50 protein-coding genes (2 of these 50 cut by a window edge) are annotated in these 57,671 nt (G+C 50.4%); 21 read left to right on the forward strand and 29 right to left on the reverse strand.

The window, feature by feature from the left end; all coding sequences use genetic code 11:
* The 8 genes from ACO0LM_RS13790 to ACO0LM_RS13825 form a co-directional block, all read right to left on the reverse strand.
* Positions 1 to 1,019 carry the 5' end (the start) of an efflux RND transporter permease subunit gene (locus ACO0LM_RS13790; RefSeq protein ID WP_423037864.1) on the reverse strand. The gene continues 2,182 nt to the left of window position 1, outside the view, so 1,019 of the gene's 3,201 nt are visible here — the first part of the coding sequence; its start codon is at positions 1,017 to 1,019; the stop codon falls past the left edge of the window.
* A 2-nt stretch (positions 1,020 to 1,021) separates the two neighbouring features.
* Complete coding sequence (locus tag ACO0LM_RS13795; RefSeq protein ID WP_423037865.1) at positions 1,022 to 2,158, reverse strand: efflux RND transporter periplasmic adaptor subunit; 1,137 nt, start codon at positions 2,156 to 2,158, stop codon at positions 1,022 to 1,024.
* Positions 2,159 to 2,399: 241 nt separating this feature from the next.
* The gene (locus tag ACO0LM_RS13800; RefSeq protein WP_423037866.1) at positions 2,400 to 3,026 is read right to left on the reverse strand and encodes a TetR/AcrR family transcriptional regulator; all 627 of its coding nucleotides are present in this window, start codon (positions 3,024 to 3,026) and stop codon (positions 2,400 to 2,402) included.
* Between the two features lie 336 nt (positions 3,027 to 3,362).
* Positions 3,363 to 5,183 carry a glycoside hydrolase family 28 protein gene (locus ACO0LM_RS13805; RefSeq protein ID WP_423037867.1) on the reverse strand — a complete coding sequence of 607 codons (1,821 nt, stop codon included), beginning with the start codon at positions 5,181 to 5,183 and terminating at the stop codon, positions 3,363 to 3,365.
* 97 nt (positions 5,184 to 5,280) lie between these two features.
* Entirely contained in the window at positions 5,281 to 6,873 is a 1,593-nt protein-coding gene (locus tag ACO0LM_RS13810) for a DUF5060 domain-containing protein (RefSeq protein WP_423037868.1), read from the reverse strand.
* Positions 6,870 to 8,486 carry a DUF5060 domain-containing protein gene (locus ACO0LM_RS13815; RefSeq protein WP_423037869.1) on the reverse strand — a complete coding sequence of 539 codons (1,617 nt, stop codon included), beginning with the start codon at positions 8,484 to 8,486 and terminating at the stop codon, positions 6,870 to 6,872. The genes ACO0LM_RS13810 and ACO0LM_RS13815 overlap by 4 nt, the downstream gene beginning before the upstream one ends.
* Positions 8,487 to 8,926: 440 nt before the next feature.
* Complete coding sequence (locus ACO0LM_RS13820; protein WP_423037870.1) at positions 8,927 to 9,916, reverse strand: LacI family DNA-binding transcriptional regulator; 990 nt, start codon at positions 9,914 to 9,916, stop codon at positions 8,927 to 8,929.
* Positions 9,917 to 10,272: 356 nt separating this feature from the next.
* Positions 10,273 to 11,874 (reverse strand): tryptophan halogenase family protein, encoded by a 1,602-nt coding sequence (locus ACO0LM_RS13825; protein WP_423037871.1) that lies wholly within the window; start codon positions 11,872 to 11,874, stop codon positions 10,273 to 10,275.
* A 353-nt stretch (positions 11,875 to 12,227) separates the two neighbouring features.
* On the opposite strand from ACO0LM_RS13825, the gene ACO0LM_RS13830 reads away from it, so the two are divergent.
* A complete protein-coding gene (locus ACO0LM_RS13830; RefSeq protein ID WP_423037872.1) occupies positions 12,228 to 14,642 on the forward strand; it encodes a TonB-dependent receptor in 2,415 nt (804 codons plus the stop codon).
* A 538-nt stretch (positions 14,643 to 15,180) separates the two neighbouring features.
* On the opposite strand, the gene ACO0LM_RS13835 is transcribed toward ACO0LM_RS13830, so the two are convergent.
* Complete coding sequence (locus ACO0LM_RS13835; RefSeq protein WP_423037873.1) at positions 15,181 to 16,524, reverse strand: GH1 family beta-glucosidase; 1,344 nt, start codon at positions 16,522 to 16,524, stop codon at positions 15,181 to 15,183.
* A 535-nt stretch (positions 16,525 to 17,059) separates the two neighbouring features.
* Complete coding sequence (locus ACO0LM_RS13840; RefSeq protein WP_423037874.1) at positions 17,060 to 17,257, reverse strand: hypothetical protein; 198 nt, start codon at positions 17,255 to 17,257, stop codon at positions 17,060 to 17,062.
* A gap of 215 nt (positions 17,258 to 17,472) precedes the next feature.
* Between ACO0LM_RS13840 and ACO0LM_RS13845 the strand changes: the two genes are divergently transcribed.
* The 3 genes from ACO0LM_RS13845 (at position 17,473) to ACO0LM_RS13855 (ending at position 21,734) form a co-directional block, all read left to right on the forward strand.
* Complete coding sequence (locus ACO0LM_RS13845) at positions 17,473 to 18,807, forward strand: MFS transporter (protein WP_423037875.1); 1,335 nt, start codon at positions 17,473 to 17,475, stop codon at positions 18,805 to 18,807.
* A gap of 360 nt (positions 18,808 to 19,167) precedes the next feature.
* Positions 19,168 to 20,544 (forward strand): pyridoxal-phosphate dependent enzyme, encoded by a 1,377-nt coding sequence (locus ACO0LM_RS13850; protein WP_423037876.1) that lies wholly within the window; start codon positions 19,168 to 19,170, stop codon positions 20,542 to 20,544.
* Entirely contained in the window at positions 20,541 to 21,734 is a 1,194-nt protein-coding gene (locus ACO0LM_RS13855; protein WP_423037877.1) for a trans-sulfuration enzyme family protein, read from the forward strand. The genes ACO0LM_RS13850 and ACO0LM_RS13855 overlap by 4 nt, the downstream gene beginning before the upstream one ends.
* 84 nt (positions 21,735 to 21,818) lie before the next feature.
* Here ACO0LM_RS13855 and ACO0LM_RS13860 read toward each other — a convergent pair whose 3' ends face one another.
* Positions 21,819 to 23,990: a DUF4214 domain-containing protein gene (locus tag ACO0LM_RS13860; RefSeq protein ID WP_423037878.1), complete on the reverse strand. Its 2,172-nt coding sequence runs from the start codon at positions 23,988 to 23,990 to the stop codon at positions 21,819 to 21,821.
* Positions 23,991 to 24,187: 197 nt separating this feature from the next.
* Here ACO0LM_RS13860 and ACO0LM_RS13865 point away from each other — a divergent pair, with 197 nt between their 5' ends.
* Positions 24,188 to 24,778 (forward strand): DNA-3-methyladenine glycosylase I, encoded by a 591-nt coding sequence (locus ACO0LM_RS13865; protein WP_423037879.1) that lies wholly within the window; start codon positions 24,188 to 24,190, stop codon positions 24,776 to 24,778.
* Between the two features lie 95 nt (positions 24,779 to 24,873).
* On the opposite strand, the gene ACO0LM_RS13870 is transcribed toward ACO0LM_RS13865, so the two are convergent.
* From ACO0LM_RS13870 to purM, 5 genes are all read right to left on the reverse strand, one after another.
* Positions 24,874 to 25,752, reverse strand: a complete 879-nt coding sequence (locus tag ACO0LM_RS13870; RefSeq protein ID WP_422986564.1) for a peptidase — start codon at positions 25,750 to 25,752, stop codon at positions 24,874 to 24,876.
* Positions 25,753 to 25,919: 167 nt separating this feature from the next.
* Positions 25,920 to 26,726 carry a transglutaminase family protein gene (locus ACO0LM_RS13875; RefSeq protein ID WP_422986562.1) on the reverse strand — a complete coding sequence of 269 codons (807 nt, stop codon included), beginning with the start codon at positions 26,724 to 26,726 and terminating at the stop codon, positions 25,920 to 25,922.
* 16 nt (positions 26,727 to 26,742) lie between these two features.
* A complete protein-coding gene (locus ACO0LM_RS13880; protein ID WP_422986560.1) occupies positions 26,743 to 27,693 on the reverse strand; it encodes an alpha-E domain-containing protein in 951 nt (316 codons plus the stop codon).
* Between the two features lie 88 nt (positions 27,694 to 27,781).
* Positions 27,782 to 29,215: a circularly permuted type 2 ATP-grasp protein gene (locus ACO0LM_RS13885; RefSeq protein WP_422986558.1), complete on the reverse strand. Its 1,434-nt coding sequence runs from the start codon at positions 29,213 to 29,215 to the stop codon at positions 27,782 to 27,784.
* 442 nt (positions 29,216 to 29,657) lie between these two features.
* Positions 29,658 to 30,701 (reverse strand): phosphoribosylformylglycinamidine cyclo-ligase, encoded by a 1,044-nt coding sequence (gene purM, locus ACO0LM_RS13890; protein WP_423037880.1) that lies wholly within the window; start codon positions 30,699 to 30,701, stop codon positions 29,658 to 29,660.
* A 166-nt stretch (positions 30,702 to 30,867) separates the two neighbouring features.
* Between purM and ACO0LM_RS13895 the strand changes: the two genes are divergently transcribed.
* The 8 genes from ACO0LM_RS13895 (at position 30,868) to panB (ending at position 37,720) form a co-directional block, all read left to right on the forward strand.
* Complete coding sequence (locus ACO0LM_RS13895) at positions 30,868 to 31,953, forward strand: AI-2E family transporter (RefSeq protein WP_423037881.1); 1,086 nt, start codon at positions 30,868 to 30,870, stop codon at positions 31,951 to 31,953.
* A complete protein-coding gene (hda, locus tag ACO0LM_RS13900) occupies positions 31,950 to 32,645 on the forward strand; it encodes a DnaA regulatory inactivator Hda (RefSeq protein WP_423037882.1) in 696 nt (231 codons plus the stop codon). The genes ACO0LM_RS13895 and hda overlap by 4 nt, the downstream gene beginning before the upstream one ends.
* A 1-nt stretch (position 32,646) precedes the next feature.
* Complete coding sequence (locus tag ACO0LM_RS13905; RefSeq protein WP_423037969.1) at positions 32,647 to 33,336, forward strand: HAD family hydrolase; 690 nt, start codon at positions 32,647 to 32,649, stop codon at positions 33,334 to 33,336.
* Positions 33,333 to 34,694, forward strand: coding sequence for a polynucleotide adenylyltransferase PcnB (gene pcnB, locus ACO0LM_RS13910; RefSeq protein ID WP_423037883.1), 1,362 nt, complete (start codon positions 33,333 to 33,335; stop codon positions 34,692 to 34,694). The genes ACO0LM_RS13905 and pcnB overlap by 4 nt, the downstream gene beginning before the upstream one ends.
* 2 nt (positions 34,695 to 34,696) lie before the next feature.
* On the forward strand, positions 34,697 to 35,188 hold the full coding sequence (gene folK / locus ACO0LM_RS13915) for a 2-amino-4-hydroxy-6-hydroxymethyldihydropteridine diphosphokinase (protein ID WP_423037884.1): 492 nt from the start codon (positions 34,697 to 34,699) through the stop codon (positions 35,186 to 35,188).
* 118 nt (positions 35,189 to 35,306) lie between these two features.
* Positions 35,307 to 35,831, forward strand: coding sequence for a hypothetical protein (locus ACO0LM_RS13920; RefSeq protein ID WP_423037885.1), 525 nt, complete (start codon positions 35,307 to 35,309; stop codon positions 35,829 to 35,831).
* A 135-nt stretch (positions 35,832 to 35,966) separates the two neighbouring features.
* On the forward strand, positions 35,967 to 36,419 hold the full coding sequence (locus tag ACO0LM_RS13925; protein ID WP_423037886.1) for an REP-associated tyrosine transposase: 453 nt from the start codon (positions 35,967 to 35,969) through the stop codon (positions 36,417 to 36,419).
* 488 nt (positions 36,420 to 36,907) lie between these two features.
* Positions 36,908 to 37,720, forward strand: coding sequence for a 3-methyl-2-oxobutanoate hydroxymethyltransferase (gene panB / locus ACO0LM_RS13930; RefSeq protein WP_423037887.1), 813 nt, complete (start codon positions 36,908 to 36,910; stop codon positions 37,718 to 37,720).
* A 57-nt stretch (positions 37,721 to 37,777) separates the two neighbouring features.
* Here the strand turns inward: panB and ACO0LM_RS13935 are convergent, their stop codons facing one another.
* Positions 37,778 to 38,863 (reverse strand): MBL fold metallo-hydrolase, encoded by a 1,086-nt coding sequence (locus ACO0LM_RS13935; RefSeq protein WP_423037888.1) that lies wholly within the window; start codon positions 38,861 to 38,863, stop codon positions 37,778 to 37,780.
* Positions 38,864 to 39,047: 184 nt separating this feature from the next.
* Here ACO0LM_RS13935 and ACO0LM_RS13940 point away from each other — a divergent pair, with 184 nt between their 5' ends.
* Positions 39,048 to 39,662, forward strand: a complete 615-nt coding sequence (locus ACO0LM_RS13940; RefSeq protein ID WP_423037889.1) for a TetR/AcrR family transcriptional regulator — start codon at positions 39,048 to 39,050, stop codon at positions 39,660 to 39,662.
* Between the two features lie 33 nt (positions 39,663 to 39,695).
* On the opposite strand, the gene ACO0LM_RS13945 is transcribed toward ACO0LM_RS13940, so the two are convergent.
* A complete protein-coding gene (locus ACO0LM_RS13945) occupies positions 39,696 to 40,442 on the reverse strand; it encodes a hypothetical protein (RefSeq protein ID WP_423037890.1) in 747 nt (248 codons plus the stop codon).
* 280 nt (positions 40,443 to 40,722) lie between these two features.
* Here ACO0LM_RS13945 and ACO0LM_RS13950 point away from each other — a divergent pair, with 280 nt between their 5' ends.
* From ACO0LM_RS13950 to kdpE, 3 genes are all read left to right on the forward strand, one after another.
* Positions 40,723 to 42,426 carry a phospholipase D-like domain-containing protein gene (locus ACO0LM_RS13950; RefSeq protein ID WP_423037891.1) on the forward strand — a complete coding sequence of 568 codons (1,704 nt, stop codon included), beginning with the start codon at positions 40,723 to 40,725 and terminating at the stop codon, positions 42,424 to 42,426.
* 101 nt (positions 42,427 to 42,527) lie between these two features.
* Positions 42,528 to 43,325 (forward strand): DUF2278 family protein, encoded by a 798-nt coding sequence (locus tag ACO0LM_RS13955; RefSeq protein WP_423037892.1) that lies wholly within the window; start codon positions 42,528 to 42,530, stop codon positions 43,323 to 43,325.
* Positions 43,326 to 43,532: 207 nt separating this feature from the next.
* Positions 43,533 to 44,225, forward strand: coding sequence for a two-component system response regulator KdpE (gene kdpE / locus ACO0LM_RS13960; protein ID WP_423037893.1), 693 nt, complete (start codon positions 43,533 to 43,535; stop codon positions 44,223 to 44,225).
* Between the two features lie 63 nt (positions 44,226 to 44,288).
* On the opposite strand, the gene ACO0LM_RS13965 is transcribed toward kdpE, so the two are convergent.
* The 5 genes from ACO0LM_RS13965 to ACO0LM_RS13985 all read right to left on the reverse strand — a co-directional run bounded on the left by ACO0LM_RS13965 (position 44,289) and on the right by ACO0LM_RS13985 (position 48,072).
* On the reverse strand, positions 44,289 to 44,528 hold the full coding sequence (locus ACO0LM_RS13965; RefSeq protein ID WP_423037894.1) for a TIGR02450 family Trp-rich protein: 240 nt from the start codon (positions 44,526 to 44,528) through the stop codon (positions 44,289 to 44,291).
* Between the two features lie 51 nt (positions 44,529 to 44,579).
* Complete coding sequence (locus ACO0LM_RS13970) at positions 44,580 to 46,127, reverse strand: cryptochrome/photolyase family protein (protein ID WP_423037895.1); 1,548 nt, start codon at positions 46,125 to 46,127, stop codon at positions 44,580 to 44,582.
* A gap of 26 nt (positions 46,128 to 46,153) precedes the next feature.
* Positions 46,154 to 46,315 (reverse strand): DUF2256 domain-containing protein, encoded by a 162-nt coding sequence (locus ACO0LM_RS13975; protein ID WP_423037970.1) that lies wholly within the window; start codon positions 46,313 to 46,315, stop codon positions 46,154 to 46,156.
* Positions 46,316 to 46,481: 166 nt separating this feature from the next.
* Positions 46,482 to 47,159 carry a carbonate dehydratase gene (gene can / locus ACO0LM_RS13980; protein WP_423037896.1) on the reverse strand — a complete coding sequence of 226 codons (678 nt, stop codon included), beginning with the start codon at positions 47,157 to 47,159 and terminating at the stop codon, positions 46,482 to 46,484.
* Between the two features lie 340 nt (positions 47,160 to 47,499).
* Positions 47,500 to 48,072 (reverse strand): hypothetical protein, encoded by a 573-nt coding sequence (locus ACO0LM_RS13985; protein WP_423037897.1) that lies wholly within the window; start codon positions 48,070 to 48,072, stop codon positions 47,500 to 47,502.
* A 211-nt stretch (positions 48,073 to 48,283) separates the two neighbouring features.
* On the opposite strand from ACO0LM_RS13985, the gene ACO0LM_RS13990 reads away from it, so the two are divergent.
* A complete protein-coding gene (locus ACO0LM_RS13990; protein ID WP_423037898.1) occupies positions 48,284 to 49,273 on the forward strand; it encodes a hypothetical protein in 990 nt (329 codons plus the stop codon).
* 40 nt (positions 49,274 to 49,313) lie between these two features.
* Here ACO0LM_RS13990 and ACO0LM_RS13995 read toward each other — a convergent pair whose 3' ends face one another.
* From ACO0LM_RS13995 to ACO0LM_RS14015, 5 genes are all read right to left on the reverse strand, one after another.
* Positions 49,314 to 49,886, reverse strand: coding sequence for a hypothetical protein (locus ACO0LM_RS13995; protein ID WP_423037899.1), 573 nt, complete (start codon positions 49,884 to 49,886; stop codon positions 49,314 to 49,316).
* Between the two features lie 78 nt (positions 49,887 to 49,964).
* Entirely contained in the window at positions 49,965 to 50,981 is a 1,017-nt protein-coding gene (locus ACO0LM_RS14000; protein ID WP_423037900.1) for a hypothetical protein, read from the reverse strand.
* Positions 50,982 to 51,170 (reverse strand): hypothetical protein, encoded by a 189-nt coding sequence (locus ACO0LM_RS14005; protein WP_423037901.1) that lies wholly within the window; start codon positions 51,168 to 51,170, stop codon positions 50,982 to 50,984.
* A complete protein-coding gene (locus ACO0LM_RS14010) occupies positions 51,167 to 51,925 on the reverse strand; it encodes a hypothetical protein (protein ID WP_423037902.1) in 759 nt (252 codons plus the stop codon). The genes ACO0LM_RS14005 and ACO0LM_RS14010 overlap by 4 nt, the downstream gene beginning before the upstream one ends.
* Before the next feature lie 135 nt (positions 51,926 to 52,060).
* On the reverse strand, positions 52,061 to 52,225 hold the full coding sequence (locus ACO0LM_RS14015; protein WP_423037903.1) for a hypothetical protein: 165 nt from the start codon (positions 52,223 to 52,225) through the stop codon (positions 52,061 to 52,063).
* A gap of 120 nt (positions 52,226 to 52,345) precedes the next feature.
* Between ACO0LM_RS14015 and ACO0LM_RS14020 the strand changes: the two genes are divergently transcribed.
* Together ACO0LM_RS14020 and ACO0LM_RS14025 are read left to right on the forward strand one after the other, a co-directional pair.
* Positions 52,346 to 53,635: an HlyD family secretion protein gene (locus ACO0LM_RS14020; RefSeq protein WP_423037904.1), complete on the forward strand. Its 1,290-nt coding sequence runs from the start codon at positions 52,346 to 52,348 to the stop codon at positions 53,633 to 53,635.
* Between the two features lie 195 nt (positions 53,636 to 53,830).
* Positions 53,831 to 55,990 (forward strand): peptidase domain-containing ABC transporter, encoded by a 2,160-nt coding sequence (locus ACO0LM_RS14025; RefSeq protein WP_423037905.1) that lies wholly within the window; start codon positions 53,831 to 53,833, stop codon positions 55,988 to 55,990.
* A gap of 152 nt (positions 55,991 to 56,142) precedes the next feature.
* On the opposite strand, the gene ACO0LM_RS14030 is transcribed toward ACO0LM_RS14025, so the two are convergent.
* A complete protein-coding gene (locus ACO0LM_RS14030) occupies positions 56,143 to 56,850 on the reverse strand; it encodes a glutathione S-transferase N-terminal domain-containing protein (protein WP_423037906.1) in 708 nt (235 codons plus the stop codon).
* Between the two features lie 160 nt (positions 56,851 to 57,010).
* Between ACO0LM_RS14030 and ACO0LM_RS14035 the strand changes: the two genes are divergently transcribed.
* Positions 57,011 to 57,671: the start of a gluconolaconase gene (locus ACO0LM_RS14035; RefSeq protein ID WP_423037907.1), read on the forward strand. The gene runs 1,502 nt beyond the window's last position; 661 of the gene's 2,163 nt are visible here — the first part of the coding sequence; it begins with the start codon at positions 57,011 to 57,013; its stop codon lies off the right edge, out of view.

The following is a 57,671-nucleotide window of genomic DNA, read 5'->3' on the forward strand; positions in this document are numbered from 1 at the left end:
ACGTTTTCCACCCCCACCCGTATCTGGCGGGAACCATCCTTGATGACCTGTACCTTGACACCCGGGTACTGTGCCTTCAACTGTGGCTCCAGTACCTTCAGGGCATCGGTCAGGCCGTTGGCAACTTCTATGGTGTTTTGCCCCTGGGCTTTCAGAATATCCAGTGCCACAGTGCGCTGGCCGTTGTACAGGGCCAGACTTTCCTGCTCTTCCTGTCCATCCAGCACGGTCGCCACTTGCGACAGCAAGACCGGCTGCCCACCACGGCGGGCAACGATAATGCGGCCAAAGTCTTGCGGATTCTGGATGCGGCCCTGTATCTGCACGACCTTTTCATTATCGAGCGCACGGATGGCACCGGTGGGCAGTTCCTGGTTCTCATTGCGCAAGGCATTGATAACCTGATCCACACCCAGGCCCAGTGCTTCGAGTTCATTCGGTTTCAGGTAAATCTTGATCTCGCGCTTGACGCCACCGACCAGGGTAACGGAACCGACACCGCGTACATTTTCCAGGCGTTTTTTGACGAGCTGATCACCGATGGTGGTCAGCTCGCGGAAATCGCGTTTCTTGATCTTGTCGTCATTCGTCACCGATACTGAAAAGATGGGCTTGTCCGATGGGTCATAGCGGGTGACCCGTGGTTCCTTGACCTCTTTGCGGAAGGTGGATTTGATCAGAGCCACTTTTTCACGCACGTCCTGCGCTGCCTGTGCCGGGTCTATCGTCAGATCAAATTCCAGGATGACCACTGACGTGCCTTCATAGGAACGCGATGTCAGTGCGCTGATGCCATTGATGGTGTTGACGGTTTCTTCCACCTTGCGTGTCACATCTGATTCAATGGTTTCCGGCGAAGCGCCCGGATAATCAGTCTGGATAACCACCACCGGAAAAGTAATGTCAGGGAATTGATCAACCCGCAGGCGCTGGTAAGAAAACAGACCGAGCACCACAAACGCCACCATCATCATGGTTGCCAGCACCGGGTTGCCTATACTGATACGTGTGAACCACATACTTACACCTTGCCTGTGGCGGTAATCAGTTTAACTGCAACACCGGCACGCAAGCGTCCCAGGTTGGCCTTGACGATACGTGCATCCGGCACCAGGCCAGCAGTGATTTCAACCACCGCCTGGCCCTTGCTGTCACCACGCAAACCCAGCTTCACCGGCTTTTGCTGCAGAATATTATTCTCTATCACATACACAAAAGCCTGCTCAGCTTCATACTGTATGGCAGTCTCGGGCACGGCCAGTACATCGGATTTTTTATCCACTACCAGTTGTGCCTCGCCGAACATGCCGGCCCTCAACACGGTGTCTGGATTGGCAACCTGCACATACGCCATAATGGAGCGCGAGCCGGCCGTCGTAGACGGGTTGATCCTGACGACCTTGCCCTCCACTGCTGCCGTCACGCCTTCAATTTTTAATTGCACTGCCTGGCCTATACGGATGCTGGCGATGTCCTGGGTCGGTACCGGTGCTTCCATTTCAAGTACGCGCAAATCGACTACGTCCAGCAGACGATTATCAGGAGATATTTTTTCACCAGGCTGTACCATGCGGCTACTGACCATACCGGTAATCGGCGCGCGGATGACGGTATCCGCCAGGGCTTTTTGGGCAACGGCCAGCGCGCCTTTGGCGCTATCGACATTGGCTACCGCAATCGCATACTGATTATTGGTATTGTCGTAGGCGTTCTTGGAAATGAAACTCTTGTCGAGCAAGGCGCGGTTATTGTCGCGTGCAGTGCGGGCGATTTCCAGTTGCCCCTGGGCGGCGGCCAGTGCACCACGCGCCTGTTCCTGCCGCGCCAGGTAATCGCTATTATCCATTTTCACCAGGATCTGGCCAGCCTGCACGGCCTCGCCTTCGCGCACCAGTACTTCGGTAATATCGCCCGCTACTTTGGCTTTGACCGCAGCCTGATTGACTGCACGCAAGGCACCTGACAATGCCAGCAGTTTCCTGACTTCGGTGGTTTTGACTTCAGTAATATCGGCAGGTAAAAATTCCAGTACTGGCGCTGCTGCAATAGCGACAGCAGATGGCGCAGTGGTGCCCTGCGACTTTCTTTTGGCCAGCAGCAGCCCTGCTGCCAGCAGCACCACAACGGCGACGATCCAGAATGTCCTGCGCTTTAACATGATTGTTTTTTCCAAAAAGTAATTGTTTCAAGACTTGGAAAAACACGGGCAACAAGCCGCCCCCAAGATCAGATGAAACCCTGACTTTAAAGCCTGACACTATGTTAGGGTCAAGCAGCGCATCTATATTTTGTAGGACCAGGACTGTTGCAAACGTAGCCAGCACTATGCCGCACAGGCATTGTCATGCCAGCGACCGCTACACTTGAACGTTCTGGTGGTGCCTCAAATTTTTATAATTCTATATACGCAGGCTATGCAATGCGATTTCTATGTAATGCTCAAGATAGGTATCAAGCTTGTCAGGATCGATCTCGCAGACGCCTTGTGAATGCTTCCACATCATCATCATGATCACGGGTGCCGTCAATATTCTGGTATCAATTTCCAGATCCACCTGGCGGAACTCACCACGCTCCATGCCCCGACGCAATACTATTGTCATCAGGTTTTGACCACGATCGACCACTTCTTCCTGATAAAACCTGGCCAGCTCAGGAAAATTCCCGGCTTCTGCCATCATCAGTTTCGGCAAACCGGATAACTTGGTCTTGCCAACGTTGTCCCACCAGGTATGCGTGATCAAACGAAACAGTTCATCGCTACCACCGTTAAACTGGCCAATCGTGTCCTCTGCCGCCCCGATCAAAGGTACGATGCTTTCCCTGACTACTGCCTTGAATAATTCTTCCTTGCTGGAAAAATACAAATACAAGGTACCTTTGGAAACGCCAGCAGTACGCGCCACATCATCCAGACGTGTCGCAGCAAAGCCGCGTTCGACAAACAGGTCAAGGGCAGCAGCAAGCAATTCTTGCGGGCGGGCATCCTTACGACGCTCCCATTTAGGCTTAAAAGGACATGACATTATAACAATAACTCAATTAACTTACTTTTGAGTCAGTAATATAGTCCCCGTCCCTTTCAGCGTCAAGACAAACGCAATCTCTCAGGCAGGCATTCTGACAAATCCAGGAAAAATTGGCCTGACATTTGCGACAGACTGACGAAATCAGGGTTGGAAATGAGAAATAACTGGAATAAAAGTAAATAGTGCCACTTTTATATGCGCACCCTTGTCAGGTGCTTACCTTGAATGAATGCTTATTTAGCAATATTTCGCATTAAATTATCGACAATATTATTTATCTCATGCCCACCAGTACTGCCGCATTTCAACACACGGCAGTACCGGGTCATTCCATCATGCTGACAGCACTTCGTTGTAAACCTTGTTCGCGATGGTGACGTTGCGCAACACCAGTTCGCGCACATTATGGATGAACCAGGCTTGCTTGCCATTCACCGGTGTGCCAAAGTCGCAGTCGCTGATGGTCACATTCGTAATGGGTGACACCACGGGCTTATCCGGGCCGTTGTAGCTGGATTTGAGCGGCCCGAGTAAGACAATAGCCTGGTAGCAGGAACGCGCCCCCTGATCGGTATTCACATTGCTGACCTTGACTCCGCTAATGTACACGTCCGATACCTGTGGCGGCCGTATCCGCATCACGTCATCCTTGGGCGCGTAATCGCAATCGAAGGTAATGACCGCCCCGCCGCCCACCGATGCGCTGCGTGGCGGCACCTCGGCACCTGGCAACAGATTGGAAAAGCTGGCCTTGGTCTGCACGCCGTTAGGCAAGGTCACATTGCGCACATAGAGGTGGCGCAAAAATCCGCCACGATTCATATTGGTCTTCAGGCGGATAGCAGTACGCAAGGCATCGCTGGCCCAGTGCAGATTACGAAATTCCACATTCTGCACATAGATGTTTTCAATACCACCCGCCATTTCGCTGCCCAGCGTGACACCGCCGTGGCCACTATTCATGATGGAATTCTGAATCACGATATTGCGTGTCACCCCATACTGGATGTCGCGGTTTTTGCCAGCCTTGATGGCAATACAATCGTCGCCGGTATTGAAGGTGCATCCGTCGACCAGCACATTGTCGCAACATTCCGGGTCAAAACCATCACTGTTCGGTCCTATGCTTTGCATTTGCACATTGCGGAAGAGTACGTTGCGGCAATTGACAGGATTGTGCAACCAGAATGGCGCAGCCTGCACCTGATAGTCTTGCAGTAATACATCGGTGCAGCCAATCAACTGGATCATATGTGGCCGCAGGAAATGACCCATGCCAAAAATCCGGCGTTCAACCGGTACACCCGCTTCAGACAAGGCTGGCAAGAAATAATGGTCTGAGCGCCAGGTTTCCCGACCACCTTCTATCAGCCTGGCCTGTTCAGGGGACAAACCGGGTGCCAGTGATTCCAGCGAAGCCGGGTTGCGCGGATTGACCACGCTTTGCCTGTCATTGGCGGGTGCGCCGTCTGCCTTGCGACCCGCCCAGCCCCACCAGCAATCCTTACTGCCAGGAAATGCGACACCGCCCTGGCCATCCAGAATGCTGGTGGCATCTTCACCAGTAAGGGCAATGTTTTGCTGGCCGTAGGCGTACACCAGCGGTGAGAAATTCAGGCAATCATTACTTTGCCAGCGCGAGAGCACCAGCTTTCCATTCGGGCCACAATCGTAGTCGCCATGCCGCGCATAGTCAGCCGGGTCATTATTAAAAAACAGGTGGGCACCAGCAGCCAGATGCACATGCACGTTCGAACGCAATACCATGGGGCCACAGCATAACCAGTTACCCTTTGGTATGAGTACACGGCCACCACCGGCCGCATGGCAAGCCGCAATCGCTGCGGTGATTGCCGGATAACAATCGGCAGCACCTGGCTTGGGTGCCTTGACCTTGCCCCGTTCATCGTGAGAGATGAACGCCTCTGTCAGCACCACCTCGCACTCACTGGCCCCATAGGCGGTGATGAGAAAGTCTTGCGGACGAAACGTCAATGTCCGGGTACAGCGATCGATAATCGCTTGCGCTGCCTGCCATGGATCGTCCCTGGTCGCTGCCAATACAGGTTCGGACAGACAAGTGGCCAGCACTGCACCTGCTTGCAGCAATCGGCGGCGCTTCTGATTAACCGGGTGGGCTTGATGTTTGTTCACTATTTGCTCTCCATTTGGTTTGTTATAGCGTTTGTTATAGCCTTAGCGCCACCTGAATATAAATGGATTGCAGATGACGAAAAAACTGTTCATTCAATTATTGCTGCTGCGTTGTTAATACTGTGATGCGCAAGGCCACGTAGGGCTTGCCGGGCAATGCAATACTGCGGCCATGCTTGTCGATAAAACTGTCATCATCTTGCTTTTTAAGTTCGAAATACTCATCGACGGGATGTATCGTCATGTTCCAGGTATCGATGATCTCTACCTTGCAGCGCATCCCTTCCCTGAGTCCGGATTGGTACAGCAAAAATTTCCAGTTGAGCGGTGTTGCACGTCCGAAGTAAGTCAGGTAATAACTGCCGCGTTTGCCCACAAAGGGAAGACTGGCCCCTTCGTCGATGGGATCAAGGCCTTCGGCTGGTGCCGTTGCCAGTACCGAGCGCAGGAAGGCGATCCGCGGCACGCTCTGTCCACGGAACACACCGCCTTTGTCCAACCACGGCAAACCATCTTCAGGATCCAGATAGGTATCACTGTGGCCCGCATAGGTACCAGCGATAGTTGCCTGCCAAAACCGCAGCAGCATCGCTTCTGGTGTCAGGTGCCCCCAGCGTTGCTGCATATTGCCTTCGTACTTCACTTCATCCAGTACCACAGGCTTGCGATAAACATCTCGTAAAATCACGGCACGCCTGGCATCTTCGGCCACCGCTCCACTCTGTATGCTTGCATGGGTGACCCAGGGCTGGGTCTGGTTATACAACTGTAAGCCATTATGAATAGAACGCAAATGCTGATAGGGATCACTCTGCTGCACAATATGGAAATAACGATCCCAGTCGGCCGTTGTTTTCGCCGTCATGAAGTCAAACTCATTGGCCATTGACCACCAGACGTTACGGTAAGCGGACAGGCGTGCCACCACATAGCGAAGATAGCGGTCATCGACGCTCGCCGGCATGCGGTCGAAGCCAAAATGCCCCTTGTCATAAGGATGGAACAGGATGATATCGGCCTCGATCCCCAGCGTACGGAGCTGGTCGATACCTGTCTCTATATGCCGAAAAAAAGCCGGATTAAAACGGCTCAGATCCCAGGCCAGTGGTGGTCTTCCGGCAAAAGGATACAGGTCGGGATTATTCTGCTGCATGGGAAACACCACCATTCGCAACTTGTTGAACGGCGATGTCGCCAGTGTCTTGAGTGTTTGTTCTTCCAGTGCCTGGTTATGATGCAGCCAGGAATAGCTGGTCGTACCGATCTGGCGATATGGAGTGCCATCAGCATAGGCAAAATGAAAGGTATTGCGCACGCTTACCGGGCCATGGTTGCCAGCGCGCGCAGGCTTGACAAGAATGGCAGCATGCCTGCCTTGCAATTCGACACGGTTGCTATGCGTCTCATACTGCCATTCACCAATGGTGTCGGGCATGAAGCGTATACGGTAGATACCATCGCCATCGTAAAATCCTGGCACATCCAGCTTCCTGTCACCTTGCACAAATTGTGCCGACAGACTGACTTCGGTAAACGGGTTGCCCGTGGCCGGGCCAGTCAGTTTGATTTCAAAGAAATCCCACTGCTCAACACTGACCGGCACATCCGTGACTTGATTGGCAACTGATATCGGTGTCTGCAGGAAAATAATGCCGGCGATTGCCAGCCATCTGAGCAAGGTAGATGTCACGGTAGCTTCACTATACGCACTGCCATATAGGGCTGGCCAGGCAAGCTGACGCTGCGGCCATCTTTGTCTGCGAACAGATAGTTATCCTGTTTCTTGAGTTCAAACAGGCCGGGCACAGGAGTGATGCTCATGTTCCAGGTGTCAATCACATCCACCCTGAACTTCATGCCTTCGGCAAGACCGGCCTTGGCCAGTTCAAAACGCCAGCTAGTACGCGGTTCGCTACCAAAATAACCGAGGTAATACTGACCACGTTTACCGGCAAAGGGATAGTCCTGCCATTTATCAATGGGTTCCAGGCCATCGGCCGGACCATCCTCAAGTATTTTTCGCAAAAAGGCGAGGCGCGGCACACTTTGCCCGTGGAACACCCCACCCTTGGCCCACCATATAATGTCTTCAGGATCAAGATAGCTCTCGCTGTGGCCAACATAGGTACCGGCAATGCTGCCGTGCCAAAACCGCAGGACCATTTCTTCGGCGCTGAGCCGCCCCCAGCGCTGGGGAAGATTACCTTCGTATTTGACCTCGTCGAAAATCACTGGCTTGCGATAGACATCACGATAGATCACGGCACGCTCAAAATCTTCCGTTGCTGACCCACTCTGTATGCTGGCATGGGTCACCCAGGGCAAGGTGTGGTTATACAAGATGCTGCCATTATGAATCGACCGCAGATGCTGATAGGGATCATTGGCTTGCACGATCTGGAAGTAGCGGTCCCAGTCGGCTGGTGTTTTCCCGGTCATGAAATCGAATTCGTTGGCCATTGACCACCATACATTGCGAAAAGCTGACAGACGGGCGACCACATAGCGCAGATAACGGTCATCGGCTGCTGCTGCCATGCGGTCAAAGCCCCAGTGCCCCTTGTCATACGGGTGGAACAGGATAATGTCGGCCTCTATACCCAGTGTGCGCAACTGAGAAACACGTTGTTCCAGATGGTGGAAAAACGCAGGGTTAAAACGGGTCACATCCCACTGCGCTGGTGGTGTGCCTTCAAATGGGTAGAGTTGCGGTTCGTTCTTGCTCCACTCGTAATGCTTGGGAAATACCGTCATCCTCAGCTTGTTAAATGGCGAGGCCGCCAGCGTGCGCAGAGTTTGTTCTTCCAGTGCATCACCCTGATGTATCCAGGCATAGCTGGTTGTACCTAGCTGATGATAGGCTTGCCCGTCAGCATAAGCAAAATGGAAAGTGTTGCGCACCTTGACCGGGCCATGATTACCGGCAGCAGGTGCAGTAACGGTGAAGCTACCGCTCTGGCCGCGCAACGCAGCTTGATTGCTGCTGGTCGTATACTGCCAGATACCGGTACTTTCTGGCATGAAGCGTATCTTGTAGATACCTTCACCGTCATAGAATCCGGCAACATCCAGCAGCTTTTCCCCCTGACGAAAGCGGGCTGATAATTCAACTTCAGTAAAGGGATTGCCCTGTGAGCTACCGGCCAGGGTGATTTCTATGCTCCCCCATTGCTCGACGATAGCCGGAGCCTGCACCCTGCCATCCGGCACAGGTGTTGCCGCTGCCTGCCGTACCGGCATGAAGAACGCACATAGCAGCAAGCCTGCGCCGCAGACTTTGCGCCAGAAATTCAATCCAGTCATTTCACTGATCCGTTATGATGCGTTGACAGGCCATCCATTTTTGTTTCTGGCGATCAGGCGTGGTGATCATGCATGCAATACATGATCCGCAGCCAGGATTGGACACTTGCTACATCTTTACAACATCATGTTGTACGATGTCTGATGTCGATTCCAGTTTAACCAACATTTCCCTGTTTTGCAAACGTGCAAGCAGCGTCAGGCATGCGACTGCAATTAACAGCACATTCACAGCACATTCACAGCACATTCCGGGCGGGAATATCAAAGATAGGGAAAAAATACGCTTAACGCGAATTCAGACAGACTGAAATATGGCTGAAATGCGCTGCCTGCATGCCATGAAAGACAAGGATATAGCTCGGGTAGCGGGTAGCATGCTGCCCACTACCCGCCCGCTATCAGCCAGATTAAGGATGAATGCCTGGCGACAGAGTCATTTATCTCAGGCGTCGTGTGGTTTCCCTGGCGATCAGCTCCAGGCCCGGCAAAGCCAGGTCAACGTCCGTTCCGCTGATCAAACCCAGCAGCGTCCTGGTTGCCAGCAAACCCATGTCATACAAAGGCTGGTGGATCGTTGTCAGTGGTGGTGTGGTGTAGAGTGAACTGGGCAAATCGTCGAAACCGATGAGTGAGATATCTTCCGGCACCCGTATGCCTTTTCTGTACAGGCCCAGCCGTACGCCATAGGCAGACAGGTCATTGGCAGCAAAAACGGCGCTGAATTGCTGCTGGTTTTCAAGCAAGCGGTTGATCGCCATCAGGCCGCTGGCTTCATGGAAATTGCCTTCGACCACCAGGTTTTCTTCAAATGCGATATTCGATTCTTGCAGGGCACGCTGGTAGCCTTCCTGCCGTTCCAGCGCATCCGTATTGTTGGCGGGGCCTGTGACAAAGGCAATGCGTCTGTGGCCAAGCTCGATCAGGTGCCTGGTTGCCAGGTAGGCACCATGCTCATTGTCAAGCTTGAAGCCCACCGCGGTCTTGCTATGCAGGGCACGGCCAGTGGCGACTATCGGTTTGTCCCTGGCAAATTCAAGTACCGTCTTGTCAGCGATACGGCCTGACAGCAAGATGATGCCGTCCACCTTGCGCGCCAGCAGCAGCTTGATACGCGCCGCCTCTTCTTCCGCATTCCAGTGACCACTGACGATGACGGATGCATAGCCGGTACCTTTGAGCCCTTCATCCACACCATGCAGGGTTTCATCAAAGAAGGGGCTGGCGATATCCTGCACCACAATGCCTATGGTCATGGAACGACCGCTTTTCAGGCCCTGTGCCAGTTGGTTAGGCTCGAACTTCATCTCTGCGATGGCAGTTTCAACGGCTTTCCGCTTGTCTGGCGATACCTTGGCGGTACCATTGAGTATGCGCGACACCGTACTGGGTGAAACACCCGCCTCACGCGCTACATCCAATAAAGTCACTGGCACATTTTTTGTTCTAATTTTTTCGACCACGCAATACCTTCCGTCGGGCAGGATGATTCTTTGGAAAGATCATTATTAAACACATAGGACAAACACATAGGACCTACGCAAAATTGTTCCAGCAAGGCGAAGCGACGCAGACAGTACGAATAGTACGGCCAGGAGCTACAACGCAGATGGGGCAATTTTGCGTAAGTCCTATCATGAAAAGCTTTTCACAATTAGGATAGCATGCTTCTTTTCAAATGAGCAAACGCCGACGCTTCCAATCAGCTTTTGCTCATGACTACTCATCAACAGGTGTCAGGCCAACCAGCGTCGGCCCAGCCCCTCTGGAGAGCAAAGCAAACCAACTAAGCCCGGCGCGCCACCTGTATGTCGGCAGAGGTTTTGCACATATGCTCAACCAGTTTCCGGTGATCCGGTAAATCGGCCATGGCATGCTGCGACATCTGCGCAATCATCTGGAATTCTTTGGCGGCTTCTTCCATACGCGGGTAAGAAAATTGATTGACGCCCATGTCGGTCTGGAATTCCATCCCATACAGCACAAACTGCCAGCTGGATGGCGGATACATTTCCATGTCAGTCACAAAATCCATGCGATTAGGCGGGCGGCAACGCCACATTGCCAATCTCTCCTGCAAGCTGTGGGGGATGGTGGCAGGGTCGGTATTGTCGCGCCAGAATGCACTGTCCGTACGTTGCGTCAGGCAGTAATGCATTTTGACGAAATCGATGATGCGCTCATAGCGCTCCTTCATATGCTGGTTGAACTGGGTGGCAACCGGTGCCAGTTCGCCATTGAAGGGGAAAAGATAGGTCAGCAGATAGGCAGCGGTTTCTATCAGGCCTATGCCGGATGATTCCAGCGGTTCCAGGAAGCCGCCGGACAAACCGATCGCCACGCAATTCTTGACCCACTGGGTTTCGCGGTAACCGACATTCAGCTTCAGCAACCGGGCGGACATACCGTCAGACGCCGGTCCTATGTAATTGCGCAAGACCTGCTCTGCCCGTGCTTCATCCGTGTGCCGGCTGGAATACACATAGCCTATGCCGCGTCTTTGCTGCAAGCCTATATCCCAGGTCCAGCCAGCTTCTTGCGCAGTAGAAATCGTATAGGAAGGGATAGGCATATCTGGCTGCGCATACGGTACCTGCATCGCCACGGCACGGTCAACAAACAACACATCATTCATGTTGCGGAAAGGAGAACCCAGTGCTTCGCCTATCAGGGCGGCACGGAAACCGGTGCAGTCTATATACAGATCAGCAGTCAGCGCCTGCCCTTCTTTGGTATGCACGGCAGCAATGGCACCTTCATTATCGAGTTGCACGTGCTCGACGGTCGCCAGTACCTGCTGCACACCCAATGATTTGCCATGCTCGCACAACAGCGCCGCCAATTTGCCCGCGTCAAAGTGATAGGCATAATTCATGGGACCAAGAAAATCCTTGTCGTCGAAACGCTTGGGACCACGATGGGCATCGGCAATGCGCTTCTGCATGCTGACAGCATCCGCAAAAGGCCGCCTTGCCTTGCCAGAACCAGCTGCACCCAGCAACCAGTAAGGTAATAATTCCGGCCCGCCCTGACGTTGGCTGGGATGGCTGAAAGGATGGAAATAATGCCCGTTGCCTTCAGCACCCGCTGGCCGGACCCAGTCGGCAAATTGCACGCCCTGTTTGAATGTCGCGTTGCATTCGCGAATGAAACGCACTTCATCGATACCTATGGCAGCCAGTGTGCCGCGGATGGAAGGAAAGCTGCCTTCCCCCACACCTATGATGCCTATCTCTTTGGATTCCACCAGGGTAATGCTGATGCCATCCGGGGATGAAGATGCCTTTTTGGCGAGAGACAGATTGCTGGCCAAAAAACATGCAGTCAACCAGCCTGCGGTCCCACCGCCCACAATCAAAATGTTACGAATATTAGGTGCCGGTTTCATTCAAAGTCTCCTGTTTTCTGGAACTCATTTCATGAATAGAAACAAGTTCTTCTGTTTTTATATAAACCTGTTGCAAAATTCATACGGTTTTGTTGTGGCAGCCCCGCCCGGGCATGCCACCCCGTTTTTGCAAATACCTCTGAGGGAAGCTGAGCCACGCCCCCCTTCTGGGCATCTCATATTACAACATTTTGAAAACGTTACCATTTTATATTTGACACGGAAAACCGTTTCTATGTAATATGAAAACGGTTTCAAAACAAGAAATCGCAAAACATATATAAGAAAACGTTTTCACATAAAGACGTAATGGTTTAATAAGCCAATAAATCTAACCGTGTAACAGGAGACATATGAAAATCAGCACATCCGTGCCGCGGAAAGCCGCGTGCACTCCCATCCAGTTCGCCATTTTTTCCCTGCTCGCCAGCATGGGCAGCGTTCAGGCACAAGAGCAAGCCTCGACACAAGCTCAGGCAAAAACCGCCAAAGAAAGCACTACCATTTCAGAAGTAATTGTGACTGGTACCAAACGCGCCACGTCACTGCAACGCACACCAGTAGCCATCACCGCGATCAATGCCCAGGCACTGGATGATGCGCATGTGCAAAACGTCCAGGACGTCGTCAACCTGGTACCAGGTTTCCAGGCCACTAATGAGGGTGACCATGGCGTCATCACCATGACCATGCGCGGTATTGGTAACGATAGCGCCAAGACCGAATACGCCGACCCTGAAGTTGCCTTGTTCATCGACGGTATTTATGCTCCACGTCCTGAAGGTGCGACTTCCCTGCTGTTTGATCTGGAAGGCATCGAAGTCCTGCGTGGTCCACAAGGTACATTGTGGGGTCGCAATGCCACGGTTGGTGCCGTCAATATGCAAACGGCCAAAGCCAAGATCGGCGACAGTTCCGGCAATTTCGAGGGTGGCGTTGGCAGCTTTAACCGCATTGGTACACGCGGTGCATTCAATGTACCGGTCAGTAATGAATTGGCTTTGCGCTTTGCTTTCGTCCATGAAAAACATGATGGCTATGTCGATTTCCAGACGCCGCCTACCCTGTCTCTGGATAGCCAGAAAGCAGCATTTGCCACTTACCTGAAAAACGGTGGCACTGTCGTACCATTCCAGCCTATCAACTATGCGCTGTTTGTACAGGACGGTCCTAAATACGGTGCTCAGGATCAAAGTGCAGCCCGTATCAGCATGTTGTGGAAACCAAATGCCGCCACAAGAATCGATCTGTCCTATGAAAAATTCATAGACCGTGGCACACCATCGATGAACCTGCTGCAAAATCCGCGTGCTGGCCAAAGCCAGTGGTCGGCGCTGATAGATACCGCCCCCTTCCTGAAACGTGACACTGATTCCATTCGCGGCAGAATAGAATACGCCATCGACAAGTCCATGCAACTGACTTACATCGGCGGTTATTCCAAGTTCAGCGGCTCTTCCCGTTTCGACCAGGATGGTGGTGCCACCTTGCCAACCAGCTTCACTTCTGGTGGCAGCATGCAGGCCAACAATACGGTCTCGTCCAACTACAAAAACTTTAGCCATGAAGTTGAACTGCAATCGGTAGGCACACGTGATATCGACTGGCAACTGGGTTTGTACTATGGTTCTGAAACCAATGATATCCGTTTTGATATTCCTATCCTGAACGGCACATATCAAGGTACAGTGGGCTGGCAGGGTTCCTTCATCCAGCCAAAAGAAACAGTGGAAACAGCAGCCGCTTTTGGTCAGGCAACCTGGAATGCAAGCAGCGATACCCATATCACTGGCGGTCTGCGCTTCACCTCTGACAAACGGACCAATGTTGGCGGTCGCGGCTATGGTTTCTCTAGCAAACCAGAACTGAGCCAGTCTGCCATTACCCCGAATGTTGACCCGGCTTCGGCGACATCCAACTTTGCAGCCTATTCCATCAATGACGGCAGCTATAGCGGCAGCAAAATGACAGGCCTGTTGCGCATCTCGCATGACATCGACAAAGACAACATGATCTATGGCAGCATCTCTACCGGCTATAAATCAGGTGGTCTGCAAGATGGTGGCAAAACCTATGGTCCTGAAACACTGACCAACTTCGAAGTCGGTACCAAGAGCACACTGATGGGCGGCACAGTTCGACTGAATAATGCACTGTACTATGGCAAGTTCAAAGACTTCCAGTTCAGCGCACCGGTCACAGCACCTGACGGCACCCGTGGTCTGCAAACATCCAATGCGGATGGCGCTACTGTGTATGGCTTTGAATCCGAACTGGCTGCCAAGCTGAGTAAAGACGACAAGCTGCAAGTCACCATTGCCATTGCCAAGGCAACGCTGGGTAATTTGGTCGGTGGCTCAAATGACTATGCACTGCCTGCCTGTAAGATTCCTGGTATCAGCAATTGCCTGGATGTTTCGGGTAACACCATGCCGCATACACCGAAGTTTTCAGCCCAGGTCATGTATCAGCACACCTTCCATCTGGATGGTGGTACGCTGACACCACGCCTCAGTCTGCATTACGAAACGGATACCTGGTTGAGCGTGTTCAACTACGGTGACGGCGACAAGCAAGAAGCCTATACCCGCGCTGATCTTGGCCTGCGCTATCAGTCCAACGGGAAAACTGCCTGGTATGGCGATTTCTTTGTCCGCAATGTTGGTGACAATAAAATCAAAACCAGTGCTTTGAACGCCAACGGACCATGGCAGGCGCAATATCTGCCACCACGTACGGTCGGTGTGAATGTTGGTATTGATTTCTAAATAGAAGTTATCCATTCAGCTTAAGCAGGCAAAACCCCCGGTTCACGCAAGTGACCGGGGGTTTTTACATGGATGCAGGTTCTTGCGTCTCCTTGGCCAGCCACCATCCTGGACTTTCATTGTTTAGCAAATGTAGCGGCCCAGACTTGGCTACATTGACCCAAGCAAAATTAACAGGAGACCAGGATGCGCAGACTATGGATCAAAATGATACTGGCGGCCTTAGGATTTCCTGATAGGCTGCGGGATATATAAAGAGGACTTACGCAAAATTGTCCAGGCAAGGATATCGCTTAAGGAAACCTCCCTTGCAGAGGGCGTTACGCCGGCAGGCAACATGTTGCCTGAAACCCCGGCTACATCGTAGCGACGAATACAATACTTTAGTACGCGGCTCCCAGGGGAAGAGCTGCAGCGCAGCCGGGGTGGTTTTGCGTAAGTCCTAATAAATAAAAAGCCTGACCTGGCACATAGGGCCGGGTCAGGCAAAAGTAAAAATAAGAGCAAGGGCAGTAAGGCTGCCTTTGATGGATACGGCTTAAGCCGTGGTCTGTGAACGAATCAAATTTCGGTACCAGTAAGCGCTTTCTTTCAGCGTACGTTTTTGCGTGGCATAGTCAACATGTACCAGGCCAAAGCGTTTTTCATAGCCAGAATTCCATTCGAAATTATCCAGCAGACTCCAGTAAAAATACCCCTGTACATTGACCCCGGCGGCAATCGCTGCCTGCACGGCTTGCAGATGCCATTGCACATAATTAATGCGCGCCTGATCGTTGATTTTTCCATCGACGATTTGATCAGCAACGGCCATGCCATTTTCCGTGATATACACCGCTGGCAAGTCTGGATATTCGGCCTTTAACTGCAGCAAAAGATCGCTCAGGCCAGAAGGATAAATTTCCCAGCCCATGTCGGAAAAGCCCAGTTTGCCTTCTGGCTGCCGGGGTGGATTTTCGGTACTGACAAAGGCTCGGAAATAATAATTCACCCCCAGAAAATCCAGCGGCTGACGGATTATTTGCATGTCTTCCGGGTGCACCTGAAATTGCGTCATGTCCATGCGATCCAGCGCTTTCTGTGGATAGCGTCCTTTGAATATCGGGTCCATGAACCATTGCACCGAACGCGCATATTCCCATTCAGCCGCGGCGACGTCTTCTGTACTGCCGGTGGCTGGTGTGGCTGGCCACTGATTCAACACAATACCGAGGCGCGCCGGGGTATTCACTGCACGCATGGCTTGCATGGCCAAACCATGCGACAGCAAAAGGTGGTGCGATACCTGTAAAGCCTGTACCGTATCAGCAACACCAGGCGCAAACTGCGCATTGCCATAACCAAGATTGGCAGTACACCAGGGTTCATTGTGCGTCGCGATGGTGGCGACACGCTTACCAAAGCGGCGCGCAACTTCGGCTGCATATTCAGCAAACCTCAGCGTGGTTTCCCGGTCCAGCCAGCCGCCTTTGTCCTGCAAGCCTTGTGGCAAATCCCAGTGGTAAAGCGTAATGTGGGCCTTGATATTTTTTTCTTCCAGCTTATCCAGCAACCTCGAATAGAAATCAAAACCAGCTTCGTTCCAGGCACCGTAGCCCAGCGCTTGCACACGCGACCAGGAAATGGAAAAGCGATAAGAATCTACTTCCAGCGACGCAATGATGTCTACATCTTCGGCATAACGATGATAATGATCGCAAGCCACATCGCCCGTGCTGCCGTCAATGATCTTGCCCGGTGTATGGGTAAACGTATCCCAGATGGAAGGGCCGCGCCCATCGGCCGTCGCAGCTCCTTCAATCTGGTAGGCACTGGTAGCCACCCCCCAGGTAAAAGCCGGTGAAAATGAAAGTGGTGCTGACGAATTTTTCATAGTATTCATTGGTAGGATTGGATTAATCCGGATGCCGGCCCGCAGGCCGTACTCCGGCTTTATTTATTATTTTCAGGAAGCTCTGCATGGCGGCGACATAGCAAGTCTCCCTGCCCGCCTGCTTTAACAAAACCTTCCTAGTGGACTGTAACAGTGCCATCTGCACGCATTTTTCGCGGGGGCGTCAGTACATGACAAATGGCCAGGCCACACAACTGAAAACGTTTTCAATTTGCTACAAAAAATATGGCCTCTACTTTCAGGCCATATCAACCATATACGCAAACGGTAGTTCAGTCAGCGCATACGGCAAGAGTGAAAACGTTTTCAAGCTAAACGGAATTTATCATCCGCTTTGTGCTGTGTCAACAATCTGTCCTGCCAAAATCTGTTAAAGAACATGAGAAAAAGAGCGGTACAGATGTTTTGCGTACAAATAGTGAAAACAATTTCATATTTAGTATTTATAAATGCCCGATTTCACCCCCGCCTGCAGCAGCAATGCGTCTGCATACAACAATATGGAATGACAGATAAAACCAGGCTACAAGCCTTTTTGCCATTCGCCAACAAGGATTTTCTTCACTTCACCCATGCGCCCTGAATGCCTGTTTTTGATGAACAAAAGTTTTTTATTCCCAAATTTCGTGCTATTCTTTTTCTTGAAAAGGTTTTCAAGGCCTGATTGTTGAAAATAATTCACACGAAGCTGTTGCACAGTGAAGATGGCATGGTGATTCATGGAAGCAGTTCATGATCTGACCGGGCCGTTTGATTGGTGCAAGGCAAATAATAAATATTCCGAGACTAGCTATTCTTACGGTTGTCCGCTGAACCAGTTTGCTGCGAGCCCTGCCCGGGCAGACAGGGTCAGCACAGCCGCCTGGTGTCACTGTTGTCACTGTTGTCACTATCAGTCACTACCAGGCAAAGCGTAGCGCCACCCTAGCCGCCACTATGATTACACAGACAGAAGTCCATCTGCGTGCAGTACCAGGAAAGCCCTCACCGCTATTCTGGGTACCCACCACGTATTTCACTATGGCACTGACGTATATGACGCTGACCAGCGTCACCGCCATCATGTTTAAAAATCTGGGCATGGATAACGGCCAGGCCGCCGAATATGCCAGTTACCTGATCCTGGCCTATACCATCAAGCCCTTGTTTGCCTCTTTTGTCGAGATGTACAAGACCAAGAAGTTCTTTGTCATCTGCACCGAGCTGGCCATTGCCGTCGGCTTTGTTGGCGTCGCACTGGTGATGTCACTGCCCAGTTACATGATGATTCTGATGCTGCTGTTCTGGCTGATTTCCTTCCTGGGTGCGACCCAGGATATTGCTGCCGATGGCGTGTATGTCACCTCGCTGGATGGCAAGGCACAATCCCTGTACTGCGGCATACAAAGCCTGAGCTGGAATATCGGCCCTATCGTTGCTGCCGGCGGCCTGGTGTATCTGAGTGGCAAACTGCATACGGATTTCTTCCATCATGATCCCAAGGTATTTGGTGCCGAATGGATGGATTCCTGGCGCATCATCTTCCTCATCGTGGCAGGTATTACCGCGCTGATGGCGTTCTGGCATATGCGTACCATGCCAGACGGTGCCAAGGCAGAAAACACACCCGCCAGCGTCGGTGACGCAGTGCATATCTTGCGCGATTCTTTCGTCACTTTTTTCCAGAAACGCGATGTCTGGCTGATGGTCGCATTTGCCTTTCTGTTTCGCCTGAGCATAGGCTTTCTTGAAAAAATCGGCCCTTTCTTCATGGTTGATCCGGTTGCCAAAGGTGGTCTGGGTCTGTCGAATGAATCACTGGGCCTGATCTATGGCACGTATGGCCTGGTAGCGGTGCTGCTGGGTTCATTGCTGGGTGGCGTGTTTGTGGCAAAACGTGGTTTGAAACCCAGCCTGTTCCTGCTGTGCTGTGCCGTCAACATACCGAATGCCACTTTCCTGCTGATGAGCATCTTCCAGCCGGAAAACCAGCTATTGATTACTGCCGGTGTAGCCATCGAAAAATTCTTCTTTGGTTTTGGTTCCGTCGGCTTCATGATTTACCTGATGCAACAACTGGCCCCAGGCAAATACACCACCACTCACTATGCCTTCGGTACCGGTCTGATGGGCTTGTGCATGATGGTAACGGGTGTCATCAGTGGCCACCTGCAGCAATTGCTGGGCTATACCCATTATTTTATCTTCGTCATGCTGGCAACCATTCCGTCTTTCGCAGTCTGCTGGTTTGCCCCTTTTCATCATAAGGAGGACCGCAGCATAGGGGAATAGGCACTGCAGTGCATTACAAGCTTACAGCATCGAGGTTTATAGACTCGTCCCAACTGGGCAGGTTTTGACGTAATACAGTCCCTCACTTTGATGCCGCCTTCGGGCGGCATTTATATTTTCGGCCTTCCAGATTTTCCTTCGCGACGTGGCCCTGTTTTCAAGATTCCAGCAATCTTCAACAAGATTCAGCACAAAGACTATACTGAAACCCTGACCCCATCGCCAGTCTCATTTTTCGCATAAGCATAGTTGCAAAAATTCCTTAGCCGAACAGGTAGACATCGCTAGCATGGCTGCCTCTTTAACTAAAGCGTAACAAGATGCATGGCAATGATCTGCCATAACAGGCTTGGAGAAAAAATGACATATACCACTAATCCCGCAGTACTTGCGTTGATTGGCAATACACCCCTGGTCAAGGTTACCCGCCTTGATACCGGACCGTGTGAATTGTTTCTGAAACTGGAATCGCAAAACCCTGGCGGTTCTATCAAGGACCGTATCGGTCTGGCCATGATAGAGGCGGCAGAAGCCGATGGCAGGCTACAAGCCGGTGGCACCGTGATCGAGGCCACAGCCGGCAATACCGGCCTGGGCCTGGCACTGGTGGCGCGGGCCAAAGGCTACCGCGTAGTGCTGGTGGTGCCAGACAAAATGTCCACCGAAAAGATACTGCACCTGCGCGCCATGGGCGCTGAGGTACACATCACCCGTTCCGATGTCGGCAAGGGCCACCCCGAGTATTACCAGGATTATGCGGCGCGCATTGCCAAAGATATCCCTGGGTCTTTCTTTGCCGACCAGTTCAACAACCCGGCCAATCCCTACGCCCATGAAACCACGACGGGCCCCGAAATCTGGGAACAGACTGGCCATGATATCGATGCGATTGTGGTGGGCGTCGGCTCTGCGGGCACGGTTACAGGGTTGACGCGCTTTTTCCGCCAGGCACAGCCAGAACTGGAGTTCGTGCTGGCCGACCCCAAGGGTTCCATCCTGGCAGAATATATAGACACCGGCCACATCAACGAAGTCAGCGGTTCCTGGGCAGTGGAAGGCATAGGCGAAGATTTCATCCCTGCCATTGCCGACCTGACGGCAGTCAAACATGCCTACACCATTGATGACACCGAAAGCTTTGGCACCGCGCGTGAACTGCTGCGCGCCGAAGGCATATTGGCAGGTTCATCCACCGGCACCCTGCTGGCCGCCGCCTTGCGTTATTGCCGGGCTCAGACCACACCCAAGCGCGTGGTCACATTTGTCTGCGATACCGGGACCCGTTATCTGTCCAAAGTGTATAACGACAACTGGATGATAGACCAGGGTCTGCTGCACCGACAGGTTTATGGTGATCTGCGCGACATCATAGGTCGCCGCTTTGATGATGGCGCGGTCATCAGCGTTGACAGCAGCGACACCCTGATGGTGGCCTTCAACCGCATGCGCAGTGCCGATATCTCGCAATTGCCGGTGATCCATCATGGCGAGATCATCGGCATTATCGATGAATCGGATCTGTTGCTGAAAGTATCGGGCGACGCCACCCTGTTTCGTAGTCCGGTGCAAGACACCATGACCAGTCAGATTGAAACCCTGAACCCGCAGGCCGGCATAGCAGCATTGCGTGCCACCCTGAATCGTGGCCTGGTCGCCATCATCGCATCCAATCAACAATTTCACGGCCTGATTACCCGCTTTGATCTTCTTAACCATTTACGCAGGACACTCTCATGAGCTATCCCGAATACAAGAAACCTGAACGTCAGCAAGCCTTTGGTACGCGTGTGATTCATGCCGGGCAATTCCCGGACCCGACTACCGGTGCCATCATGCCGCCGATTTATGCCACCTCTACCTATGTGCAGGACAGCCCTGGCGTACACAAGGGCCTGGATTACGGTCGCTCGCACAATCCCACACGCTGGGCGCTGGAACGTGCCGTGGCCGACCTCGAAGGCGGCGCCCAGGCGTTTGCCTTTGCATCTGGCCTGGCCGCCATCGCCACCGTGCTGGAAATTGCCGACAGCGGTGCCCACATCGTGGCAGGCGATGACATGTATGGCGGTAGTTATCGCCTGTTTGAACGCGTGCGCAGGCGTAGCGCCGGTCTGGATTTCACTTACGTGGACATGACCAAACCGGAAGCCTTGCTGGCTGCGCTCAGGCCGGACACCAAAATGGTGTGGGTGGAAACCCCGACCAACCCCATGCTGAAACTGGCTGACTTGCGCCGCATAGCTGCCATCTGCCGCGAACGCGGCATCATCGCGGTGGCCGACAATACCTTTGCCAGCCCACGTGTACAACGTCCGCTGGAACTGGGATTTGATATCGTCGTGCATTCCATGACCAAATACCTCAACGGTCATTCTGACATCATCGGCGGTATTGCCATTGTCGGTGGCGAAGCACATCAGGCCGAATGGCGTGAGCGCCTGGGTTTTCTACAAAATTCTGTCGGTGCAATAGCAGGCCCCTTCGACAGTTTCCTGGCCCTGCGTGGCATCAAAACCCTGAACATCCGGGTTGAGCGACATAATGCCAACGGGCTGGATCTGGCGCAGTGGCTGGAACAGCAAGCCAAGGTCAAGAAGGTGTATTACCCCGGCCTTGCCAGTCACCCGCAGCATGAACTGGCGAAGCAGCAAATGAATGGTTTTGGCGGCATCATTTCCATAGAGCTGGATACCGACCTGGCTGGCGCACGCCGCTTCCTTGAACGCTGTGAAGTATTTGCCCTGGCAGAAAGCCTGGGCGGCGTGGAAAGCCTGATCGAACACCCGGCCATCATGACGCACGCCACCATCCCCGCCGAACAAAGGGCAATACTGGGAATCACCGATTCTTTCGTGCGCCTGTCTGTCGGCATAGAAGATGTGGAAGATTTGCGCCATGATTTGCAACAGGCCTTAGATGCAATATAAATCTTAATGAAAAAAAACAGGGAGCGTACTGTCGGTACACTCCCTGTTTTTACATCAGCTTGTTTCAAGCCTTCATCCGATACGCTATTTCAGCAACTTGATATTCCGCCACGGATGCGGGTCCTTGTCGACGATGGGGCTGAACTGCAACGGTGGCGCTGCTGCAACGCCTGCTGCAATGGTCGGGCAAGCACCGGTGCTGACATAGGTCAGTGCAGCAGACAGGCGTGATTCGCTGACGTTGCCCAGCTCATGATTCAAGTCATCCGGTACATAACACGCCGGAGTGAAGCCATTGGTGTAATCGCCTTTAGCCAACGCATTCACACCGGCAAACTGAATCGCAAAATACGCGGTGGTGCAATTATTGGTCTGGATAAAACCATATGGCTTGCCGCAGGTTGTATCACCGATTAGTATCACCTTCATGAAAGGTGTCAGGCCATTGATGATGGATTCGCTGGCCGAACAGGTATTGCTGCCGGTAATGACAAACACACGTGGCAAGTTCAGCGTAGGCAAGAAACGGTTGCTCGTATCGGTATCATAAAAATAGGATACATTGTCAGCCGTCATGTCAGCATGCTTGTCATTGAATTGCAATTGCTCAAATATGCGGTTGGTGACCTTGCTGCCACCAATCATGGCCGACAATTCATTCGCGATATACAGATAGCCACCACCGTTATAGCGCAGATCCAGCACCAGATCATCGATGCCGCTTTGCTGGAACTTGCGTATGCTGCTGATCAGCGGTGATTCTGCGGTACGGATATGGTCGGTAAACACCATATAGCCTACCTTCTTGCCATTCACGTTCAATACCTGATTTTGCAAAACCGGCGATGTCGTCACAGTAACCGCAGTCATGGTCACGTTGCGGCTGGCACTGCTACCGTCCTGTACCTGGAAGCTATGGGATTCAGATTTGGTTGGATACAGGGCGTTGTATTGCGTATCATTGATATAGGAACCCAGAGAGCCATTATCTACGCTGACCAGGGTAGTGCCACGTTTGATCTGCGCCACATCGGCAGGTGACCCTGGCTGTACGTAGCGCACACGTATCTTGCTGCCTTCACGCACCAGGCTATAGCCATAACTGACATCTTCACCCGACTGGAAATAACTGTCTATGCTGCCCTGCTCCGAAGTAAAACTGAATCTGTCCTTGGACCTGACCAGTAATGCAGTGAAATAGTCTTCTGCCGTACTGTATTGTGCGGGTGGCACATCAATAATATCGCGATACCACAGATACACATCGTCCAAATGAGAACGCACCCATTTTTTCTTGCCATCTACCGTACAGATATTCGCCAGACTCTCAGGTGTCCCTATGCTACTGCTGAGATTCAGGTTACTGTCATTGACACCGATCAGGTCTAGCGCTGCCGTGGTTGAGGTACTGGTGACAGCCGCAGCAATTGCCATGGTCTTGCTGATGTTGTCATCCAGGCTGTTGTAGTTCAAACCCTGCTGTACAGCAAAATAATTGGCGACATTCAGTTTATTGTTGAGTAAAGCTGGTACCCAACTCCAAGTCGGGTCATTTGCATACTCACGCGCAGCCACCAGCATCGCCCTGACGATATGTCCTTTTGTCGTACCTGTTTTCAACTGGCTGGACCAGTAATCAATTTCAAGGGTAGTCGGTGCCGTGGCACCACTGCGGCCCAGCACATTTTTGTAAATGATGCGGATGAAGTCATCATTGCTCATGCCACTGGTATAACCAGTCAGCGTTGGTGACTGCAAGGCCACCAGGTAAAAACTATCTGCAATCTGGTCGTCAGACATGCCAGCCTTGATCTGGTCTATCCAGTAGGCCAGTCCATCCGCGTCCGGTACCCGGTTAAAAAACGCGACATACAGGTCTATCAGGGAATTCAAACTGGTGGCGGACAAGGAATTGGCTTTATCCCCAATGCTCAGGTTCACATGGAAATCGGAAAACTGGATGTTCTTTATATTGCTGGCCAAGGTGACCGAAGTACCGCCGGCACGGGTATCACTGACGATAAAGCCGCTGATACCGGCATTCGTGACCTTGGTAATCGTATAGTCCTGGCGTTTGCCAGAAAATACTGTGGTATCTGCACTGACTGATGCAGCCTGCACCGGAGGCGCAGCAGTTGGCGTAGCTGAATTGGCCGCAGTTTTACTGTCCTGGCCACCGCAGGCTGCCAATATCAGGCTCAGGGTCAGAGCCGACAAGGCAGACAGCGTGTTATTTCTTTGCTTAAAGCTGAACATGTGGATTCCAAATCTGGTTGCGTCTAATGAAGAACGATGACTATATGAATTTACAATTTTCAAACTTGCTATTGCTGCCCTGCAGCACCATTCTGCAACAGGCTTTGTACGAAGTAAGTAAAATAGAGCAGCAAATTGAAACACATTGTTAAAATTTAATATTTCAGAATCATATCTTAAATTGATGGTTGCCAAGCATGACTACACGTTGCAATTGGGCTAATTCCTCTAATCTTTTGTATTTGCATTATCACGACCATGAATGGGGGGTGCCCTGTCACGATGAGCGACGCCTGTTTGAAATGCTGAACCTGGAGGGCGCGCAGGCGGGCTTGAGCTGGGAAACCATCTTGAACAAGCGCGAAAATTACAGGCAGGCATTTGACCAGTGGGATGCAAAAAAGATTGCTACCTATGGCCCTGACAAAGTCGCAGAATTGCTGGCCAATCCCGGCATCGTCAGGAATCGCCTGAAAGTGGCTGCCGCGATTACCAATGCACAAGCCTATCTGCGTCTGTGTGAAGAAGTGGGTAGCCTGGATGCTTACCTGTGGGCCCATGTTGACGGCAAGCCACTGATCAATAATGGCGAACGCATCATCACGACGGACTTGTCGGATCGCATTTCAAAAGACCTGGCGAAACGCGGATTCAAATTCGTCGGTTCCACCATTATCTACGCCTATATGCAAGCCATAGGCTTGGTCAATGACCACGCTGCCAACTGCGACTGGCGGCATCAGGCAAACACACCCAAGGCTGCACGCAAGACAACTGGTAAAGCGTAAACCAAGCGCAGCAGGTGCCACTTGATGGCACCTGATAACACCTGTGTTGCACAGGTTTCAAGTCTATTGAAGTCTATTGATTCAAGCCTGCTTATTCAAGCCTGCTTATTGCTGTTGGGATGTTGTGCCAGTGATTGCAAAGGTCCTGGCGGTTGCGGGTTTTCTATCAGTTGCGCCGGCACTTCCACCCGCACGGGCTTGCTGTGCATATTAGTGGCAGACAGGACATTATCAATGACTTCGGGGCTGGCATTCCAAACCGGATCATCAATACTTTCAAATACGCTTTTCAATTGCTTGCCCCAGGTATTGCGTATCATTTGAAAATACTGATTCTTTTCATCGATAGTGACAAAATGGGTGATCGCCAGTTTATTATCTTCATACACCAGCAAATCCAGCGGCAAACCGACCGACACATTGGAGCGCAATGTCGAATCCATGGAAATCAGCGCGCATTTTGCTGCTTCATCCAGCGGTGTGGTGGGGGTAACAACACGGTCTATGATGGGCTTGCCATACTTGGCTTCGCCAATCTGGAAATAGGTATTTTCATTATGCGACTCGATGAAATTACCGGCAGAATAAATCTGGAACAGGCGGCAGCGCTCGCCCTTGATCTGTCCACCAAAAATCAGACTGACATTAAAATCAATACCGAACTCGGACAATGCCTGGGCATCGCGGTGATGCACCATACGCACAGCCTCACCGACGATACGGGCGGCTTCATACATATTCGGAGCGGTCCAGATAGTATTGCCTTTGCCATCCACATGCTCAGAGACCAGTTGTCGTATCGATTGCGAAATCGATAGATTACCGGCGGTCATCAGCACCATGGTGCGATCGCCAGGGTTTTCAAAGACCGACATTTTACGGAAAGTACCTACCTGATCCACGCCCGCATTGGTACGTGAGTCAGAGAGAAACACCAGCCCGGCGTCAAGCCGCATGCCAACACAGTAAGTCATAGAGCAAAGTCTTGGTGGAACGAAGTGGGGATTCTACCTTAATCTTGCCCCAGATAAAGCATCAGCCTGATGCAAAATGTGGCGTATCGGCCAGAAAATCTGGCCGAAATCCGGGGCAAATCACAAATAAATTAAATTTTTAATATTCTATTTGCACAATACCAGCGTCAACGCGGCGTTACTGCCACAGTCACGCTCATGGTCTCGTGCCCGCCACCACGTCTTACGCCGCGTACCGGGGCGGCTGAATCATAGTCGCGGCCAATAGCCAAACGACAATAGGTGTCTGTCATCAGGCGGGCATGGGTCACATCCACGCTGACCCAGCCAGTGTAATCGGCATCTTCCACCCAGGCATCGACCCAGGCATGGCTCTCGGCATGGTCGCTCGATTCAGGGTCGATATAGCCAGACACATAACGGGCCGGGATACCGCGTGCATGGCAGCAGGCCAGAAACAGGTGGGCATGGTCCTGGCAAACCCCGCGCCCCAATTGCAAGGCATCACTGGCGCTGGTGGTGACGATGGTCGCACCAGTCTGATACTCCACCGCACCACGAATGTGCGTCGCCAGATTGAGCAATGCACCAGTAGTGGTCTTGCCCAGATCAGGCAAATGGCTGCCAGCGAAGTCAAGAATGGAAGCAACCGGCTCGGTCAGACGTGTAGGCACCGTGAATACCAGCGGTGAAAAGGTGTCCTGATCAGTAATCCGCCCCTGATAAGGCATGGCCAGTTCAACCACACCCTCGGCAATGATGGACACCTCATGATGCAGGCCGGTGATGGTCAGGGTATGTGAAGGATTGCCATAAGCATCAATGTAAGCATGGCGCTGCCCTGCTGTCCTGATCTGCCATGAAATTGCATGTTGGTGCTGCTCGGCACGCGGTGTCAGACGCAGTTGCTGTATGGTATAGGTCAGCGGCGCAGAGTAATGGTAAATGGTCTCGTGACGAATGATAAGTTGCATGATTTTTCAGATAATCTCAGGCTGCCAGCGGAACCAGAAAGTCGCGGCTGACACGATTACCCAGCTCAAAGATGTTTTCCAGGAATGTGGTCAGGGTATCATGCAGACCGGCAGCCAGTATTTCTTCTATCCGGGCGAATTTCAGTTCTGCATGCAACTTGCCGGCAAAACGCTCGGTATCGGCGGACACATCATTGCGCACTTCACGCAGGTTGGCGACGACTTCATCCATGCAGGCCAATAGCGAACGTGGCATATCACCCCGCAAAATCAATAGCTCGGCCACCCGTTCAGGGGTGATCACATCACGATACACCTTGCGATAAATTTCAAAGCCCGATACTGAACGCAGCAACGCGGCCCAGTAATAAAACTCTCTTTGCAGGCTGTCGTTACCACGCTTGCTTTCTTTCGCACCATGGAATTTCACATCCAGTATACGTGCCGTATTGTCGGCACGCTCGACGAAAGTACCAAGGCGAATGAAATGCACCGCTTCATCTTTCAGCATGGTGCCCAGGGTAACGCCGCGTGATAAATGTGAGCGGTATTTGACCCATTCAAAAAACTGGCTGGGATCATTTTCCAATACGTGGTCAGATAATCTTTCCTGCATGTCCAGCCAGGTGGCATTCTGGGTTTCCCATACTTCGGTGGTCAGGGTGCCGCGCACGGCACGCGCATTTTCGCGCGCTTCTTTCAGGCAGGATGCAATCGACGACGGGTTCATGGGGTCTTTCACCATGAAATCGAGCACATCCTTTTTGGTCAGTATTCCATATTGATGATCAAAGGCAGACTGCAGTTCAGAAATGCCGAGCATGGCGCGCCAGCCCCGTTCGGCATCTACTGCCGACTGCGGCAACATCGACGTCTGGATATTCACATCCAGCATGCGTGCGGTATTTTCAGCGCGTTCGGTATAACGCGCCATCCAGAACAAGTGATCGGCAGTGCGGCTTAGCATGGTATTTTTCCTCAATCGTCAAAACCTGTTGCAACATTCAAAGGCAGCCCGGCATTTGTGCACAAGGCTGCGAGGGTGCATGAGGTGATTAATTTTCCAGTATCCAGGTATCCTTGGTGCCGCCGCCTTGTGAAGAATTCACCACCAGTGAACCTTCCTGCAAGGCGACGCGGGTCAGGCCGCCCGGCACCATGGAGATATGCTTGCCTGACAAGACAAAGGGGCGCAAATCAATATGTCTGGGGGCGATGCCATTTTCAACAAAAGTCGGGCAAGATGACAATGCCAGCGTGGGCTGGGCGATATAGCCATCCGGCTTGGCCAGCAGGCGCTGGCGGAAATCTTCTATCTGCTGCTTGCTGGAAGCAGGACCTACCAACATGCCGTAACCGCCAGCCCCATGCACTTCCTTGACCACCAGTTCGGACAGGTTGGCCAGGGTGTAGGACAGGTCTTCCGGTTTGCGGCATTGGAAAGTCGGTACATTATTCAATATCGCTTCTTCAGACAGGTAAAACTTGATCATGTCCGGTACAAAAGGATAGATGGATTTGTCATCTGCCACACCAGTACCGATGGCATTCGCCAGGGTAACCCGACCGGCACGGTAGACTGACAGCAGGCCAGGAACCCCAAGCGAAGAATCCGGACGGAAAGCCAGCGGATCAAGGAAATCATCATCAATACGACGATAAATCACGTCCACCCGCTTCGGCCCGCGCGTCGTGCGCATGAAAACGGTGTTGTCATTGACGAACAAATCCTGGCCTTCCACCAGTTCCACCCCCATTTGCTGCGCCAGGAAAGCATGTTCAAAATAGGCCGAGTTATACATGCCGGGGGTCATGACCACTACTGTCGGGTCATCCACGCCCATGGGTGCTACCGAGCGTAAATTGTCCAGTAACATGTCGGGATAGTGATCAACCGGGGCAATCTTGTTGCGGGTAAACAGCTCGGGGAAGAGGCGCATCATCATCTTGCGATCTTCCAACATGTAAGACACGCCGGAAGGCACGCGCAAATTATCTTCCAGCACATAAAACTCGCCTTCGCCAGCACGCACGATATCCACTCCGGCAATATGGGCATAAATATCGGAAGCGACCGAAATACCCTGCATTTCTGGCCGGTACTGTGCGTTTTTGTATATTTGTCCGGCAGGGATAATGCCTGCCTTGATGATCTTCTGGTCATGATAAATATCATGAATGAACATATTCAGTGCCTGTACCCGCTGGACCAGGCCTTTTTGCAATTGCGCCCATTCATTCGCAGGAATGATCCTGGGGATGATGTCAAAGGGGATCAGGCGTTCGGTACCGGCATCATCACCATAGACGGCAAAGGTGATGCCGACGCGGCGGAAGCTGAGGTCGGCTTCGGCGCGCTTGCGCTGCAGCTGTTCTGCAGACTGCTGTGCCAGCCAGGTGCAAAATTCGCGATAATGCTCGCGGGTGTGACTGTTATTGCTGGGCGTGCCAGCATAAACGGCCGCCATTTCATTGAAAAATTTTGCCATGTTCAAGTCTCGCGGTTACAGTACAACAACAGCATATCAAGAAACGTGCCAGTTCACTCAGCGATTTGCAGGAACAGGGTTTTGCTCAGAAAGGGGTGTTGTTTAGCGCGCAAAATATGCCAGCCAGATGCAAGGCTGAAAAGAACGCGGGAAGAATACGGACAGAAACGCGGACAAAAACGCGGGACTGGGGATGCTACAGACAACACGCAACCTGGCTGGCAGGTTGCGTTGCTACGGATATAGTATGGACGATACTTGGGACGATATTAGAACCTGTTTACGATCTGTAGCGAGCGAACGTGCGTGTATCAGCGGGGTAAGTGTAACAAAAGCGCAGCGCAAAAAGCGGAATGTACACTAGTACATGAGCATTTTGAGCAGCGCATGAGCCCCGCGTGGACTCCGATTGCGCCCGCGCAGTAAGATCGTAAATAGGTTCTTAGACTACGATAGTCTGATGCTCTTCACCGGCACGGGCACGGATTTCACCAATCCGGTACACGGTTTCACCGGCTGCGGCCAATTGTGCCATGGCAGCATCTGCCAGCTCAGCAGCAACAATCACCACCATGCCTATGCCGCAATTGAAGACGCGGTGCATTTCTGCGTCGGCCACACCACCATGCTGTTGCAGCCAGGTGAACAGGGGTGGCAGAGTCCAGGCATCTTTATGCAGGACGGCAGTCAGTTTGTCACCCAATACACGCGGGACGTTTTCAACCAGGCCACCACCGGTGATGTGGGCCATGCCTTTGACTTCCAGGGATTCCATCAGGGCCAGCAAAGGTTTGACGTAGATGCGGGTAGGTGCCATCAGGGCGTCACCCAGGCTACAACCATGAAAATCGGCACTCAGGTCTGGCTTGGCGACTTCAATGATCTTGCGCACCAGCGAGAAGCCGTTGGAATGGATGCCGGACGAAGCCAGCCCCAGAATCACGTCACCCGGCTGTATCTTGCTGCCATCAATGATTTTGGATTTTTCTACGGCACCAACGGCAAAACCGGCCAAATCGTATTCACCATCAGGGTACATGGAGGGCATTTCGGCCGTTTCACCACCGATCAGGGCGCAACCCGCTTGTTCGCAGCCAAAGGCCACGCCCTTGATGACGTCGGTAGCAGTTGCCACGTCCAGCTTGCCACAGGCAAAATAGTCGAGGAAGAACAAGGGTTCTGCACCTTGCACCAGGATGTCATTGACACTCATGGCCACCAGATCGATGCCAACCGTGTCATGCTTGTTGAGGTGGAAAGCCAGTTTCAGCTTGGTACCCACGCCATCCGTGCCGGAAACCAGGACAGGTTCCTTGTATTTTTTGCTGACTTCAAACATGGCGCCAAAACCGCCTATGCCAGCCATGACACCTTCGCGCATTGTGCGTTTGGCAAAAGGTTTGATGGCGTCAACCAGGGCGTCGCCAGCGACCATATCGACACCAGCGTCGGCGTAAGAGAGAGAAACAAGGGTAGAAGTGCTCATGATATTCGGCAATAGGGGCAGGAGGCGGTAAAATAGAGGAATTGCCAGAAAAGTCCGGCAAAACCGCTATTTTAACAAATTGACCGCGAAAACTCTGTTTTTTGGGACCATGCAGTAAATTCGATGTCACCTTGACTACTATATTGACTACTAAGCAGCCATAAAAATGCCATTTTCTTTTACGTCGGAGCAAAAACAATCCATGCTGTGGCTGGCCCTGGCATTTGGCCTGCTGCTGTTGCTATCACTGCTGGGCCCCGTGCTGATGCCTTTCATCGTTGCCAGCATCCTGTCCTATGTGCTGACGCCCTGGGTGGACAAGCTATGTGCCCTGCGCATACGCAGATTTGGCCTGCCACGTTCGGTGGCCGCAACCCTGATAATTGTGGTGCTGATTGCGGTCGTCCTGGCCATGCTCCTGATCATGATACCGATCTTGCAAAAAGAAATCCCGCAGTTGCAAGACCAGATACCGCGCTTTTTTGACAAGCTGGATCAAATGCTGGCCCCCATGCTGTCTGAGTTTGGCATCAAGATAAGGCTGGACAGCAATGGCATCAAGACTTTGCTGACTGAACAAATGGCCAGCAGCGGTGACGTCATCGGTAAAGCCGTGTTGAATTCAATACGTGTCGGTGGCACCGCATTGCTGGGTATGGTCGCCAATTTATTGCTGATTCCCATCGTGCTGTTTTATCTGCTGATGGACTGGCATGCCCTGATCAAGCGCCTGAGCCACTTCATTCCACGCCGCTTTGTCAAACAAACCGCCAGTGCGGTCGCCGAAGTCGACGAATTGCTGGCGCAATACCTGCGCGGGCAAATCCTGGTGATGATCGTGCTGGCCGTGTATTACTCGGTGGCACTCAGCATCGCCCGTTTTGACCTGGCACTGCCGGTCGGTATCATTACCGGCTTTCTGGTGTTCATCCCTTATCTGGGTTATGGACTGGGGCTGGTACTGGCGCTGATCGGTGCTATCCTGCAATTTGATGGTTTTGGTGGCCTGATGTCTGTCGCCATCATTTATGGCATAGGACAAATGCTGGAATCGTTTTATCTGACACCACGCCTGGTCGGCGAACGCATAGGCTTGCATCCCCTGACCGTGATTTTTGCCTTGATGGCATTCGGGCAACTGTTTGGCTTTATCGGTATCCTGATTGCCTTGCCCGCTTCTGCCATCGTCTCGGTTGCCGTCAAGCACTTGCGTGTGTCTTACATGAATAGCTCTTTTTATCGTCAGACATGAGGCAATTATTACTGGACCTGGACGCGCAGAAACTGCCGTCCCTTGCCACCTTTGTGGTGGGGCAAAATGCTGAACTGGCGCAATTGCTGGGCTTGTTTGCCCAGCGCATCACCAGTCAGTACGGTGAACGCTCGGTGTATATCTGGGGTGAAGCTGGTGCCGGCAAAACCCATTTGCTGCATGCACTGGCCGATGATGCCTCGGCCCGCTATATCCCGGCTGATGCGCCGGAAAGTGCCTTTGATTTCGCCGAAGGTGTCAGCCTGTATCTGCTGGACGATTGCGACCAGTTACCACCGCTGAACCAGATCGCGGCTTTCAATCTGTTCAATGAGGCGCGTGCGCATGGCGGTTTTTTGGTCGGGGCAGGCAATCACCCGCCCATGATTTTGAATGTACGTGACGACTTGCGCACCCGCTTTGGCTGGGGCCTGATCTATCAGGTACATGGTCTGACCGATGAAGACAAGATCGATGCACTTGAGCGTGCCGCCCACGCCCGCGGGATACAACTGTCGGCGGGCGTGTTACCCTATCTGATTACCCATTATCGGCGTGATATGAGTTATTTATCCGATATGCTCGATCAGCTGGACCATTACTCACTGGAAACCAAACGTCCTATTACCCTGCCGCTGCTGCGCGAACTGATGTTGCAGCAACAGCCGGGGCCAGACTCTACACATGACTAGCATGCGCAATATCGCCTTATTTGATCTCGACCATACCCTGATCCCCATCGATTCCGATTATGAATGGGGACAGTTCCTGTGCCGCACAGGGGCAGTCGATGCCGATGCATTCGCCCGTCGCAATGCGGATTTCTTTGCCCAATACCAGGCTGGTACGCTGGACCCGGTGGAATACCTGGAATTTGCCCTGGGCACGCTGGCGCATTTCCACCGCAGCAGGCTAGATGAACTGCATGCGCAATTCATGCAGGAAGTCATACAGCCCGTCCTGCTACCAGTTGCTTTTGATTTAATTAAAAAACACCAGGATCAGGATGACCTGATCGCCATCATCACAGCGACCAACCGCTTTGTTACCGCACCCATAGCAAAAGCCCTGGGGGTGCAACACCTGATGGCCGCTGAACCGGAACTGGACGCAGCAGGTAATATCACCGGTAAATTGCTGGGCGTGCCCAGCTCAGGCGCGGGCAAGGTCGTGCATTTGCAAGACTGGCTGGCCAAGCAGGAAGTTACACAATTAAGACAACTCAGCGACTTTAATAACAGCTATTTTTACAGCGATTCGCAAAACGATATTCCGCTACTGGAACGCGTCAGCCACCCTGTCGCCACCAATCCCAACGACAAACTGCGCGCCTATGCACAGACCAAGGGTTGGCCTCAACTTCACCTGTTTGACAAGCAATGATCAAGAAATTTATTCGCAAAATACTCGGCGTTAAAAACAAGAGCGATGTCGCCAGCGCCAACCAAAAGCCAACTGTGCTGGGTCCCAAAGACCACCGCATAGACCCGCAACTGGTGTCTGCGAATGCCGTCCGCATCACCCAGACCCTGCAAGAGAATGGCTTTAAAGCCTTTGTCGTCGGCGGCGCAGTACGTGACTTGCTGACCGGCGTCAAACCCAAGGACTTTGACATTGCCACCAATGCCACGCCAGAACAGGTGAAACGTCTGTTCCGCCGTGCCTTTATCATCGGCCGCCGCTTCCAGATCGTGCATGTAATGTTTGGTCAGGATTTGCTGGAAGTCACTACCTTCCGTGGCTCTGCCACCGATGGCGCACCCAAGGATGAACACGGCCGCGTGCTGCGTGACAATACCTTTGGCGAACAATATGAAGATGCGGCACGCCGTGACTTCACCATCAATGCCATGTATTACGACCCGGCATCCGAAATCGTGCTCGACTATCACGGCGGCATGAAAGACATCAAAAAGAAAACCCTGCGCATTATCGGCGTGCCAGAAGCGCGCTATCGCGAAGATCCGGTGCGCATGCTGCGTGTGGTGCGTTTTGCCGCAAAACTGCAATTCGACATTGATGCTGCCACACGTGCCCCGATACCAGTGATGGCCCCGCTCATCAATAACGTACCCGCCGCCCGTGTATTCGATGAAATGCTGAAATTGCTGACCAGCGGCCATGCCATGGCCTGTCTGCAACAACTGCGCAAGGAAGGCCTGCATCATGGCCTGATGCCTTTGCTGGATGTCGTGCTGGAACAACCCCTGGGTGAAAAATTTGTAACCCTGGCACTGGCCAATACCGACTTGCGCGTGCAACAAGGCAAACCAGTGTCGCCAGGCTTTTTGTTTGCCTCTTTGTTGTGGCATCAGGTAGTGGAAAAATGGGACGCCTACAAGGCTGCCGGTGAATTCCCCATCCCTGCCCTGCACCTGGCAGCTGATGATGTCCTGAATACCCAGACCGATGCACTGGCAATACAGCGCAAGATAGGTTCAGACATGCGCGATATCTGGGCCATGCAACCCCGTTTTGAAAAACGTATCGGTAAAACGCCTTATAAAATGCTGGAACATCCGCGCCTGCGTGCCGGTTATGATTTCCTGTTATTGCGTTGCGCATCGGGTGAAATTGATGCCGATCTTGGCGAATGGTGGACCGATTTTATCGATGGCGAAGCCGATGAACGTGAACACCTGATCAATAGCAAACCCAAGGCAACTGCAGCCGAAGCCGGTGTAAAAAAACGCCGCCCACGCCGTCGTGCCCCACGCAAAGCAGCCGCTGCCGCTGAATGAGCATGCAAGTTTTTATCGGCATAGGCGCCAACCTGGGTGATGCCAAAGCCACTGTAGGCAAGGCCATCGCCGCATTGGCGCAAGTGCCTGATACCACCCTGGTGGCACAGTCTGCCCTGTTCGGCAGTGCGCCTATAGATTCATCCGGCGACGATTATGTGAATGCCGTCGCTGAACTGGATACTAGCCTGAGTGCAACAACCCTGCTACTACATCTGCAAGCCATAGAACTGGCACACGGACGCGAGCGCCCCTACCGCAATGCCCCACGTACACTGGACCTGGATTTGCTGCTGTATGGTGCCCAAGAAATCCATACCGCCGACCTGCAAGTCCCGCACCCACGCATGACAGAACGCGCTTTTGTGCTGCTGCCCCTGCTGCAACTGGCCGCCGATATCAGCATCCCTGGCAAAGGCCATGCACAAGATTTTGTCGCCGCCGTTGCTGGTCAGCGCATACAAGAATTAGCCTGCGGATGCCTGCGAAAGTAAATCACGGTGCACCCCGGCAAACCTGTCTTTACAGGTAGCATGAGCAAACTGGATTTCTAGTCTTTTATGCGTCGAAAACAAAATCTGCCACTTCTCAAGATCGATAAGGAAACCATATATGATCGTTGATCCCACTCTGGCTCTTCGTTTCATCAACACCTATAAGGCCTTTCTTGGTTCCTTGGTCAACGAACAAGATAAGAGTGAGGAACAATCGATACAGCCATCGATACGCCAGTTGATCAAAGGGCGCGAGTATCATCTGGCCGACCACACTGCACTGACCCGCTATCGTATTGCCCACCCACAAGCCGATGCAAATATCCTGGACGCCATTGCCGCCCTACGAGTAGAACACTGGGTTTATCTGAAAGACACCCGCAGCTATTCGGTTTGGCTGGACGAGCAAGGACAAGCAGCCTATGGTGTGCTCGGCCTTACTGCCCCCTTGCGCATGGTGACACAAGGGCATGCCGGTGTAGGACTGAAGGCGGGTCTAATGCCTTTACAAGGGCGCTGGGTGAGCGACGCCCTGATACAAGATTTCGTCTTACTCGGCCTCAATTACCGGCGCGATTACAACGCAATTTACCGAGACTTGCGGGCGCAGGACTTGTTCAGTCTAGGCCCGACAAAAGTTTAGCAATGCTTAAATCAGAGCATACTCCAATACGCTCCACCCTCGTCCGTTCCCCGTAGGAGCGGCTTCAGCCGCGAATGGCAGATGCAGTAGGACCTACGCGACGCCAGCCGTTCCTCAAACAATGTGGGTTGGGTAATGCTGGCACACGGCAGCAATTTACGGCGCGGACGTTTTTCTGAACCCGGCCGGGTGTATCTGATCACCACCGTGACACGTGGGCGGCAGCCTTTGTTCACTGATTGGCGCATGGCACGGGAACTAGTGCAGGTATTGCGCGCAAGCGATGAGGCCAGGATGAGTACCAGCCTGGCTTTTGTCGTCATGCCCGACCATTTGCACTGGTTGTTCGTACTTGGCGAAACAAGTGATTTGTCAGCGGTGATGAAACGGGTAAAAGGTCAATCCTCACGGCGCATTGGTGCCATGCTCGGCTTGAACGGCATATGGCAAAATGGTTTTCATGATCACGCAGCAAGGGTGGATGAAGATATTCAGGCCATGGCACGTTACGTAGTGGCAAATCCCTTGCGAGCTGGCCTGGTGCAAAGACTCGCTGACTACCCGCTGTGGGACGCCATCTACGTGTAAATCCCTGATGCATGCCATCTACGTGTAAATCCCTGATGCATGCCACCTGCACATCCCCGTAGGAGCGGCTTCAGCCGCGATCAACCAACACAGCAAAACACCCCATAACGGAAATGGCCGGTACGACACACTATTCGCGGCTAAAGCCGCTCCTACGGTGCAACTTCAGCGGTGTTGTATCATGGCGACCTTGGCACCTGTCACTTTCTAGCTTGCCAAATGTAAAGCGAGCCCTTGTTTGACGTTATATTGTTCAGTTGGAAAATTGCATTTGTAAAAACTGTCTGGCTGTTACCGCAATGCTGAAGCGCAGTGTAAGCACCCAAGGAGCCAGTCTGCAGTCGCCTGGGCAATCAGCAGCAATACAATTTCGTTATTAAAATAGGTGTAAGAGATAGATAAAAATAACAAATAGAAGATGTAGGTGGAGACAAAAAATCGCTGTCAAACAAAAAACCAAACGACAGCATCACCTCTGGAGAAAAAGAATGGCTGAATATTTGCAAGACCGTAAAGCAGTAAGCATTCCCGGCTTAATCAGCATGCGCGAGAAAGGTGAAAAAATCACCATGCTCACCTGCTACGACGCCAGTTTCGCATCCCTGATGGACCGGTGCGGTGTAGAAGTTCTACTCATCGGCGATTCCCTGGGCATGGTATGCCAGGGACATGACTCCACCCTGCCAGTGACACTGCAAGATATTGCTTATCACACGGCTGCCGTCGCCCGTGGCAATCAAAAAGCCCTGGTGGTGGCCGACATGCCGTTTGGCAGCTATGCCACGCCAGAAGCAGCCTTCAACAGCGCGGTACAACTGGTACAGGCTGGTGCGCAAATGGTTAAACTGGAAGGGGGCACCTGGCTGCTGCCGACCATCAAGTTCCTGACCGAACGTGCGATACCCGTCTGTGCGCATCTGGGCCTGACACCGCAATCCGTCCATCAGTTGGGGGGATACAAGGTACAGGGCAAGACCGATGCGTCAGCCAACTTGCTCAAATCAGAAGCACTGGCGGTACAGGCAGCGGGTGCAAGCATGATCGTGCTGGAAGCCATCCCCGCCAGCCTGGGCAAGGAAGTCACAGCATCCCTGCACATCCCCACCATAGGCATAGGCGCGGGTGTCGATTGCGCTGGCCAGGTGTTGGTCATGCATGATTTGCTGGGCGTCTTCCCAGGTCGCAAAGCTCGCTTCGTGAAAAATTTCATGGAAGGCCAGACCAGCATTGATGCAGCCGTGCTCGCATATGTGGCAGCGGTTAAAGACCAGTCTTTCCCGGCGCTGGAACACAGTTTCTAAAACAAAAACAGCCCGCAAGGCATACGTCTACGGGCTGTTTTCATTCAATGGCCAGTGCTAATCCACCAGCACTGATTGCAAAGACACTGTGCGGCTGGCCTGGGTGTTCGGGAACAGCCACCAACGTCTGCCAGTTTGCGGTTCGGCAATATCGACTTCTTCGCCCATTTGTGGTGTGCTGATTCTCACTCCATGTTGCTGCGCCAGGGCGACGATGCGTTCAAACGGCTCGTACCAGCTGTGCATGGACAAATCAAACGTACCGTTATGGATGGGCAACATGGTTTTGCCACGCAAATCCAGATGTGCCTGCAAAGACTCTTCCGGCTGCATGTGGATGTCCGGCCACATCTTGTTATAGGCACCGGTTTCCATCAGGGTCAGATCAAACGGGCCATACTTGTCGCCTATCTCTTTAAAACCCTTGAAGTAGCCGGTATCACCACTAAAAAAGATTTTCAGGTCAGGTGCAATGATGGTCCAGGATGCCCACAGGGTCTGGTCACGGTCATGCAAGCCACGGCCAGAAAAATGCTGGGCTGGCGTCGCCACAAACTGCATGCCACCAACCTGGGTACTTTGCCACCAGGCCAGTTGCTGGATTTTTGCACGGTCTATGCCCCACTTGACCAGCCGTTCGCCCACACCCAATGGCGTCAGGAAATGTTCGGTCTTCTTCGCCAGTTGCAAAATGGCAGAATAATCGAGATGATCATAATGGTCATGCGACAGAATCACGCCCTTGATGGGGGGCAGATCGGCAATACTGATGGGTGGCTGGTGAAAGCGCTTGGGGCCCATCCACTGGAAAGGCGAAGCGCGTTCAGAAAACACCGGATCAGTCAGCCAGAATTCGCCTTGCAGTTTCAGCAGCAAGGTCGAATGTCCAAGGCGATACAGACTGTTGTCTGGCGCGGCCAGCAATTGCGCTGTCGTCAATTCAAACACCGGGATACTGCCGCTGGGCACGGTATCTTTAGGTTTATCAAAAAAGAATTTCCAGGCTATCCGCAGATTCTGCAAAAAACCAGGCTCACGCACCGGTGCCTGGTTCACAAAGCCCGCGCCTGCTTCCTGCGGTACGGTATCGGTAATACGCATGCCCTCTGCGGGGCTGGAGTAAGAAACATAAGCCATGGTCATCAACGCTCCTGTCGGTAGGTGTGCAGTAGAAAGCACAAATTTTATTCAATTCGATATGCCGCTCAAGCACAGTCCACATCGAATTATTACACTACACAGTGTAGTTTCATAATTTAAAAAAGTATACTACTTAGTGTAAAATTCTTTCATGACTATGATTCGCCAAGATTAATACAATTACAACATGTCCAATCCCGTCCGCCAGACTGACCGCAAGCGCGAAGCCATATTGCAGGCCGCCATTCATGAATTTCGCCTGAATGGCTTTGAATCAACCAGCATGGACAAGATCGCCGCTACCGCCATCGTCTCCAAAAGGACTGTGTATAACCACTTCCCCAGTAAAGACGATTTATTCGCCGCAATATTGTTGAAATTGTGGAAAAGTGCAGTTTCTCAGGATGATTTCCGGTATCAGAGCGACAAAAGCCTGCGTGAACAGCTCGAAACTTTCCTTGGCAACAAAATGCTCTTGATGTGTGACACCAATTTTATCGACCTCGCCCGTGTTGCCATCGCCGCCACCATCCACACTCCGGACCGCGCCAGGGACATGGTGGAACGCATGAACAACCGCGAAGAAGGCATCGTCGCCTGGATCAGGGCCGCGCAGGCAGATGGCAAACTGAAGGCTGGCGACGCCATCCTCATGGGTGACATGCTGCAAGGCCAGCTCAAGTCGATGGCCTTCTGGCCCCAGGTAGCCATCAGCCAGCCGCTATTGGAAGCAACTCAGCAGAAGCAGTTGATTGAGCTGACGGCGGGATTGTTTTTGGGGTATTACGAGGTACTAGAGTAGCTAAAGCCTTATCGAGATTGAAGGTCGTTGCTTTCATTCCTCTATCAAAATCAGGTGTTTGTCTTCTACCCTAAAACAGAATCGATTTGGCTGCGCTTCAGTTGCCGAGAAAATCAAAATTTCGGATTCTGCTCTTGCTTTCTTATTATGATCACGTTCTCGTACTACTATCCGGTGACTACCGGATTTCACTCTTATCAATAAGTTGTTTGCGGGCGCACTGTCCTTCTTATGTGTGCCAGAGATATTCCCGTCAACGTAAACTGCGTAATTCCTTATCAGTTCGCTGGCAGTCGCACCAAAGTCAATCAATACCATACAGGAATTTTCATCGAAAAATTGCTCATCGATCTTTTGCAACCAAGAGTTTTTGGTGCGTCCAGTATTTTCTCTTATCCAATGCGATACATCAGCAATTAGTTTTCCATTTTTAAAAGGAACATAGATCCGATCTTCATAAAAATTCTTCTTGAACACAAGGTAAAAATCGCCCGTCAATTTTTCATTGCTGATGTCGCAAAATGGAATACGCGGTAGAGGATATTCAAATCCTCGCAAAAAAATCTCGCCACATTCGTCCAATAAATAATGACTAAGATGGCCACGCCAAAGTGAAGACATTATTTCTGGGCCGATTTTTGGAACACTGAGGAATTTGTATTCCTCGCCCCAACCATAATTAGTCTGGGGATCACCGGTAATAACGGAATACAGATAGTAGCCGTCAAAATTGCTCTCCTTATACCTGCTAATCAGTTGATCAGGTTGCTGCATTGTCATTTTTAATCCCTGCTCTCAAATGTGGCGAATTAATAAAAGATATTCTATCTTCATATCGTGGCAAAACCACATGACAGTGGATTCCCGCCTCCGTCACCTTATGTCACATCCATGTCATCAAATCTCGTATAATGAACAAATAGTCATGTAATTAAAATAATAATTAGCTTGCAATAAGTACTATCTACATTAGGATGGTAAGGACTGGTTTATTGACATGCGCTTCGCCGTCAAATGATGCAAGCCAGGCGACAACAACTCACCACTTGAAAGGATGGACATGGACCAGTATGAAGTCATTGCGAGTAATGACAAAGCACTCTTCAGCCTGAAACTGCATCGTGGCGATGGCATGCTGTTGCTGGGCATGAACTGGAAAACCGGCAAGCCCAGTGCCGATTTTGTCGGCTTTGCGATTGAATACAAAGAACCGGGTGGGCAGCAATATTTTGCTGTCAAGAATCGCCTGTCGTTTACTGAAAAGGACGGTAACTTCAATCCGGAAAGCCTGTCCACCCGTCTGTCGCCGATACAGAAATTCCGCTGGATCCACTTCCCCCGCAATGCCGACATGAAGGGTAGTTTCACCTATCGGGTCACCCCCGTGTTCATGGGGCAGACTGGTGAATTAAGCTATGGCGAAACGCAAGAAGCCAACATAGCGCTGCAGAGAGATACCTACGAGGGGCAGTTGAATGTGGCTTACACACGGGGTTTCGTGTCTTCCCAGGCGTTTGTTGACCGTTACACCGCCGCCGCGATACCGACCCTGCTGCCAGCCCAGGCAGATGACGGGTTGACATTCAAACCCACCAACCCCAAAGCAGAAGAAGCACTGGCCTGGATGGGGTTTGAAGCCCGCAGCGCCATACTGGAAGTGCTAGACAATGCGATTGCTGACTCCACTGCACAGGTCAGTGTAGCGGCGTATGACCTGAATGAGCCCGGTGTGCTTGAAAGGCTGGAAAAACTGGGCAACCGTCTGCGTGTCATCATCGATGACAGCGGTAGCCATGGAGACGAACATTCAGCAGAATCACAAGCCACCACACGTCTGATCGCAAGCGCAGGTGCCGGCAATGTGCAGCGTCAGCACATGCGCGGACTGCAACACAATAAAACCATCGTCGCCAAGGGCCAGCAAATCAATAGTGTGGTCTGTGGCTCGACCAATTTCAGCTGGCGCGGTTTTTTTGTCCAGGCCAACAACGCCATCATTTTGCATGGCGATGGCCCTGTGAAATTATTCCAGGCAGCATTTGAGAATTATTGGGAAAATAAACCTGCCAGCTTTGCCAGCGGCGCTTCGGCAGACTGGCAAAACCTGGGTCTGGACAAGATCGATGCCCAGGTGACGTTTTCTCCGCACGGCAGCAAGAATGCTGCGCTGGATGACGTGACCAAAGACATCGCCCTGACCGAATCGTCGCTACTGTTTTCGCTGGCCTTCCTGTACCAGACCCCAGGCTCAATACAGGACATGATCAAAACAGTGGCCACCGACCCGGCCAAGTTTGTCTATGGTATCTCGGACAAGGAAGTGACGGGTCTGTCGCTGACCACACCGAATGGCAAATCCACCGAAGTCTATCCATCGGCACTGGGCAAGACCGCGCCACCACCCTTCCATGAAGAACCGAGCGGTGGCGGCGGTACCCGCATGCACCATAAATTTGTGGTGATCGACTTCGACAAACCCACCGCACGCGTGTATATGGGTTCCTATAATTTCTCGCAATCCGCCGACCATAACAATGGCGAAAACCTGCTGCTGATCCGCGACCGGCGGGTCGCCGTGTCGTATACCGTCGAAGCCTTGCGCATGTTTGATCACTACCAGTTCAGGATCAAGGAAAAAAATTCCAAAGACGCCAATAGTCCGCTGGTGCTGGCCAAGCCACCGCAAAATGCGGGGGAACACGCATGGTGGGAAAGCAGTTATAGCGATCAACTCAAGATACGTGATCGCGTGCTATTTTCCTGATACCGCGATTCGGTGCAGAATACCTCTGCGCCACTACATGGCCCGAACTGGCGACATTGGCCACATTCGCTGACAAAGGCAATAACCTTGAGGAGATGAATATGGCATTAAGCACTTACGGCATTTTGAAAGGCACTGTTGTCGGCCATCTGCGCGACGCCGATGATGATCATTACCAGATTCTGGTACGTTGCGGCACCACTCTGCACAGGATTGCATCCAACGTCAAATCATCAGCACCGAAATCACCGTCCACCGTCCTGTTTCTATCGTCGACATCCCTGCCTGAAACTTATACCAAAAACTTACAGGCACTGGCGCCGGGTTATAAAAAACTACCGTCCAAACCCGCGGGCCTGGCGCTGGATTATGTACGCAGTGGCATCGTCAAAACCGGCAGCATGAAACTGGTGCCACCCAATGCACCTGGTGCCGACAATGATCTCAAGGATTTGCTGGAAACTGCCGTCATCAAGGCCATGCAACAAAGCGGTTCTGTCATCTATGCGCTGGGCGCGAAATGGGGTCCGGAGCAAGGCAAGGCTGACCAGTATTTCAAATTCAGCCCTGGCAACGGCATCCATGACATACACATGAACCAGGGTAATGATGGCTCCTACAAGAAAGACAATGGCGTGTATCAGGACGGTGCCTTGATCATCGAATATCCAGGCAATAAATGGCGCGCCTTTTTCTTTGCCTTTCAGTCTCAGACTTTTGATACTGACGATGCTGGCAATTCCAAGGCATCCGCATCCGCGTCTGCAACTGCAACAGCAGCCAAACCGAAAAAAACGGCAGTAAGCGGGCAAGCAGCGGTGCCAAAGAAAAGCGCAAAAAAACCAGTCAAACCAGCGGCAAAAAAGACCAGTAAAAAACGTAAAACCAAACCTGCATAGTAACGAACAGCAGCGTTTCTCCATACACAAGGCTTGCTGTTTCCGCTCCCCCCTCCCTGAAAGCAGCAAGCGCTGCTCCTGGCGCAGCATCAGCAAATTCGGGATCATCACACCCGGGCCTGCCATCCATGAGCAAGTCAATCAATGCTATATTTGCGGTAACTGCTTATTCCCTGCGCGCCAGCCTCTCCAAAAAAATGACCCGTCATGAGTGACACCAAAATCCATATCGTGCTGATCGAAGATGACAAGCAGATCCGACGTTTCCTGAACACCGTACTGGAAGCCGAGGACATGAGCGTCTTTGAAGCAGAAAATGGCAAACAGGGCTTGATTGCGTGCGCCACCCGCAAGCCGGATCTGCTCATCGTTGATCTGGGTTTACCGGACATGAGCGGGCTGGATGTCATCCGCGATGTGCGGAGCTGGACCGAAGTCCCCATCATCGTATTGTCAGCACGTACCCAGGAACAGGAAAAAGTCGACGCCCTGAATGCCGGTGCCGATGATTATCTGAGCAAACCCTTTGGGGCGGCTGAACTGATCGCCCGCATCCATGCCCATTTGCGTCGTCGCCAGCCACAGTCAACCCAGGCCGACGCGGTATTCAATTTTGGTGATGTCAGCCTGAATTTAGCCCTGCGTACGGTCAACCGTGCCGGGCAATCGGTGCATCTGAGCCCGATCGAATACCGCTTGCTGTCGGTGCTGGCACGCAATGCCGGCAAGGTCTTGACTCATCAGCAATTGCTGAAAGAAGTATGGGGCCCGAACCAATCAGAGAACAGTCATTACCTGAGAATCTATATGGCCAACCTGCGGCAGAAACTGGAACAGGAGCCAGCCCAGCCGCGTCATTTTTTAACCGAGACCGGTGTCGGTTATCGCCTGCTGGCTTAGTGCCTGCTGCTGCCGCGCTTTACAACAATCCCACCGCAATACCAACGCAATACCGCAGCCGCCTCACAACCAACCTTGCTTCCACTGCGTAGTGTCCGCCAGTTCCTTCCAGGCGATCTTGCGTTTGGCCTTGGTGTAGACCGCTTCGAGTTCGACAAACTCTATTACCGTATGACGTGCGACCTGCTCTTCTTGCGGCACAGGTAAATACACTTTGCTGACCAGAAAATGCTTTTGTTTGGCAACAACCTGCACCGCTGTCCATTTGGACAGCAAAAGTTTGTTTGCTTGTATGGGATTCATCTTCGGCGCTTTCAAATGGATCTGCGACGTTCTCTGCCGTTGGTGTGCGATTTATAGTTCATCAAGCATAGCGCGTATCTGTGTTGCCCTGTCACGCAGAGCCTGCAAAGCGTCTTTATCCATTTTTCTGAGTTGCGGATACACCATGCCTATGCGTGGGTTACTGGATAACTTGTCTTCGTTGCGTGCAAAAAAATCCCAGTACAGTGCATTGTAGGGACAAGCATGCTCACCAGTGCGTTGCTTTTTATCGTAGTGGCAACCCTTGCAATAATCACTCATCTTGTCGATATAGGCTGCTGCTGATACATAGGGCTTGGTCGCCAGCATACCACCATCGGCAAACTGGCTCATGCCCAGGGTATTGGGTAATTCTACCCATTCAAACGCATCAATATAAATACCCAGGTACCAGCGATGGACTTGCTGCGGCTGTAAGCCAGCCAGCAAGGCAAAATTGCCGATGACCATCAGGCGTTGTATGTGGTGGGCATGGGCATGTTCGAGCGACTGGCTGATGGTGCTGGACAGGCAACGCATTTTTGTTTTCCCAGTCCAGAACCAGGTCGGCAATTCCGCCTCATGCGCAAAGAAATTATGCGTTTCATAACCGGGCATTTGCGCCCAGTAGATGCCGCGCACATATTCGCGCCAGCCCAATATCTGGCGTATATAGCCTTCCACCGCAGGCAATGCGGCATGGCCCGCCCACAGTGCAGCTTCAACCTTGCTGACCACGTCTTGTGGATGCAGCATTTTCACATTCAGGGCAAAGGAAATCAGCGAATGGAATAAGCGCCATGACTTGCTGCTCATGGCATCCTGAAATTCACCAAAATGCGGTAAAGCGTACTGGATAAAGGCGTCGAGTTGCGCCAGCGCTTCAGCGCGGTTCAGTGGCCAGGCAAAGTTACTTGCATTCGCTACACCAAAACTGTTGATGCCTGCATGCTGTATGGTTTCCCACAAGACTGAATGATCATGCCGTGGCCGAAAATCTGCAGGTTCCCACGGTATGCCTGACCAGGCTTTGCGGTTGTCGTGATCATAATTCCATTGACCACCGACTGGCTTGTTGGCTTCTTCCAGCAAGACCTGGTGCTTGACGCGCATGTGTCGATAGAAATGCTCCATCAACCATTTCTTGCGGCCTTCAAACAGGATGGCAGCTTCATCACGGCGAGTAAAAAAATGTTCGCTGCCAAACATGCGGCAATTGCTATTGCTGGCATCGCAATAGGCGGCGAGTTGCGCATCGAGCCTGAATTCGTCAGGTTCCTGGTATTCAAACTGGCTGGACTGATAGTGTGCCAGCAGCCAATCCAGATTGGCTGTCAGCGATTGCGTATTGTCTGCATCGTCTATCGCCAGATAATGCAGGCGGTGGCCCACTGCTTGCAACTGCGAAGCCAGGTCGCGCATAGCGGCAAAGATGGCGATAATTTTTTGAGCGTGATGGAGGACGTAGTCTGTCTCCTGACGAATTTCCATGATGGCATAGACCACATCGTCGGAGACCTGGCTGAACCAGCTATGCCCGGGATTGAGCTGATCACCCAGGATCAGGCGCAAAGTCGTCGCGGGTGCAGAAGATTGCATGGCGTATTCCAATTTGGTAGTGGCCGTTATCCCTGTGGCTTGCTATTGCTTTGACTATGACCGCGGCAGCGCTGGGAGCAATATTTCACCTCGTCCCAAACTTTTTCCCATTTCTTGCGCCAGTTAAAAGGCAGACCGCAAGTCTGGCAAAGTTTGCTGGGTAAATCCGCTTTCTTTCGCATTTTCATTTGAATAGCTCCAGCAACTCTCTGCATGGATTACCCGACCCAGCAAAATCTCTTTTGACACAGGACGTAAGCAGGGTATAAAAAAACAGATGGCTGCTGCAATGCAGCCCTCTGTTTTAGCAATAATTTACTGTGACATGAATTTGAAATTCGCTTATTGCCTCGCCTATTTGCCCACTTCGTCATAACGTGCCAGGCTGGATTCCAGATGCGGAGCAAGTTCATCGGCTGAACTGATAGTCATACCCAGCTCACTGAGCAAACCGTCACGCAAGCCATATACCCAGCCATGTACAGTGACTGACTGGCCACGGTCCCAGGCGTCTTGCACGATGGTGGTCTGGCACAGATTCACCACTTGTTCGATGACATTCAATTCGCACAGGCGTTCGCTTCTTTGCTGTACAGACAGTGTTTCACCCAGGTATTTTTCATGCTTTTGATGCACATCCTGCACATGACGCAACCAGTTGTCGGCCAGGCCAACGCGGCGCCTGGTCATGGCGGCATGTACCCCTGAGCAGCCATAGTGACCGCAGATAATGACGTGTTTGACACCCAGCACGTCTATCGCAAATTGCAGTACCGACAAGCAATTCAGATCAGAATGGACGACGACGTTGGCGATATTACGATGGACGAATAATTCACCAGGCAAAAGCCCCAGTAACTCATTCGCTGGAACGCGGCTATCAGAACAGCCTATCCATAAGTATTCAGGGCTTTGCTGTGCTGCCAGCTTCTTGAAAAAGTCAGCATCTTTTGCCGTGATGGCAGCAGCCCAATTGCGGTTGTTTTCAAATAATTGCTGTGGAGTCAATCCAGTGTTGCTTGTTGTGCTCATGCTCTCGCCCATTTATTCTAGACAGGCGAGATTCTAACCGTATTGGCGTTTGGCTGCCTAATATATCCTAGCATGGCTAATCTGACATGAGAAAAATTATCATATCGTGTAACAAGTCTGCAGTATGAATACTTGAAGGAAACAAACGTCCTGCTGTGGATATGGAATTAAGCATGATTGCAGCTACTGCCCATACGCGGACACCACCCATCAGCACGATACTGCCCTACCATTACCTGCATAAAAACATGCGTTTCTGGCCATCAGGCCGGAAATCCCGTTGCGCAAAATTATTGAGCAAGACTGATGCACTGTTTTTGCAGGACACATATTTGAGAAATCAATGACAGAATTCCAGCATGATTTCGTTGAGCTTCAATGGCAGTCCTGCATTCAGTCTTTGCTCATCAGTAATCGTGGGGTTGATAGGGCACACTTTAAGTGGCGTTCTTGAAACCAGTTCCAGCCCATAATCTCTGGGTATTCCGCTGGCTTTGAGATAGCGGTCAACACGACCGACCATGCCCCCGCCTTCATTCAATAATCCGAGTCTGACCGCTTTGCGGGCAAAAAAGAAACCAAGCAAATGATTTTCCTGAGAACGCCAACTCTCATTTTCTTCAGATTCAGAACCCGTATTGGTGTGCTGAAAAATACGCGACACCAAAGCGAAATCTTCAGCAGACCAGGGTAAGTCATCCACCATCATCTCAAACAGACGCATACGGTGAGTAGCATCCGACTTTAACTCAGCCGGTCTATCATAAACGTCGCCTCGTTTAAATAGCGAACGAGTCTTTTGGTCTTCCTGATAGATCTTATCGATTTCGGCAGACCTGCTCATATCTTCAGCATTTACCGAGATTTCGATGAAAAGAAGAGCCAACAACAGTCCAATTTTAAAAAACTTCATTCCGCGTCTGAATCCTAAAGTTAGGGTTACTTGCGAAGCAAGCCCAAAGCTCAACTCTCCTGCAATTACATTGTGTAGCCACTTCTGCTTTTACATGGATACAGCTTAAACAAATTAGTTTTGTTTAATTAAGCCCTGAAATATCTTTGCAAAAAATAAAAATTTATTTACCATTGGTAATATTCTAACTTTTCTCCCATAAAAGTCATTCATGATTACATATGAAATTATTCCAGAGCTTGCACGCATCACCACAACCATCGTTTTGTTAACAACCTTATTCAATAAGCCAAATATCCCTCTTTTTGAAGGAACTAAACAAGGAAGCAGTTTGACTTTTTCTTTAAATATCTTTGAAAAAATCCACTTGCCATTCATTCTATGTTTGTCTTATTTACTTTTAGGAAGTAATTGGGGAGCGGGACCAGTCGCAGGATCTATTTTGCTCATTACCATGATCTCCACAAACTATCTGTTGAAGTGGGCAAATTTATTAAGAACTTGCAACTGCTTTGGAAGCATGGCTAGTGGCGATCAAAAGATAACACATGTATTGAATATTTTTCTTCTGATATGCAGTTTCATTACAATAGCTGAATACATTCATGGGAAAAACATGAACAGCATCCCCTTGATGACGAACAGTTATATAGCCATGATCTTGGTATCTGTTTTGTTAGCCCATGGAAAAAACATTTTTCTATGGTTTAAGAAAAGCGCAAAAGAAATATTTCCCTATTCAGATAAAACTCAAAACAAGCTAAGCGACATGCAGGGTAAAAAGTATTTCGCAAAATCACTCATTATCGGTGAAAATTTTAAAGGAGAAAAAATACGTATTGAAGACGTCACGACTGATAGCCCTCCACTATTGATTGTAGTTGGCCTAATGGATGAATGTGATACATGCACAGAGTCAAAACCTCTGTTTTTTCGTCTGGCCGAGTCTTACTCAAACGAACTGCAAACTATCTTTGTCGTAAAAGAAAAGCAGGTGAGAGAAACAAACCTGAATGGCCCTCTATACCTCAGCGGGGCAACTGAGTTTTTTTCAGAAATAAATGCCCCAGGGTTTCCATTCTGCGCTGTTATTCGCACAAAAGATCTTACGCTGATGGGGCAGGTTTCAATGAACCCACCTGCTATTTGGAGAACTTACTTTAATGCACTCAGCTTGTTGATGAAAGCTCCGATAAACTAATGCTTCTGGCTGGTCGTCCACTATTCCCCCGTACTTCGAATCAATGACAAAATTCACTCATGATTTCATTCAGTCTCAACGGGAGCCCAGCATCAAGTCTTTGTTCGTCTGTTATCTTAGGGTTGATGGGGCAAACCTTAAGGGGTGTTCTTGATACCAATTCCAGTCCATACTCTCCAGGTATTCCACTGGCTTTGAGGTATCGACTCACACGATCAACCATACTTCCGGTATCATCCAACAAACCCAGTCTAGCAGACTTGCGTGAGAAAAAAAATCCGAGTAAATGATTTTCCTGAGAACGCCAACTCTCATTTTCTTCAGCTTCAGAACCCGTATTGGTGTGCTGAAAAATACGCGACACCAAAGCAAAATCTTTGGCTGACCAAGGCAAATCATCCACCATCATCTCAAACAAGCGCATCCGGTGGGCAGCATCCGACTTTAACTCAGCCGCTCTGTCATAGACATCGCCTCGTTTAAATAGCGAGCGAGTTTTTTGGTCTTCTTGATAAATCTTATCGATTTCGGCAGATCTGATTGTGCTTTCGGCATTTACTGACACTACAAAAATAAGGTTTACCGAAAACAGTGTAATTTTTAAAAATCTCATACAACTACCTACATATTTAAATTTGATGATTAACTTGTCCGTCTAAGGAAGAAACATTTAATTAATATTCATTATTAATCATAGAATTGGCATCTCCTGGCAAGTTCGAGTTCCTGTGCTCGAAGCTGTACTCGATAAAAATTTGATTATTTCAGCTGAAATTGGCAATCCTGTTTGCTTTTCAATCCAGGCCCATTGACCAGATGGATTAATTTCCAAAAACCAATAATCCCCATTTTCATCCAAAAGAAAATCAGCCGCGCCATAAGTCAAATCAAGTTTTCTTGCGAGCGCAACAAGCGCAGTCTCAATGTCTGTAGGTAAGACGTGGACTGCGTAGGGGTATTTTTTTTTGTCAGATAAATCGAGTCTTGAATCTAAAAAAACAGGATCAGAAAGATCAACTACTCCTTCTGCGCTATAAACCTTATTCCCGATGACATAAGACCTGATGATGACTCTTGCACTAATCGCCATTTGCAGTAACACTGGAATCTTGCCAGCATCAGGAGCTAATTGAACCACAGGATCAGAAATTTTAATCGTATTGGGATTGACGTCGCCGCAATCATTCGGAGCACCCTCATTCAAAGCTTTTACGATAAATTCTTTAATTGGTAAAGACCTCGCAAACTCGTCGATTTCTTTATTGCTACTCGCAACCACCCATGCTGGCACCTTCAATCCAAACTGCGGGGCTAAACGCATTTGGAGAATTCTATTGCCAGCAATACTAATAACCTGTGGTTTGTTCGCCCATTTAGCGTCGATAGAGGCAAAAACAGCACTCATTGCAACACGCCATTCTGAAGAAACATAAGTTCGGGAATATTCAGATACGCTAGAGAGTGTAGGTGCATACTTAGCAGGAAAAGAAGATGTCCGGCACCAGATCCCATTTACGTCGCTACCATTTAACTTGTATCCCGTTTTCTTGTGTGTTAATGCTATATCTCCAGTCATGGGGATACTCACATCCCAATCCTGGCCTGAAGGTTTAATTTGAAACAGCGAACATTCAACATTTAATTTTCTGGCCGTACGAACCAAGTTTAACAAATTGAATTCATGCTCATGTCCAATAAGAATAATCATTTAACGCTTAATTTGTAAATTGAAGATTCCATGCAGTGCGGGTTTCGTCCTGTGCGTAACATGCAAATAAATATTTAAATGTCTAAAGTAGACAAGCTCCACAGGCATGCCATCTTCAATTGGATTGGCCCTACTGACTTTCGCCATTAACGGATCCCATCCTTCAGCTACCGACTTGGCTTCACTCATGCGAACAATCCAGTTTCGAGATCGTAGTCACAATTTCCGGGTTCGAGCAAACCATCATAAGTGGTCTTTCTAAAACTAAAAGAATTAAAGCAAACACCTCTTAATTCACATTGCTTGCATTTATATTCTGAGTTAATGGTAGTCTGCATCAGACCTTGCAGCATTTCCAACGATGCATTTCTATCTTGAATATCTAGCACCACCCAATCTTCTTGGTAGGGCGAACCATAAGGACCTATTGAGCCTAAAATTTTATCTGTGATTTTTATATGAACGTGGCCATAATCAGGACCGAATTGAGCAACATCTGCAATTCTATCCGGGGCAACCCTTAACTTCTTTGTCCCCATCTTTTCCTGAATTTTGACAAATTCTTCAGTGCCCATATCTCTCGCATTCAATACCTTGTTTAATTCTTCATAGAATATTTGAACTCTTTTATTTCTGCCGAATTCTCTAGTATCTAACACATCTGAAACATCAATAAGAACATCAATCGAAACATGCCCCAACATTAAAATATCGTGCACTACGCGCTCTAATTTTTCAGTTTGTCCAAGGCACATCAGAGTTGCATATGGAGCACAGTCCAATGGGATCAGATTCTCTATATGTTTGATCAAATTAAAATCTGAGTCTTCAGATATTTCATAGGTAATTGAAGTAACCAGAGGCAAAAATGGCAATTCTACTTTTTTAATTTGACTGGGCAATTCTAGTGAGCCAAATTTCTCTCTAAATTCCGCTTTTCTCATTGATCTGAACTTACTCTTGCTTACATCGATAAGCAAAACTCTTTGAGTGCCGGGTACAAGAAGTATTCTGTTCATAATTCTAGATATACAAAGAGATGATCTTTGATCATCTCTTTCGACAATTTAACTAACTACTTACTTGCCGCCGCAGCCCTCAGCATCTGTATCGCCAGTACAACGTTTTCCCGTAACCACAACCGTTTGGCCATCAAAGTCACCTTCAGACGGATCATCATCACCGACATATCCGCCAAAAATTTGATCCAATTCAGCATCATTCAATTCGATATAGCTAGTCATTCACAACTCCAAAAAAATTAGATTAAAATCACAACAATATTGTCGTGACAACATCAGTATTGCAAATCATTAAATATTGTGTCAAGCTGTTTTTTTATTGAATTTAGTGTATTTTTTAACATGCATCCTGAATCACCAGAATCATCAAAAAAAACTCTGCCTTTGTTCCGCAAGAACGCAGTTGAGCATTTGAGCAGTAAGCAATATGGAACAGTGATTCTGGCAAAGTCTTTTAGCTTCCGGGTGATGACTGTCATCTTCACCGTCATAGCAAGTGCACTGATTGCCTTTTTCTTTTTGTTCTCCACTACACGTAAAGCACAGGCATCAGGCGTACTCACTCCCAGCACTGGTGTAACTCGTATCTTTTCAATGCAATCTGGAAATATCACTCAGAAATTCGTCAACGAAGGTCAAAAGGTAAAACAAGGAGATGTCTTGTTTATCTTACGTAGCGAGCGCAACAGTATTAAAGGTATTGATACACAAAAAACCATATCCGACTTATTACGTAGTCGTCGTGATAGCTTTGGGGCAGAAATCAGACAATCAGCCAAGCAAGCTCAACAGCGCCTGAATGCCTTGCAAATTCGCATTAGAGGATTTGAGGATGAAAATCGCAAACTCGATGAGCAGATTGCCATTCAAAAACAGAGGTTAGAACTGTCTGAACAAAGCCTCAAACGATATGCAGAACTACAAAGCACAAACTATATTTCTCCGGCGCAGCTTCAGGACAGACAAGCAGCACTCTTAGAACAAAAACAACGACTGACTGAGTTAAATCGCATCAAATCGAGTAACTACCGAGACCTGAATAGTGCACAAGCCGAATTACTCGATATGCAAGTCCAAAGACACCGTGATGCAGCGGCAATTGAAAGAAATCTATCAAGTGTTGAACAAGATTTGACAGAAAATGAAGCCAAGCGGGAATTTCTTGTGGTCGCACCACATGATGGATATATCACTACGCTAAATGCCGAGTTAGGGCAATCAGTAACGACAAGTCAAACGCTCGCGGCAATATTGCCAATTGATACCAAACTGGAAGCGGAGATATACGTTCCCTCAAGATCAATAGGATTCATCAAACCTGGCATGGCAGTCCTGCTACGCATTCAAGCTTATCCATATGAAAAATTTGGACAATATGCCGCGACAGTGCGGGAAGTAGAACGCACCTCTTTAAAACCTGAAGAACTAAGTTTGCCAACACAAATGGGAGACAACCACGGTCAACCTATTTATCGCATAAGACTGGCTCTGGCACAACAGCATGTCAAAGTCTACGGAGAAATGATTCCACTAAAATCTGGCATGGCAGTGGATGCCAGCATTATCCTGGATAAAAGACGATTATATGAATGGGTACTTGAGCCTTTGTTTAGTATTTCAGGCCGTTTATAAAAAGTGAAATTTAATGTAGTGAATATTCGATGTAATTGAATGAAGAACTTCGCATGCAGGTAATTCAGGTACTGATAATTTTGCCATCTATATCAAAATTGCCTTTGAAAATATCTGGCTTAGGAACGTCAACCCCGATCTTCTTTTTTCTACCTTTCCAAGTATCATTCGCAAATAGAAATACAGACCAGAAGCATGTTTAAGCGACGCGCCTCTCAAAAAAACAAACCATCGTTGCTCCTTATGACCAATCACAATTTATCGTTTTCTTTCTGGAAAAATAGCCGCCTCCCAGTTTTATTACAAACCGAAAGAGCAGAATGTGGTCTTGCTTGCCTCTGTATGATTGCAAGTTATTGGGGTCATAAGATTGATATCGCATCCATGCGCAGACGATTTTCTGTTTCGCTAAAAGGGATGACGATGAAGGGACTCGTCTCCATGGCCGGTGGTTTACATTTGCAAGCCCGACCTTTAAAGCTGGATATCGAACACCTATCTGAACTTAAATTGCCATGCGTATTGCACTGGGACATGAATCATTTCGTTGTACTGAAGTCTGTGTCGGAAAAGTATGTGGTAATTCATGACCCTGCCATGGGTGAGAGAAAGTTATTGCTAACAACATTGGACAAACATTTCACTGGTGTTGCACTCGAACTCATGCCCAACAAAGGTTTTCAAAAAAAAGAAGAAACGCAAAGTTTCTCAATTTTGTCTTTGATGGGACGGATCGTTGGATTAAAAAGAGGACTCTTTCAAATTTTGGCCCTGGGTTTGGCATTACAGATATGCGGATTAGTCGCTCCATTTTACATGCAATGGCTGGTTGATGATGCCTTATTGACATCCGACAAAGACCTCATAACCGTACTGAGTTGCGGCTTCCTTTCGCTCGTACTTTTACAAGCCGGAATTCGAGCCGTACGCGCATGGATGACAACTGTGTTGGCAACAAATTTGAATTTTCAATGGTTTGGAAACACTTTCGCCCATCTCATGAAACTGCCACTGCCTTATTTCGAGAAAAGACACACTGGCGATATCGTTTCTCGCTTTGGCTCCATGCAGACAATACAGCATAACTTAACTACGCAATTTGTGGAGGGTATGATTGATGGGTTGCTTGTGGTCTGTACATTTGCAATGATGCTCATGTATAACCCAAGTTTGGCATCTGTAGCATGTATAGCAGTAATTTTGTACGTGTTGCTGAGATGGGCTATATTCAGAATGCTGAAAGAAGCAACATCGGAACAAATTATTCACGGCGCCAAACAGCAAACTCATTTCATTGAGTCAGTCCGTGGCGTCCAAAGTATTCGTCTATTTCACCGAGTTGAGGAACGCCGAATTGGCTGGATGAATTCACTGGCCGATCAGTTCAATGCAGACCTACAAGTTGCAAGACTATCAGTTGCCTATCAAACAGCCAATACAGTTCTATTTGGGGCAGAGCGAATTGTCGTGATTTGGTTAGCAGCCCTCGCTGTATTGGATAATCGCTTTTCTGTGGGAATGCTATTTGCGTTTATCAGTTACAAAGAGCAATTCAGTGATCGCATGACGAGTTTAATCAATCAATTATTCGACCTTCGCATGATGCGGCTATATGGCGAACGCCTAGCTGACATTGTGCTGACCGAGGCGGAAGAAACAGGTGATCAGATTGAAATCGATACCAGCCACATTGAACCTTCGATTGAATTCAAAAATCTGGCATTTCGATATGCAGAAAGCGAGCCATATGTTTTAAAGAATTTCAATTTACACATTCCGGCTGGGCAATGCATTGCAATTACCGGCCAGTCGGGTTGTGGTAAAACCACGCTAATGAAACTTTTACTGGGATTACTTGAACCGACAGAAGGAGAAATCCTGATTGGTGGTGTAAAGCTGCAGCAATTGGGTTTATCGAATTATCGACAGTTTCTCGGCACTGTCATGCAAGATGACGTTTTGTTCGCAGGATCGATTGGTGACAATATATGCTTCTTTGACCCGTCTCCTGACAAAGATAAAATAGAATTTTGTGCCAAATTAGCAGCAATACATGCTGACATCTTAGCCATGCCCATGGCATATAGCACGTTGGTAGGAGATATTGGAACAGGCCTGTCAGGGGGCCAGAAACAAAGAATTTTTTTAGCTCGTGCACTTTACAAAGAACCGAAGCTGCTGGTTTTAGACGAAGCGACTAGCCACCTTGATGTCACAAATGAACGCGATGTAAATAACGCGATCAAAAATATATCGCTCACCAGAGTAATTGTGGCACATCGCCCTGAGACCATTGCTATGGCTGAACGTATGGTAGTACTGGAAAAAGGCATGATTACCTATGAGGAATCTTAGTGGTCAGTAATAGAATCCCAAGCATTGACTACATACCAGCCTATGCTTGAGAAATTCTTTTACACCGCATAACCTAATTTACAAATACTTTCAGGACAGCATTACAAAAAATGGCTATTTGTGATTTATAATCTCGAAGTTGAAATTACAGATCACCTTCCAGGTATCAATAACCCCCTCTGCACCGCCGGACGCCCGACAAATTCGGCCAGGGCACGTTGTACATGTGGATAATCATTGATACCCACCAGATCAGCCGCTTCATAGAAACCAATCAGATTGCGCACCCACGGAAAAGTCGCAATATCGGCGATGGTATAGCTGTCACCCATGATCCATTGGCGATCCGCCAGACGTTGATTCAGCACACCCAGCAGGCGTTTGGATTCTGCCACGTAGCGGTCACGCGGGCGTTTGTCTTCGTAGGCCTTGCCGGCAAATCTATGAAAGAAGCCAAGTTGTCCAAACATGGGGCCTATGCCGCCCATCTGGAACATCAGCCATTGTATGCATTCATAACGCTCTGCCGCATCAGTGGGAATGCACAAGCCGGTTTTATCAGCCAGGTATAGCAGGATGGCACCGGATTCAAACAAGGCCAGCGGTTTGCCCCCGGGACCCTGTGGATCAATGATGGCGGGGATTTTATTGTTGGGGTTCAATGACAAAAATTCTGTAGACATCTGGTCATTGGTTTCAAAATTGACCAGATGGGGTTCATACGGCAAACCCGTTTCTTCCAGCATGATGGATACCTTGACACCGTTTGGCGTGGGCAGTGAATACAACTGCAAGCGTTCAGGATGTTGTGCAGGCCATTTTTTATTGATGGGGAAATTGCTGATTGCAGAGTTGGACATGGTGTTTCCTTCCTGACGTGTGATCTGGCCCGTAGGCATAAAGTACAGATGCTAATGCATTTAAGGTTTTTCTGCGCAGGATGCCAATACAGGTGATGGCAAGTCCTGGGTATTTGGGCTAAGCTGCACGACTTGTGCCGACCAACAATTTACCTGCCCCATGTTCAGAACCATTGTCATACGCCTGCTGTTTGTTACTGCTGTGCTCGCCATCATACTGGGGCTGGTACGCTATCTGGGCAAGGACACAGCCAGCATTGCGCCTGAAAATTTGCTGGCTAAAGTTGGCATGATTAAAAAGCCTGTTGCCACTTCATTTGACTGGCAAGCAGAGCTGGATGTGTATGCAGGCGTACCAGATGTCGATGCCAGTTATTTCTCTGATCCCTATGCAGTCGCAGTGGATAAGCAGGGCAATATCTTTGTCAGCGATGCAGGTGAGCATAATCAAATCATGAAAATCAGCGTGGATGGCGCAGTCACCCCCTACGCAGGCGCAGTCGAGGGTTTTGCTGATGGCAAGGCAGAGCAGGCAGCTTTCAATACGCCGTCTGGCATTGCGCTGGATGGCAAGGGTAATTTACTGGTGGCCGATACCGGCAATCATGCCATACGCAGTATCAGCCCGGAAGGCATCGTGACGACGGTGGCAGGCAATGGCAAACCCGGTTATCGCGATGGCGCTGGTAGCGAAGCACAATTCAATGGACCGGTGGGCATAGCTGTTGATGCAGCGGGCAATGTGTATGTGGCCGACACTTACAATGACCGCCTGCGCAAAATCAGCCCGGATGGTCAGGTCAGCACGCTTGCCGGTGGCG

This window comes from Undibacterium sp. Di26W, assembly GCF_049340265.1.
Classification (GTDB): Bacteria; Pseudomonadota; Gammaproteobacteria; order Burkholderiales; family Burkholderiaceae_D; genus Undibacterium.

Excerpts from the sequence above, each read along its gene's own strand:
- ACO0LM_RS13795 (WP_423037865.1), bottom strand. The coding sequence starts at position 2,158 with ATGTTAAAGCGCAGGACATTCTGGATCGTCGCCGTTGTGGTGCTGCTG.
- ACO0LM_RS13800 (WP_423037866.1), bottom strand. The coding sequence starts at position 3,026 with ATGTCATGTCCTTTTAAGCCTAAATGGGAGCGTCGTAAGGATGCCCGC.
- ACO0LM_RS13815 (WP_423037869.1), bottom strand. The coding sequence starts at position 8,486 with ATGACTGGATTGAATTTCTGGCGCAAAGTCTGCGGCGCAGGCTTGCTG.
- ACO0LM_RS13825 (WP_423037871.1), bottom strand. The coding sequence starts at position 11,874 with ATGAAACCGGCACCTAATATTCGTAACATTTTGATTGTGGGCGGTGGG.
- ACO0LM_RS13830 (WP_423037872.1), top strand. The coding sequence starts at position 12,228 with ATGAAAATCAGCACATCCGTGCCGCGGAAAGCCGCGTGCACTCCCATC.
- ACO0LM_RS13835 (WP_423037873.1), bottom strand. The coding sequence starts at position 16,524 with ATGAATACTATGAAAAATTCGTCAGCACCACTTTCATTTTCACCGGCT.
- ACO0LM_RS13840 (WP_423037874.1), bottom strand. The coding sequence starts at position 17,257 with ATGAATCACCATGCCATCTTCACTGTGCAACAGCTTCGTGTGAATTAT.
- ACO0LM_RS13845 (WP_423037875.1), top strand. The coding sequence starts at position 17,473 with ATGATTACACAGACAGAAGTCCATCTGCGTGCAGTACCAGGAAAGCCC.
- ACO0LM_RS13850 (WP_423037876.1), top strand. The coding sequence starts at position 19,168 with ATGACATATACCACTAATCCCGCAGTACTTGCGTTGATTGGCAATACA.
- ACO0LM_RS13855 (WP_423037877.1), top strand. The coding sequence starts at position 20,541 with ATGAGCTATCCCGAATACAAGAAACCTGAACGTCAGCAAGCCTTTGGT.
- ACO0LM_RS13860 (WP_423037878.1), bottom strand. The coding sequence starts at position 23,990 with ATGTTCAGCTTTAAGCAAAGAAATAACACGCTGTCTGCCTTGTCGGCT.
- ACO0LM_RS13865 (WP_423037879.1), top strand. The coding sequence starts at position 24,188 with ATGACTACACGTTGCAATTGGGCTAATTCCTCTAATCTTTTGTATTTG.
- ACO0LM_RS13870 (WP_422986564.1), bottom strand. The coding sequence starts at position 25,752 with ATGACTTACTGTGTTGGCATGCGGCTTGACGCCGGGCTGGTGTTTCTC.
- ACO0LM_RS13875 (WP_422986562.1), bottom strand. The coding sequence starts at position 26,726 with ATGCAACTTATCATTCGTCACGAGACCATTTACCATTACTCTGCGCCG.
- ACO0LM_RS13880 (WP_422986560.1), bottom strand. The coding sequence starts at position 27,693 with ATGCTAAGCCGCACTGCCGATCACTTGTTCTGGATGGCGCGTTATACC.
- ACO0LM_RS13885 (WP_422986558.1), bottom strand. The coding sequence starts at position 29,215 with ATGGCAAAATTTTTCAATGAAATGGCGGCCGTTTATGCTGGCACGCCC.
- purM (WP_423037880.1), bottom strand. The coding sequence starts at position 30,701 with ATGAGCACTTCTACCCTTGTTTCTCTCTCTTACGCCGACGCTGGTGTC.
- ACO0LM_RS13895 (WP_423037881.1), top strand. The coding sequence starts at position 30,868 with ATGCCATTTTCTTTTACGTCGGAGCAAAAACAATCCATGCTGTGGCTG.
- hda (WP_423037882.1), top strand. The coding sequence starts at position 31,950 with ATGAGGCAATTATTACTGGACCTGGACGCGCAGAAACTGCCGTCCCTT.
- ACO0LM_RS13905 (WP_423037969.1), top strand. The coding sequence starts at position 32,647 with ATGCGCAATATCGCCTTATTTGATCTCGACCATACCCTGATCCCCATC.
- pcnB (WP_423037883.1), top strand. The coding sequence starts at position 33,333 with ATGATCAAGAAATTTATTCGCAAAATACTCGGCGTTAAAAACAAGAGC.
- folK (WP_423037884.1), top strand. The coding sequence starts at position 34,697 with ATGCAAGTTTTTATCGGCATAGGCGCCAACCTGGGTGATGCCAAAGCC.
- ACO0LM_RS13920 (WP_423037885.1), top strand. The coding sequence starts at position 35,307 with ATGATCGTTGATCCCACTCTGGCTCTTCGTTTCATCAACACCTATAAG.
- ACO0LM_RS13925 (WP_423037886.1), top strand. The coding sequence starts at position 35,967 with ATGCTGGCACACGGCAGCAATTTACGGCGCGGACGTTTTTCTGAACCC.
- panB (WP_423037887.1), top strand. The coding sequence starts at position 36,908 with ATGGCTGAATATTTGCAAGACCGTAAAGCAGTAAGCATTCCCGGCTTA.
- ACO0LM_RS13935 (WP_423037888.1), bottom strand. The coding sequence starts at position 38,863 with ATGACCATGGCTTATGTTTCTTACTCCAGCCCCGCAGAGGGCATGCGT.
- ACO0LM_RS13940 (WP_423037889.1), top strand. The coding sequence starts at position 39,048 with ATGTCCAATCCCGTCCGCCAGACTGACCGCAAGCGCGAAGCCATATTG.
- ACO0LM_RS13945 (WP_423037890.1), bottom strand. The coding sequence starts at position 40,442 with ATGACAATGCAGCAACCTGATCAACTGATTAGCAGGTATAAGGAGAGC.
- ACO0LM_RS13950 (WP_423037891.1), top strand. The coding sequence starts at position 40,723 with ATGGACCAGTATGAAGTCATTGCGAGTAATGACAAAGCACTCTTCAGC.
- ACO0LM_RS13955 (WP_423037892.1), top strand. The coding sequence starts at position 42,528 with ATGGCATTAAGCACTTACGGCATTTTGAAAGGCACTGTTGTCGGCCAT.
- kdpE (WP_423037893.1), top strand. The coding sequence starts at position 43,533 with ATGAGTGACACCAAAATCCATATCGTGCTGATCGAAGATGACAAGCAG.
- ACO0LM_RS13965 (WP_423037894.1), bottom strand. The coding sequence starts at position 44,528 with ATGAATCCCATACAAGCAAACAAACTTTTGCTGTCCAAATGGACAGCG.
- ACO0LM_RS13970 (WP_423037895.1), bottom strand. The coding sequence starts at position 46,127 with ATGCAATCTTCTGCACCCGCGACGACTTTGCGCCTGATCCTGGGTGAT.
- ACO0LM_RS13975 (WP_423037970.1), bottom strand. The coding sequence starts at position 46,315 with ATGAAAATGCGAAAGAAAGCGGATTTACCCAGCAAACTTTGCCAGACT.
- can (WP_423037896.1), bottom strand. The coding sequence starts at position 47,159 with ATGAGCACAACAAGCAACACTGGATTGACTCCACAGCAATTATTTGAA.
- ACO0LM_RS13985 (WP_423037897.1), bottom strand. The coding sequence starts at position 48,072 with ATGAAGTTTTTTAAAATTGGACTGTTGTTGGCTCTTCTTTTCATCGAA.
- ACO0LM_RS13990 (WP_423037898.1), top strand. The coding sequence starts at position 48,284 with ATGATTACATATGAAATTATTCCAGAGCTTGCACGCATCACCACAACC.
- ACO0LM_RS13995 (WP_423037899.1), bottom strand. The coding sequence starts at position 49,886 with ATGAGATTTTTAAAAATTACACTGTTTTCGGTAAACCTTATTTTTGTA.
- ACO0LM_RS14000 (WP_423037900.1), bottom strand. The coding sequence starts at position 50,981 with ATGATTATTCTTATTGGACATGAGCATGAATTCAATTTGTTAAACTTG.
- ACO0LM_RS14005 (WP_423037901.1), bottom strand. The coding sequence starts at position 51,170 with ATGAGTGAAGCCAAGTCGGTAGCTGAAGGATGGGATCCGTTAATGGCG.
- ACO0LM_RS14010 (WP_423037902.1), bottom strand. The coding sequence starts at position 51,925 with ATGAGAAAAGCGGAATTTAGAGAGAAATTTGGCTCACTAGAATTGCCC.
- ACO0LM_RS14015 (WP_423037903.1), bottom strand. The coding sequence starts at position 52,225 with ATGACTAGCTATATCGAATTGAATGATGCTGAATTGGATCAAATTTTT.
- ACO0LM_RS14020 (WP_423037904.1), top strand. The coding sequence starts at position 52,346 with ATGCATCCTGAATCACCAGAATCATCAAAAAAAACTCTGCCTTTGTTC.
- ACO0LM_RS14025 (WP_423037905.1), top strand. The coding sequence starts at position 53,831 with ATGTTTAAGCGACGCGCCTCTCAAAAAAACAAACCATCGTTGCTCCTT.
- ACO0LM_RS14030 (WP_423037906.1), bottom strand. The coding sequence starts at position 56,850 with ATGTCCAACTCTGCAATCAGCAATTTCCCCATCAATAAAAAATGGCCT.